Below are 57,671 nucleotides of genomic sequence, written 5' to 3' on the forward strand. Positions count from 1 at the left end.
TGCCGTTGCGAAGCAACAGTGGTATTAAGCACGCCTAGCGTGGTTCTTCAGCCTACGCAAAGGTTTGACCCGAGTGATGACTCGTTAAACACAAACAACAAGGTCAGGTGTTTGAATGGCTGCCGTTGCGAAGCAACAGTGGTATTAAGCACGCCTAGCGTGGTTCTTCAGCCTACGCAAAGGTTTGACCCGAGTGACGACTCGTTAAACACAAACAACAAGGTCAGGTGTCCGAGTGGCTGAAGGAGCACGCCTGGAAAGTGTGTATACGGCAACGTATCGAGAGTTCGAATCTCTCCCTGACCGCCATATTAAGAACAACGCCCCGCACGCAAGTGTGGGGCGTTTTTCGTTGTCTGGCTTTTCTCTTGGCCGAACCGCAAACCGCGATGAGGGCTGATCTTAGCTTGATACACCGGTTAGCGTTCTAACCCCAGTCGTACTCGCTTCGCTTGTTTCAACGCGCATTTGCACAAATGGCCATCAAGGGCGGGACAGTTTTTGCAGGGCTTGCCTTTCCACGGCTTGGTTAACACGATGCCGTGATGGGGAAAATGGTGGCGGGTAGGCTCGGCCGGAGCTTGGTTGAGCCCAGCCACAAAATCACTGGCCAGCTGTTCGCATTGGCTCTTATCGAACTCGGTCAGATCAACGCCTTGCTTTAACTGCTTTTCGAGCTGTTTCTTCACTGCTTTTAGCAGAAGTTTGGCGGCTTTTTTATTGTCTTTATCTTTCTTGGCCATAACTGCCCCAAGGGTAACTACCTATGCCGATAGTAGCCGAAACTTGGGGCAGAGGATCAGTTAATTAGGCGACAAAATTAAGTTTGGCCTAATCGGTTTTGCGATGTTGACCTGGCGATATTTTCCTTGCTGATAGGCTTCAGCCTGATCGGCAAAATGTTCGGAACTGCGTACGCCACTTTGCCCCAAGGGGCTGATCACATTGGCAACCGTAGGCGTTGCCATGTCGATGATCCGCCGAGTGGATGGGCCAAAGGTCGCTTGGCGCTGCTCCCCCTGATAACGATAAGAGATGTTGTTGATGGCTCGTTTGGAACCGTGCACGGGCAACGATGGCCCTTCAAATAACTTTTGTAACAGGGCATTGGTGCCTAACGCGTGGCGATGGCGACTGCTGGCGGTTTGCTGCCACTGGGGCAAATCGCTGCCCAATTGATCAACGGTGGTGCGCCAAGCGCGACGAATGGTGTCTTGCTGGCTCTGGGCGGAATACTGGTTGAGGTTGTCCCACCACGGCGACGTGGGTTGCTCCAACACTTGATACAGCATCTTATCGATCAACCCTTGCCGCACTAAGCTATCAAAGCGTTGTGGCCCCAGTTCATCGGCAAATATCTCTTGCAGCAGATTGGCGTAGAACGCCTCGAAAATCGCCGGGCCAACGTGATCGCCGCGATAACTGCCATCCCACTGTTTCAGCGACTGCAGCGCGTGGGATTGTTCGTTCGTGACGGCATTCAGTAACAAAGGACGCAACCGCATTACGCGCAGGTTGCGGCTGTCGTTCTGCAGCTGCTTCAGCTGTTCTACGCTCCAGCGCTCGCGGCTATTCAACTGTTGCTCTAACCACTGGGGCCGAAATTTCGGGGCGTAATAGCCGGATTGCTCCGGTTGTTGCAGCGGGGCTGAGTAGGGGTGGTTGGCGGAAAAAATCAGCCCAGATTCTGGGTTTATCTGCTTAGGGTTATCTTCAAAAGGGTAAAAACCTTGGGGCAAGTTCGCGCTGCTGGCACCGTCGATGATCATGGCGCCGCTGATCCCCTCGGCGCGCTTCAAATAGTGCGCCACCGCCCACTTGGCGATATTGCCTTGGTCGTCGGCGTACAACAGATTAACCCCAGGAGACCAGATCTTGCGTAAGCTGCGTTCGGTTTGCGCTAAATCGGCGGCGTTCAGCAGCTCAAACAGCCCCTGCAGCGGTTGGTTGCCCGCTTGGGTGAAGGTCCAGTACAGGGCAGTGGGTTGATCCAGCTTTAGCGCCCGATCGACTCGCGGCCCAAATTGGGTGACTTGGCGTTGGTAATGCAGTGAATCCGTGCCGGCGATGTCGATGGTTTCATCCACTAATTGCATCGGTTGGATGGTGTCGTCCAGCAGGTAATGGTTGTCGCCAGTCCGCAGTTGATACAGATCGGCGTCGTCGTTCAACAGCATGGTTAGCCCCCAGGTGCGCTGCGGGGTTTGCCCCAGCAGCGGCAGCGGCAAGCCCGGCAGATAATGACCATAGAGGCTGCGCGTAGGGGTGTGGATCTGCGCTTCATACCATACCTGTGGGGTGGAATAACTGATGTGGGGATCGTTGGCAAACAGGGGGGCACCGGTGGTGCTGCGTTCGGCGCTTAATACCCAACCGTTCGAGCCCTGCATCTGTCCCATCGGCAACAGCGGATCTAAATCCAGCTGGTGCCAACGCTGACTGATCAAATCAATGTTATCCGCTTCTTCGTTGGCCCAGTGCCCCTCTAATGCATGCAGGTAAGGCTGCGACAGCAGTTGATGCAGTTCGGTCATCAGTGGATCTTGCTTGAAGGCGCTGGTAAAGCTGTGCGCCATGTAGCTGAGGGTGGCGAACACATCGACAGGGGCAAACGTTTGCGGCTTGCTGCCCAGTAACTGATATTCCAGTGGCCACGGCAGGGTGGCGATGGCGTGGTTGATGCCGCTGACGTAGGCGGCTACCCACTGTTGCAGTTTTGGATCCGAATCCGCCAAGGCGATGGCTTGCTGCTGGCTCCACTGGCGCATGCCAAGGGCGCGAAACAGTTTGTCGGTATCAACCGCGGGCTCACCAAACAGGGCGGCCAATTCGCCTTTGCCGACGCGACGCAACAGATCCATCTGGAATAGGCGCTCTTTGGCGTGCAGCCAACCCAGCGCCATGATGGCGTCGTTGTCGGACTGAGCTTGCAGTGATGGTACGCCGTATTGGTCAAATTCGATGGCGATCTTCGCGGACAGCGATGGCAATTGCTCCAGCCCTTGATAGACCGGCTTGCTGCGCCACAGTTGTAAGGCTGCAATGGCAGCGACCACGGTGGCGAGCAGAAGGGAAGACGCGATGGTAATTTTTATTATGCGACTTAGGATCATAGCTTGGCCTGTTGGCAGGCCGCAGTGTTAATGAATTGTGTATTTATTCATAACACTTGCCTTGCTGGAGTAAAAGGCCTAAGTCGCTGTTGTTTGGTTTTAATTTTAAGCCAAACAGGTTTCAGGCTGCATCACTACGGCGTTAAACGCGGCGGGATCACGCAAAATGGCACGGCCCACAGCGGCCAAATCCAGCTGTTTATCACGCAGTGCTGCTTCAATAAAGGACACCGATTCGATGCCACCAACGCCGATCACTGGTGCGCCAATTGCGCCGCATAAGGCTTGAGCTTCCGCCACCAAATAACCTTCCCCGCGGCGGGATTTGGGTCTGTTCCAGCCACCAATGCCAGAGGAGACATCAACCAGTGCCACTCCGGCATCCACCAGCCACTGTGCCACCTGCTTCATGTCTGCTTGGGTTAATCCTTCGGGGTAAAGATCTTGGCCTGGGATCCGCACCATCAGCCCCAGCTGCGGTTGGCGTTGATGGATTGCGCTGATGATCTCCAGCAGTAATCGACAACGGTTTGCGAGGCTGCTGCCGTAGTCATCTTCCCGTTGGTTAGTGAGCGGCGATAACCACTGGTTGAGGCCATAACCGTGGGCACAGTGGATCTCAACCAGATCGAAGCCTGCTTTGGCGGCGCGATCCGCTGCGGCGATAAAATCATTGCGCCATTGGTCAATGTCGTCGAGTGTCATGGCGCGGGGTTGCTCAAGCTGACGATCGTAGGCGGGCACCGTGATCCCCGATGGCCCCATCATGTCGCCACAGATGTCACGGCTGCCTTTGCCACCGCAATGGGTTAATTGCAAGCCGGTCAGAGTACCAGCCTTGTGTAAGGCGGTTGCAATGGCAGTTAAGCCGCTGAGGCACTCATCGCTGTGGGCGCCAAGCTGGTTGGGCTCGCTGCGCCCGTTTAGACTAACGTGGCTGTATTCCACCATCACCAAGCCAGCACCAGAACCAGCCAAATTTTGATAGTGGCTGATCGTTTTAGTCGTGGCAAGGCCATGACGATCGGCGGTTTGCGAGGCCATTGGTGGCACCACTAGGCGGTTACGTAGGCGGTGGCCACTGGCCAGTGATAACGGCGTGAAGCGAAGCTCTGACATCGGTGTTCCCTGATAGACGCGAATTGGCAGTGAGTATATCGCCGTTCCTCCATATAATAAGAAACAAAATGGCAATAACAGATTCCAAAAGGGAAACATGCTAAAGCTGAATGATCTGCAGATCTTCGTTGATACCGCTGGCCACAGTGGTTTGCGCCAAGCCGCCGATGCGTTGGGTTGCCAAGCTGGTACCTTATCAAAAGCGATTAAACGGGTAGAGCAACACTACCAAACCGAGCTGTTTGTTCGTGGGCAGGGACGCTGGCAGTTGACCGATGCCGGGCGGCACCTGTTAAGTCGCGCTGATCAACTGTTGGCGTTACAGCAGCAGATTGAAACCGAGTTGGGGCAACCGAAGCGATTGCATCTGCGGATCAGCGGGGCGCCAATGTTACTGGCGCGGCATCTGCAGGAGGTGATAGCGCCGCTGCAGCAGCGTTATGGTGAACTCACGTTAGAAACCATGCACGATCAAGGGCTAGGGCGCTTGCTGCACAATCAGGTGGATTTGGCGTTGGTGAGCAGCACCGAGGCTGCGCCCTCGGTCAATGTGCACGCCAAACGCTTGCTGACCACGGAGTTTCGGGTGGTGGCCAGTGCCGATCACCCCTTGGTGCAACAGGGGCTGCAGCATCATATCGATAAGGTGTTGCAGTACCCGTTTGTGGTGCCGTCTCAACCGATTTACGGCGATACCGGCAGCACCTTAAGCCGTGATGGTTGGCATGATGAGGTGTTTGGGCGGCAGATCGGTGCGAGGGTGGATTCGTTAGCGGCATTGATGGCGTTGGTCGACAGCGGCCATTGGCTGGCGTATGTGCCAGACTACCTGTTGGCAGAGCGAGAGTTAGCGGTGATCAACACCGAAGGCTGCCCCTATCATTGCATTCAAACCACGTGGCTGTGTGCCCAGCAACCGTTGCGGCGGCACTGGTTAGCGGCAGTGATGGCAGAAGATAGGGGCTAAAGCAAATTAGGCCGCGTTTTGGGCATCGCTGTGGTTTGCGTCTTTGGCTTGGGTTTTTTTGTTGAGCTTAGCGTGCAGGTACAAGCCAGAGGTTTTCATCAAATAACCCATGCCAACGCCCACTACCAACGATGGGATCACCAGCTGCCAGTTGCCGTTGGAGGCAAAGGTGGCGCAGCAACCAATAAAGGTGCCGGGAATGTAGCTTAACCACTCTTTCTTTGCCTGCAGGCACATAAGCATCGAGATCACACCTGTAATGATGTAACCGACGATCTCGATGTTGGCGATGGTGGAAAGCTGAATGGCCACCATGCCCCAAAACACGCCGCTTACGTTGGCTAGCATGCTCAGCGCCAAGCCCTTAGGGCCATCTTTGGGGGAAGCAAAGTAGGTGGTGCAGCCAAGGAAGCCCGCCCAAGTCAGTAAGCCGAACGCGATAGAGAGCCAGCCCCAAAAAGCAGAGAGCAGGCCAGTAGTAAGGGAAATAGCAACCAATACGGACATGAGTTGGTGTCACCATGAAAATCAAACAAGGTAGGAATCTACCCAAATCCCGCCCAAGTTAAGGCGAAGCAGATCACACATTGGTAACTCGATTACACAAGCGGCTGGAGAAACTGGGACCGGCTGTGATTAAGATCACGCTTTGCTGGTGTTGGCCGTAGTTTGCTAACAAGTCGATGTTGGTTAACGTGAAAAGCGTGCTGTGATCCGCCCAGCTGACCGAAGAGGGGGATTCTTGGTTGGTTTTTCGGGCTTTCGCGCTGAGTTGCGAAAGCAGATAACGAAAAAGCCCGCAAACCTAAATAGCTTGCGGGCTTTCGAGAATGTGTAGTGGTCGGCCAGAGAGGATTTGAACCTCCGACCCCCGACACCCCATGACGGTGCGCTACCTGGCTGCGCTACTGGCCGACTACCCAGCTAATGTTACTTAGCGGCCGTTAAAATGCAATAGAGAAAACAACTAACTGATTGATGTTTAGCCAATTGCTGCCATTACTGGGCGCGGAAGCGTTTGCCTTCTTCCATCATCTTCAACAACGTTGGTACGTCGAGTTTGGCGTCGCGTTGGCGGCGGTAATCAAAATCGTAAACGCGGTAGCTGCCGCTGTTGTTGATCACGGTTACGCCACGGTTGGTGCGTACCGCAAACTGACGGGCGTTGCCCATCACTAAGTAGGGCTGCGGTGCCGGTTGGTACAGATCGGTGCCAAAGCTGTAGTCGCGGCTTGGGGTGGTGCACTGCAACAGCTGCGTCATCAATGTTGGCACCAAACCGTAATGGCTGGTGGGGTGATTGATGGTGCGTGGGCTCTGGCCATTCCAGCGGATCAGCAGCGGTACCTCGGTGGCTCCTCGGCTGAAGTTATTGCCACTGTCGTCGGTCAGATCGGTGGTGAACACATGGCCATTAGTGCCAGTAATGATGAGCACCGTGTCGTCGCCAGCGGCCTGCACTAAACGCTGGATCTGCCCATCCAAGAAATGCAGGGATTGTCGGTACTGATTAAACAACACCTGTTGGGCATGGTTTAACGACGTATCGGCGCGTACGGTCGGGATCCCGACCACCCCAACCGGAGTGCTGTAATAGGCACTGGCGGATAAGCTCACCAGATTAAACTGGGCGCGATCACGCTGGCGGATTTGGCCGATCACTTGGGCGGTAATGGCGATGTCTTGCTCGGCCACCACTTCATCAACTGGGGTTTCAATTTGATTGAAATCCTGCAACCAGACATCGGTGCCAAGGCCGGGTTTCACTTGTTTTAATCCAAAGGCATTTAGCTGGTAACCGGCGCGGGTTAATTCGGTGCTCAGTACGGGCGCGGCTCGATCCCGCCCCAGTGGCTGGCGGTAGGATGGCAACATGCCGTATAGCAGGTTGTAGATCCCTTGGTTGAACTGGTTACTGGCGGCGCTGTGGCGTTCAAACCAGTGGCTGCGCTTGGAGAGCGCCATCAGGTACGGCATGGTTGCCGTATTCACCATGTCGGCACGCCAGCCATCAATGGTGATCATCAGTACGTCGGGGCGGGCACTTGGGCCGCATTGCAACGGACTAATGGGGTAATTCAGTTGGTGGGTCGGCGGAGTTTGATCGCTGACGGCACCAATTTCATCCACTTCTAAAATGCCCTGCTTGGCAATAAAGCCACGGGCAGTGGCAGGGTAGTGCAGTGGAAAGATGTCATCTTGGGCCGTGATCGGCTGATAGCCAGTGGCATCGGCCCAGATATGGATCAGGTGAGAACCGACAAAGCAGCTCACCAGTACCACCACCACTTTGCTGCCCATGCGGCGGCGGCGCACACGCGCTAATCGCTTCCACAAGCCATTGGCTATCACCAGCTGCAGTGCCAGTAGTGCCACCGGCACCACCGCCAAAAATGGCGATTGCAACAAGGCACTGATGTCGGAGCTGGCCACATCAAACACAAATGGATTGAGGTGCAATCGGTAGTGGTCAAAAATTTCAGCGTCAAACGCCAGCAGGGTTAATCCTACGGTGGCAACAACGGCCCCAAGCCCACGCAAGATGTGGGAAAAGGGCAGCAGTAGCGTTACTGGAAACAGAGCAAACAGATAGCCGGCAAACCCTAAGAAGGCAAAGTGACCAATCCAGTTGATCACCATATAGACCTGCGCCAACAGCGTGTCTGGCCAGCCTTGCACATACAAAAAACGGCTGGCGATAAGCATCGCCAACAACATATTGATGAAGGTAAACCAGTGTCCCCACAGTACCAGGGGAGACACGTTGTCTTTAGTGTGGTCGTTGAATTGCATTCTTGGGCTTCATGCCTAGTAAGTTAGGCTTATCCTACGGCGAATATCTGTGGTTATCCAGCGAGTAAATTCAATTGTTTAGGCGTCGTCACGGCTATCGATAGAGGCTTTCAGCGCTTGCGCAAACTGGTCTGCCAATACGGCGCGGTTGGCCGGAGCAATTTTGCTGTTGATGATAACGGTGGCGGCGTTGCCTAACGACATCAGCGCCAGATCCGTTGGGGTTTGGTGTTTTTCCATCACTGCCAGCAGATCCGACAGCAGGGCTTCCACTTGTTGATTGCTGTATTTAGATACGATCGCCATTGAGTTTTCCTGTGATGTTGTAAAAAGGGCGGCATATAATAGCGGCTTTTGTTGCCAACGACTAATGCCACAGCCATGAGTATTAAAATTGAACAAGCCATCATCCACACCGTCAACCAAGGGAACGACGGTCAACTAGAGTGCCGTTTACGCTCGCAGCCACTGAAGCAGTCTTTGGCTGCGGACGATCTGATAGCAGAACTGCATCGGCTTTATACCGCGAAAGCGGGCAAAGGCTACGGCCACTTTGGGGTACCCGTTAATGAAGATGGTAGCCCAGCAGGGGAAGCCAATGAAGAATTTGAGCAGTCCTTAAGCCAGTGGCAAGCCGGAGAGCTTGGGTTTGTCGAGTTCACTGCGGCCGCGGGTAACTTACTGGGTAAAGAGCTTTCTAAGTACGACTTTGCCACCGGCGGCTACCTGCTGTTAGCCAACTATAGCTACATCGCTAACAACTACCTGTTTGTGGCGTTGATGTCGGCGAAGCCGTCGGTTGCGGTGTCTGCCGAGATGGATCTGCACGGCATGGAGCACTTGGATCTGTCCAACATGCAACTAACCGCCCGCATCGATTTGACCGAATGGAAAGCCGATCCCACCTCGAAGAAGTACCTCTCTTTTGTTAAAGGCCGTGCTGGCCGCAAGATTGCCGATTTCTTTTTGGACTTTATGGGCTGCATTGAAGGCATCGACGCCAAGAAGCAAAACCGCGCCTTGATGCAAGCGGTAGAAGATTACGTTGGCGATGCCGAGCTGGATAAGTCGGAGCAACAAGATTGCCGCGATGCGGTGTTCGATTACTGCAAAAGCCAGATCGCCACCGGCGACAACGTACAACTGACCGACATCGCCGACGAATTAGCCGATAAAGGACTCGAGAGCTTCCATCAGTTCACGTCCGATGGCAGCTACGATTTGGCGGAAGAGTTTCCTGCGGATCAAAGCACGTTGCGGCAGTTGAAAAAGTTTGCCGGCACCGGTGGTGGCGTGTCGCTTAGCTTTGATGCTCAACATTTAGGCGAACGAGTGCAATGGGATCCGGCTCGCGACACCATAACTATTCAAGGCGTGCCACCTAACTTGCTTGATCAGCTGATGCGCCGTACCGGCGGCAAAAGCGAGTAAGCTTTAAGCACAATTTATGCAGTAGTGGCTGCAGTGCATAAAAACCCATGAATATTGCATTTGAGGCTGTGATCTCGGTCACTTAACTGGTGGTGGCCGAGGCTTTTCAAACGCAGAGGGGAGCGGTAGGATACAGGCCCACTGACGATTTCAATGCATAAAAATGCATAGAAAAAGAAATACCCCCAAAGAAGTACAATAATCAGGGGGTTTACTCGAACTACGGGTCACCAGATATTATGCAAAACAACTCGCTGCGGAACGTATTGATGTTCCTGATCCCATCATTGATGGGTGTATTCCTTTTCATGACGCCGGTACCACACACCGACGGCATCACCATCCCAATCGCGGTACTGAAAGACTTCTTGCTGGGCTTGATTGGCGATCAGATTGGTTTGGTTGTCGCCAGTGCGTTAGTGCTGTCGGCACTGGCAAGCATCGTCACCAAATTGCTGCGCCCGCAAGCGGTGCTGCAAAACAACTTTCTTAACTCTTTGCTGAACCCATCTTGGGTGTGGTTTTCTATCCGCTTATTGGGCGCCATCTTTGTGTTGATGGTGATGACCAGCACTGGCCCTGAATTCATTGCCGGGGAAACCACCGGCGCGTTCGTGTTTACCGAACTGATGCCAACGCTGTTTGCGGTATTTATCTTTGCTGGCATGTTGCTGCCGCTGCTGACGCACTTTGGCTTGCTGGAACTGATCGGCTCGTTATTTACCAAAGTGATGCGTCCGCTGTTTGGCCTGCCAGGGCGCTCGGCGGTGAACTGTTTGGCCTCTTGGTTGGGCGACGGCTCCGTTGGGGTGCTGATGTCTTCCAAGCAGTATGAAGAGAAATGCTACACCCAGCGCGAAGCGGCGGTGATCGGCACCACCTTCTCAGCGGTATCCATCAGCTTCAGCTTGGTGGTGATCGCTCAGGTAGGCTTAGATTCGATGTTTGTGCCGTTTTACCTAACCGTCTGTTTGGCTGGTTTTGTGGTCGCGCTGATTGTGCCGCGTTTGCCGCCACTGTCGAACAAAAAAGATCTGCTGATTGATGGCACCGAGCGCACGGAAGACGCCGAAGTGGTACCAGAAGGCCAATCGGTATTGGCGTTTGGTTACCAAAATGCCCTTAACACGGCGGCCAAAATCGACAGCTTAGGCAGCGTTTTGCTGGTTAGCGTAAAGAACGCCTTTGATATGGTGTTTGGGGTGCTACCAGTGGTGATGGCCATTGGCACCATGGGCTTGATTGTGGCGGAGTACACTCCATTGTTTGCGTGGTTGGGGATGCCTTTTGTGCCACTGCTGGAGCTGCTGCAGATCCCCTTTGCGAAAGAAGCTTCTGAAACTATGGTGGTGGGCTTTGCGGATATGTTTATCCCATCCATTATCGCCGCGGGCATTGATAACGACATGACCAAGTTTGTGATTGCGGCGCTGTCGGTTACTCAGTTGATCTTTATGTCTGAAATTGGCGCGCTGCTGTTGGGGTCTAAAATTCCAGTAAATGCCTTTGAGCTGTTTGTGATCTTCTTGCTGCGTACCTTGGTTTCGCTGCCAGTGATTGCCGGTGTCGCCCACCTTATCTTCTGATAACGGTGCCACCACGGCAGTAACCTGCATTGATAAAGCCGAGCCCTGTGCTCGGCTTTATTGTATCTGGAGGTTAATAGCGCACGAATATGGCTGGGGCAGAACCTAAATAGGGTGTTAGGGTAAACATCGTAAATACTATTAGGGCGTTGCTATGGAAAGCGTAATTCTGACCAACATCGAAACCATTCCTGGGAAAACCATCACCACTCACCTTGGGCTGGTGCAGGGCAATACGGTGCGAGCCAAGCACGTTGGCCGTGATTTGATGGCGGGGTTAAAGAACATCGTCGGCGGCGAGCTGCAAGGCTATACCGAGTTGCTGCAAGAGTCGCGTGATGAAGCGATCCGGCGGATGGTGGAACAAGCGCAAGCCATTGGCGCGAATGCGGTCATCAACGTGCGTTTTTCGACCTCGTCGGTCACCAGTGGCGCGGCAGAGCTGCTGGCTTATGGCACTGCGGTTGTGGTGGAGTAACCGTTATGGCCAGTCTCGCAACGGTTGTGGTGCTGTTATTACTGGGGTTTGTGTTTGGCCGTCGTGCCGAGGCGCGTCACTTCAAGCGCTTACGGCAAGAAGAAACGCGGCTGCAGTCCATGTTGATCTTTAATACCAAAGTGATCCCCCCACAATTCCAACCTTGCCAAGTGGCGTTGGTTGGCGGCAATGCGGTGATCGCGGTGGATTACTTTAAAACCTTGATCGCCACATTACGCAATATTGTTGGCGGTAACGTCACGTCGTACGAATCGTTATTGGAGCGAGCCCGGCGGCAATCAATAGTACGGATGAAACAAGAGGCAGAGCGTCAAGGGGCGCGCGCGGTATTCAATCTGCGGCTTGAAACCTCGGCCATCGGCCAAGGGGAGGGCGGCAACAACGTCTCGGTTGAGATATACGCCTACGGCACGGCGGTGATCCCCGATGAGTAACTACGTCAATCGACAACCGCCAGAAAATAACCATCAAGCGGGCTCGCCATTGCCCGAGTTTTTTACCTTGCTGGCAGCAGTGACCTTGATGCTGTTGGCGCTGTTGCTGATCTTAAGTCAGGCGGTGAATTACTTTGGCCAGCATGTGCCCTTTAGTTGGGAGCAGCCATTTGCGCTGAAGTGGAGCGAGCAGCGCCAAGCCACCCCAGCACAGCGCAAAGTAGAGCAACTGACCGAACGGCTGCTGCAGCAGGATCCTCTGCCCGATCCAATCTCGATTACCGTTACGGTGTTGGATAACGCGGAACCGAATGCGTTTGCCGGATTGGGTGGCGAGATAGTGATCCATCGAGGATTACTGGAAGCGTTGCCAAACGAGAATGCCTTAGCGCTGGTGTTGGCCCACGAGATCGCCCATGTACGCCAGCGCCATGTGGTAAAAACGTTGACCAAAGCGGTGGGTGTTGGTGCCATTTTGGCAGCCCTTGGTGATGGCGCTGGCATGGTGTTTCAGTCTACGACTGAGATGAGCCGCTTGGCTTTCAGCCGCGAAGATGAAGCGCAAGCCGATGAGTTGGCGGTGCGGATGCTGCAACGTTACTACGGCCATACTGAGGGGGCCGCAGCACTGTTTGAAGTGTTAACCAGCAGCACCCCACAGTGGTTAAGCAGTCACCCAGCCAGCGGTGTACGCCGCCAAGGGATAATGGCGCACTCGGCAACGGGCACGGTGACGCCATTGGCGGCGGATTACCTGAATTTCACCATTGATGCTCAGTAACCGAGCCGGGATTATCGCAGCCACAAAAAAACCAGCCATCAGGCTGGTTTTTTTAGCAATTTAGCACAAAAAGCAAGCGTAAGGCTTACTCTTCACCGTCAAAATCGCTGAAATCAAACTCGTCATCGATCTCTTCCAGATCAACGTCTTCACCGGCTTCAGCGCGTTCCGCTTCACGTTGGGCACGCTTCTCAGCGGCTTTCTGCTCGGCTTTTTCAGCTTGACGCTCAGCAATGGCTTGACGCTCGATACGAGCTTGACCGTGGCGTTCGTTACGAGTTGCTTGGTTTTGTTGGAACTCAACCAGCATCTGTTCGCCCCATGCCTGTGCTTCCGCTTCGGTGGCAAAACGGCCTTTCTTCTTAGACACCATGGTCTTGCGGTTGGATACTTTGCGGATGATTTTTGCAGTCCACTTGTCTTCAGTTTGTTCTACCTGAAGTGCGAATTTTTTGCTTTGAGCCATGGTGACAGGTTCCTAGGTGATCTAATTTCAGAGTCTCCGGCAGCGTCGGCGCAAACCGCGCTGAGAACCGGGGCGCACAGTATACGCCGCTAAGATTATTATGCCCGTGTTTTTGTGTTCGAAACGCAATTAAAGCGTGCAAAAAACCAAAAAGAGAGCCGATAGGCTCTCTTTTTTTGTGCTTTCGCGGGAAGTTAAGCGGCTTGTTCTGGCTGCTGTGCCAGCATGCATTCGCCAAACTTGTCTACCACGATTGGGGCGTGTTCCATCGCTTGCATCAGGCCCAACGAAGCAACTAAGCCCAAGCCGTGCAGTGCGAAGGTTGCAGTGCCCGGTAACTGGTAGGCAACGTAAACCACCAAAGCCAGTTGTGCGATGCCAGCCAAAATGGCCAGGTTGTCTTTACCCGCAGATACGGTGGCTGCGGTCAGGATTGGCAAAATCAATAGGCCGTAACCTAAAGGGCCAAAATCAGCACCATTATTAACAAATAAGGACGGATCAGCGGATTCCATCAACGGATGACTCCAGCAGAAAGCGGCGAGAAGAGTGATGAAAGTGGCTACGGTTTCGCGTCCCATGGTGAACCTCGGTGTTGTACATGTTTGCTTGTTGTTTTTTCTTTGTTAGTGGCCTAGGGCCTGCGGCCAGTTTAGGGGGATTATGGCGCTGCAAACAAGGGCTATTTGCGGCCAATGTGCCGTTTTATTAGGCGGTCGACAGTTTTTTATCACAGTGCCAACAGCGGCGTGGACGTCGGTCACACTGGCTGGCCAATTACTGCGATCAAGATCAAAAAAGGGAGCCCGCAGGCTCCCTTTATTTTTTCATTAACGCTTAAGCGGCTTGTTCGTTTGGTCGCGCCAGCACAGGGTTTGATTTCAACTCTTCGGGGTCAAAATCGTCCACATTGATGGTTTGCAAACGGCCGGTTTCAGCATCACGCAGCAGCTGCGCTTCGGCGTCACTCAGTACGTTCAGCTCCAGCCCTTTCGCGGCGATGCGATCGAGGAACATAAACGGCAGTTTCTCACCGGCAGCGTCACACACTTTGTCGTACAGTGGTTCGGCTTTTAAGATCAGCGCCAAGGTGTGCTCAAGCTTACCCAAGGCGTTGTTGTCGTGATGGGCCAGCCATTGACCAGCCAGCAAACGGTCGCGGGTGGCGCTTGGGGTTTGCAGAATGCGAGCAACGCGATGATCGGTTTGATCCGATGGGCGCTTAATTGGGCGACCAAATGGGAACAGAACCACTTTCAACACCTTGCCCAGCACACCGAAGTTTTCCAGCAGCTCAATCTGTGCGGTTTGCAGCTTGTGCAGGGCGTCTTCAACCCCCCATTGCAGCAAGGGCAGATCGTCGCCCATGCGGCCATCGTCGTTGTAGCGCTTTAACGCCCCCGACACTAAGTACAGTTGGCTTAGCAGATCGCCCAGGCGAGCCGAGGTGCGCTCTTTGCGCTTCAAGCTGCCACCGAGTACCGCCATGGCAACGTCTGACAGCAGCGCTAAGTTGGCGCTAAAGCGGTTCATGTGCTGGTAGTAACGCTGGGTTTCATCTTGATAAGGGCTGTTGCTAAAACGCGCGCCGGTTAAGCCCAACCACAGGCTGCGGGTTAAGTTGGTGAACACAAAGCCGATGTGGCCCCAAATCGCTTTATCAAATTCGTTCAACGCTTGGGCTTTGTCTTCTTTAAAGGCCGCTTCCATTTCGTTGAGGATATACGGGTGACAGCGGATCGCGCCTTGGCCGTAGATGATCATCGAACGGGTAAGGATGTTGGCGCCTTCTACGGTTACTGCGATAGGCGCGCCTTGGTAGCTGCGGCCCAAGTAGTTGTTTGGCCCCAAGCAGACCCCTTTCCCGCCGTGGATGTCCATGGCGTCGACCACGGTTTTTTGCATCCGATCGGTTAGGTGCATCTTCACAATGGCTGAGATCACCGACGGCTTTTCGCCCAGATTCAAGGCGGTGGTGGTTAGAGTAGAGACCCCATCCATCAGGTAGGCGTTACCACCAATGCGGGCTAATGGCTCTTCAATGCCTTCCATTTTGCCGATAGGCAATTTGAACTGACGGCGAATGCGACAGTAGGCGCCAGTCATGCCAGCAAGGGTTTTTAACCCACCGGCCGAGCTGGATGGCAAGGTGATGCCACGGCCAACCGACAAACATTCAACCAACATGCGCCAGCCTTGACCGGCCATTGGGGTGCCGCCGATGATGAAGTCCAGCGGCACAAATACCTTGTTGCCACGGGTTGGGCCGTTTTGGAACATGGTGTTCAGTGGGAAGTGACGACGACCAATTTCAACCCCAGGCAGATCCGTTGGGATCAACGCACAGGTGATCCCCAGTTCTTGTTTGTCGCCCAGCAGGCCATCGGGATCCCGCAGTTTGAATGCCAAGCCCAGCACGGTAGCGACCGGAGCCAAGGTGATGTAACGCTTGTTCCAAGTCAGTTCCATCCCCAACACGTCTTCGCCTTGCCACTGGCCCTTGGTAACAATACCAAAGTCAGGAATGGCGCCAGCGTCAGAGCCCGCTTCAGGGCTGGTCAGTGCAAAACAGGGGATCTCATCACCCACAGCCAAACGCGGCAAGTAGTGATCTTTTTGTGCTTCGGTACCGTAGTGCTGCAGCAATTCGCCTGGGCCTAATGAGTTAGGCACGCCAACGGTTGAGGACAGCACGGTGTTGTGGCCGGCCAGTTTTTGCAGGATCTGCGACTGGGCGTAAGGGGTAAACTCTAACCCGCCGTATTTCTTCTTGATGATCATCGCGAAGAATTTGTTGTCTTTTAGGTACTGCCATACTTCTGGCGGCATATCGGCCAGTTCATGAGCCACTTCGTGCTCTTTGACCATTGCCATCACTTCTTCACAGGGGCCATCAAGGAAGGCTTGCTCTTCTGCAGTGAGGGTGGGTTTGGCGTAGTTGTGCAGTTTTTTCCAATCCGGTGCACCAGAGAACAGATCCGCGTCCCACCAAGTGGTGCCCGCTTCGATCGCTTCTTTTTCGGTGTCGGACATCTCCGGCATAATGCCTTGGTAGGCTTTAAGCATCGGTTTGGTCAGGTACTGCTTACGGATAGAGGCAACGTTAATTGGCACGGCGATCAGTGCGAACAGCGCCCACGCCAGTACGCCAACATGGCCTAAGGCGGTGCCAGCGGCCAGAAACAGTGCCGCCGTTGCGGTAAAGACGGGTAATGAACGGCGTTGGTAAATCAACGCCGTTAGCACTACTACGGTGGTAATGCTCCAAATCATGGTGATCACGGTGTTACTCCTTTATCTTGCGCCCACTCACAACAACAGTGTGAATTTGTGTGATGGGTCACAGTTTATGCGGTGGTCAGACCTCTGTCACGAAAAAATTAAACGGATGTTTAATCTTGGTTGCGGCTTTTGCGCTCAAGTGCGCTTGGGGCAAGACTCTTAAGCGGTTATCCTTGTTGTTAATTGAGTTTGAAATCGAAGTGCAAGGCGTTAAATTTCATGTGTGAATTGCTGGCGATGAGCGCCAATGTGCCAACCGATATTGTGTTCAGCTTTACCGGTTTGGTTGAGCGAGGTGGCAAAACGGGCCCCCATCGCGATGGTTGGGGGATCACTTTTTACGACGGCCCAGGAAATCGCACCTTTAAGGACAGCGATCCCAGCTGCAATAGCGAAGTGGCCAGCATGTTGAAAAGCTACCCGATCAAATCGAAAACGGTGATCAGCCACATTCGACAGGCCAATCGTGGCAAAGTCAGCTTGGAAAATACCCACCCCTTTGGGCGTGAACTGTGGGGCCGCAATTGGACCTTTGCCCATAATGGCCAGTTGTCGGATTACCTTGAGGCATTAACCCCAAGCCGATTTACGCCGGTGGGCGCAACCGACAGTGAATTGGCGTTTTGTCACCTAATGGATAAGTTGGCGGCGCATTACCAAAACGACATACCAAGCCGCGAGCAGGCGTTTCGTTTTATGGCGCAAGAAGGGGTCAAGCTGCAGCAGTTTGGGGTGTTCAACATGCTGCTGTCCGATGGGCCGTATCTGTTGGCGTTGTGTGGCAACAATTTGCACTGGCTTACCCGCAAGGCACCTTTTGGCCAAGCCAAGTTGATTGATACCGAAATGGTGATCGACTTTAAGCAAGAGACCACCCCAAACGACGTCGTTACGGTGATCGCCACGCGGCCACTGACCAGCAACGAGCAGTGGCACCAGATGTCGGCCGGAAGTTGGATCTTGTTTAAAGATGGGGTTGAGGTCGCGCAAGGGTAATCCTGCCCGTTGACCTGCAGCAGTCACCCAGAAACGAAAACGGCGTGCCCAGTGGCACGCCGTTGTTGGTTTAGGCTCAACCGCGTTACTCGTGGTTGTCGATGTCGAGCTTGGTTAGCGACATGCCTGCCTTTAGTTCACCATCTTCTAGATGCTGAATTTGAGCAATCACGTAATGCAGATCCTTCGCTAGCCACGCGTAAGTCTCTTTGGGGCTATCGGCATTACGAATGCGCGCCACTTTAATGGTGTTTAACTCGCCGTAAGGGGTGCTGAGTACCTCTTCACCCACCACTTGGTATTGAATGGTGCGCTGCTTGGTTTTAACGATGTAGTCGTAACTCATTTGAGTTTTGCCACTGGCCACATCAAGCCGCAGCTGCATCAGATATAAAATGTTGTCGTAGGTGGGCAGCTGATAAGGAAAGTCCGCCGCGCGATCTTTGTAACGGGCGTGGATCTGCTGGGTGCTGCTATCAAATTCAATCTCGGCACTAAAATCTGGGCCAGAGCCTTCGCGTTCCATCACATAGCGTTTCGGGATCAAGCGCTGTTCGTTGTCGAGTTCAAATAGGCTTTGCTCACTGCGCTTATCGCTCAGCAGTAGCCAGCCAACGTCGCTGACATAACCCATCTGATATTGGCTGTTGTCGAGCTTCTGCAGGGTGATCATGCCACCACCAAGGCGGCTATCGCCGTGGGTTACGTCGTAGCTGGCGGCGTAAGGGGTAAGGGGCGCAGCCCAACTCAAGCTGCTTAAAAATAACGTCAGTGCGGCAAACCAGCGCATTGTTGTTCCTTAATGTTTTAGTGTCCACAGCAACTCAGCGAGATCCGGTTGCCAGCGGTATTTGTTCATATTGATGCGACCATTGGTCACTTCGACCCCTTCTGCGCGCAGCAATTCCATCTGCAGTCGATAACTTTCACTTTCTTTGGCGATGGCGATTTTGCCACTGGCGGCGATCACTCGATGCCACGGCAGTTGCAGCTCATCGGGCGCGATTTTTAACGCTCGTGCTGCCAAGCGGTGGCCGCGAGGTTGACCAGCAAGATCCGCCAGTTGGCCATAACTGACTACCTTACCCTTAGGTACGGCCAGCAGAGTCGACCATATTTTGTTGATTGCTTCGCTCATATTTAAGAAGTTTATTCTTGATTAGCAATAGCTTAACAGTCTTTTCGATTAGTGACGACGTGGTTCGCTGGAAATAGCAGCGACGGCAGTGCCAAGGCCGCAGGGCTGAGCGATAGTTGCGCGAGTTACAGGATGAACGAGCAGCGCAAGTCTAAGGCGAATCAGAGGGCATTCGCATTGCGGTTGCCCGAATGCGTCTGCGTTAAAATCGGCTGTCTCGTTCACAGGGAACGCCATCATTGTCGCCATCCATTTTGGTATTGGGACAATGACGGATAAAAAACTCAGCCTCGGCGCGTGAGTTCATCTGGCTACAGTGTTGACGCCCATCGCACCGAAATACGGGGAGTGTTTTGCTCCTGCTTGGTGCTGGTGCTAGGTATTCGTTGTCGATGACTGGGGCAGGGCTTGGATCTCGATTGAACAGGTAGGGGTAAACAACGGTGGCGATGATCAATATCAGTAAGCCAACCGCCATGTTGGGCAGCAGGTTCGAGACGGGTTTATATACGTGTGATTGTTTTTTAAGGGTGCTTTTTACACCCTCAAGCCGAGCTTTGTTGGCTCGGTATTTTCCGTCACTCTGGCGCTCGGCTTCATAATGGACGTAATCGCCTTGGCGCGGTGCTCGGCTCATATGGCGCAAAGCGGAGATGTGGATAAAGACCGTTAACCCACTTTGCTCGCCCTTGATAAAACCATAGCCTTTGTCGTCATTCCATTTGACCAGTTGACCCCGTTCCATGACTGTTTTTCATTGCTGCCTAATTGTATGATTTTTATATGTTATTACATTATGGTTCGCCTTGGTAAGGGGTCATTTTAGCCCAAAAGTTGCTGACATTTTTTCAGCGGTAAGCAGCTGTAACTGACCGAGCGCTGTGTTTTTGAGCAATCAGCTGACTTGGACAATATCGATTAGGGGGCTGAGATCCGTTCAAAAACGTGATCTAAGTGGTAAGAGCAGTAAACAGTTGTGCACTGAAATTACGGCGGTTAGCGTGGTCAGACCACACTAATCTTTTTATTATCATTACCTTACGGTTTGGTTTTGACCTTTGGGTGAGGCCCTGGTTTTTTTGACTGGTGTTGGTGTGAATGCTGCCCTTGCCGTGTACGCTCAGTATCTTCTATTAACTTATTGAACTTTAAGGTTAAAAGTGGCTTCCCCTATTTGCTTTGTTGTTTTCTTGGTACATCTGTACCTAATTCCGTAAGCCGGAAGGCCGCCCAAAAGAGATTTGACTGGTGTTTTATGTTGTTTTGGTGCTCTATTGTGGTTGGAGTGTCTATTTTATATTGAGCAATTGCACTATTTTTCTGACTCCTTATGATGCGCGCTAATTCCGAATGTTGTACTGGATCGAACAAATATGAAAATTCGTGTTGTTGCCGCCCTAGTGATGGGTGCATTGGCTGCGCAAACTCAAGCGGCTGGTTTCCAATTAGCTGAAACCTCTGCCACCGGTTTAGGTCGTGCCTTTGCGGGTGAAGCCGCGATTGCCGATAACGCTTCTGCTCAAGGCCGTAACCCTGCACTGTTGATGGAGCTGCACGGTCAGCAGATCTCAGCGGGTATGGTGTACGTTGATCCAAACATCGATCTGAAAGGCGACGTAAACGTTGCTTTAGGCCCAATTGATTTGCCGATGGGTGATGCATCTGCTGATGACATCGCGCCTGCGGCCTTTATCCCCAATTTTTTCTACAGCAATCGCCTGAGCGATAAGCTGGCCATTGGTTTTGCGGTTAACGCTAACCATGGCATGGCGACCGAACTGCCTGCGGATCACGCCGCGGCTATTTTTGGTTCTGATACCGCCATTACTACCGTTGAGTTTGCTCCGGCGGTGGCTTATCAGATCAACGAGCAGTTTGCTGTGGGGGCCACCCTGCGGGTGATTTATGGTGACGGTAAGGTAACCGGTACGGTGCCAGCTTGGGTGCCAACCTTGGTTCCTTCCTTACCTGCGGGTGAAAAACTGAAGGCAGTGGAAGGCGATGGCATCGACTTTGGTTACCAGCTGGGGGCCACTTGGGAACCAAGCCAAGCCACTCGCATCGGTGTGAACTATCGCTCGGAAGTGGATCTGACGCTGGAAGGCGAGGCCGAAGGCATTGCTTACGGTTTGCAGCCTGGCGAGAAAAAAGATGGCGAATTGGTGCTGCCACTGCCGGCCACTGCCGAGCTGGCGGCGGTACACCAGCTGACCGACAAGTTTGCGGTACACGGTTCGGTTAACTGGACCGATTGGAGCGCTTTTGAAACCTTGACCGTTGATTTCGCCGAAGGCCCAAGCTTGTTGAAAGAAGAAAACTTCGAAGACAGCTGGCGCTACGCCGTGGGTGCGACTTATCAAGCCAACGACAAGGTGACTTTGCGGGCGGGTGTGGCGCTGGATGAAGGCGGTGTGTCTGATGAAAACCGTACCTTAAGCATCCCTGATTCCGATCGTCTGTGGTTCTCTTTTGGTAGCGGCTACCAGCTGAGCGAAAACCTGAGCCTTGATTTGGCATTCACTTACATCAAGGCGGATTCTGCGACCATCAACGAATCCGTAGCGATTGCTGATGGCGTGAACGCTAACTTCAGCGGCGAACTGAGCGGTGACGTATGGCTGGCAGGTACTCAATTGAGCTACCGCTTCTAAGCGCTTGCTGTTAAGCCTTTCGCTGAAAAAAAGCCCCCGCAACTGCACAGTTGCGGGGGCTTTTTGTTGGAACGGTAACGGTTATTGCGGCGGTGCGGCAATACGGTAGCAGTATTGCTCTACCAAGCCCGGCAATTGCGCCAAAATGCTGGCCTTCAGCTTAATGTCGCTGTGGCTTAAGGTGTGCTCAAGCAAGCTGAGATCGAACTGATTTAACAGGTGCGCGCTCACCGGTGCATAACTCAGGTGCCAGGGCTCTGGGGCTACGCCACCAAGGGCTTGCTGATAAGGGCGGTAAAAACCGTAGGCCGACATATGCCGATTAAGCCATTGGCTTAGGGCAAAGTTGGGGCCACCTTGCTGGTATTCCCACGGCTCCAGTTTAAGTTGCGCGGCGGGCAGGGCATTGGCGTCATACAGATCCAGGTCGGTGCCCCAATGATGGCGCGAGGTACCGGGCAGTGCCGACCACGCCAAAATGGCATCCAACAGATCGGCGTCACTCATGGCGAGGGGATCACAGGCTTGGCCGTGACGATCCTGCAGTGGCCGCTGGCCGCTGGCTTTGCCATTAAAAATCGCTAATTGGCGCTCAAAGCTACGCCACCCAGAAGCGAGCTGCAGATCAATGCCATCGGCCAATGCGGCTGCTTGCATGGCAACAAATGCCTTAGCGCAGCGGCGCTCCAGCTGTTGGGCTCCCACTGCTTCAAGGTGGCTTGGATCCAAGCCCAACAGCTGATGAGCACTTAGCACAACAGATTCTCCAGCAAGCGTTCATACACCAGTGCCAAGGTATCCAAATCAGCTACCGAAACGCATTCGTTAACCTTATGGATGGTGTCGTTACGGGGGCCCAGCTCAATCACTTGGGCGCCAGTAGGGGCGATAAAGCGACCATCACTGGTGCCGCCACTGGTTTGTGGATCCGTATGGTAGCCGGTGATCTGATGCACCGCGTCTTTGGTGGCCTGCAGCAGTTTGCCATCGCCGGTCAGGAAGGGTTCGCCGTTTAAGATCCAGCTTAAATCGTACTCTAGGCCATGGCGGTCAAAGATCGCCTGCACCCGCAGTTTAAGATCCTCAGCGTGACTTTCGGTGCAAAAACGGAAGTTAAATTGCACCTCTAGATCGCCAGGAACCACATTGGGTGCTCCGGTGCCAGCGGCGATGTTGGCGATTTGAAAACTGGTGGGAGGGAAGAATTCATTGCCATTATCCCAGCTGGTTTGTGCGAGTTCAGTGAGCGCTGGCGCGGCCAGATGCACCGGGTTTTTGGCTAGATGTGGGTAGGCGACATGGCCTTGAATGCCATGCACGGTCAGGCTGCCGGTTAAGCTGCCGCGGCGACCATTTTTAATGACGTCGCCCAGTTTATCGGTGCTGGAGGGCTCGCCCACCAGACACCAAGTGATCTTCTCGTTCCGCTGCTCTAGGGTTTCCACCACCTTGATGGTGCCATTGATGAATGGCCCCTCTTCATCGGAGGTAATTAGAAACGCGATTGAGCCTTGGTGCTCTGGGTGACGCTGCACAAAGCGTTTGCTGGCAACCAGCATGGCCGCCAACGAGCCTTTCATGTCGGCGGCGCCACGGCCATGCAGCATGCCATCAATGATGGTGGGTTCAAACGGCGGTGTATGCCATTTGTCGAGATTGCCCACAGGCACTACATCGGTGTGGCCAGCAAAACAAAACAGCGGCCCACTGTGGTTGCGGCGCGCCCACAGGTTGGTGGTATCCGCAAACACCATGGATTCGATATCAAAGCCACAATCGCGCAGGTAATCGGCCATCAACTGCTGGCAGCCCGCGTCTTCTGGGGTAACGGATTCTCGGCTGATCAGCGCTTTAGCGAGGGTTAAGACTTCCGACTCAACCATGTTGGTTTAACCATAAGTCAAAGTCGGCCGCCTTAAAGCCAACATTTACGGCGCCGTTGACTTCAGCCACTGGGCGTTTAACTAGGGTTGGGTTGGCCAGCATCAACGACAACGCTTTGGCTTGGTCAACCTCTTGCTTGTCGGCGTCGTCCAGCTGACGCCAGCTGGTTGAGCGGGTATTCAGCAAGGTTTTAAATTCTACTTGGCCAAGCCAGCGTTCAATTGTGGCTTGATCCAGCCCTTGTTCGCGAAAATCGTGAAATTGATAGCTGCGATCTTGCTGCTCCAAGTGCTTGCGTGCCTTCTTAACGGTGTCGCAATTTTTAATGCCGAATAAAACCAGGCTAGCGTCTGACATGGAAGCGGTCCCTTTGATTGTGATTGTTATGCCATTTTCATCAGCATAACAAAGCCACCGTGGGGGTACACCCGTATGGCCGCGGTTAGTGATGGAATGATTAGCATTTGCCCAGTGGTTGAACGCGAGAGTCTGTTTTGCGGGTCTGTTACTTCGAATGATGGATAAGGAGCAAGCCGATGACAGCGGATCCCGAGCCCGCGAATCCATGCCGGAGTAACGTCTGGCCACTGCAGATGCTGATTGTGGTCGCTGGATTATTGTTACTGGGAAGCGCATTGGCGCAACCACCACTGAACACACAACCATTGAGCCAAGTTAGGCTGCACAGCAGCGATGAACCGGCTTATTTAGTCGAGCTGTATACATCGCAAGGTTGCAGCAGTTGCCCACCGGCGGAGCAGTGGTTGTCGCGCTATGCTGAGGAACCTTTGCTGTGGCAGCGTTATTTTCCACTGGCCTACCATGTGGATTATTGGGATTTTATCGGCTGGCGCGATCCCTTCGCCCAAGCGCAATATACGCAGCGACAGCAGCAACTGCGGCGTAATGGCGGCAGTCGCGGGATCTACACGCCACAGTTTGCGGTTAATGGGCAAGAGTGGCGGGGTTGGTTTGCCCCCGAAGCCGACAAAGTGCTGCCAATGGCGATAGCAAGACAAGGGCAGCTATCGGTGCAGGCGGGACCGCAGTTTCTGGCTGAGTATCGCCGCGTAGCCACCGGCCTTGCGGCCACTGTCGGCAAGAACACCGACGGTGGCCGCTATCAGCTGCATCTGGCGCTGGTTGGGGTAGGATTAAGCACCAACGTTGACGCCGGTGAAAACCGCAATCGCCAGCTAAAACACAGCTTTACTGTGCTGGCTTATCAGCAAAGTACACCGCTTGTCGCCACTGAGCCGTGGCTGGAATTTACCTTGCCGCCGTTTGAATCGCCGCTGACGGTTGAGGCTCAGAAGTTCGCGTTGGTGGCGTGGGTAACCGCGGCGGAGCTGCCGTTACAGATTGCGGCAGATTGGGTGAGCATTGAGGGGGAGGGAGTGCCGTAGGCGCTTGGCCAAGCGAAGAAGACGAGAGCGGCGTGGCCGTTCTCGTCTTCCATTGGAATTACATTTCGATCAGCAGCATTGGGGTGATCCCCGCTTCTACATCGCCTTCGTGCTTGGTCATCAATTTCACGTCTTCCATGTTGGCGATAACCACTGGGGTCAGCACGCTTTTGGCGTGTTCTTGCAGGTACTCTAAATCAAATTCTAGAATGGGATCGCCGGCTCTCACTTGCTGGCCTTCTTCGGCTAATCGCTTAAAACCGGTGCCGCGTAACTCAACGGTATCGATGCCGAAGTGAACAAAAATCTCTAACCCCAATGGGGATTCCATCGCAAAGGCGTGGTTGGCGTCGAAAATGCGACCAATGGTGCCATCAATCGGAGCCACAACTTGGTGGCCGCTGGGATCAATCGCAAGGCCGTCGCCGACAATTTTTTCAGAAAAAACCACATCCGGGACTTTTTCAATTGGCACTAATTGACCAGAAACCGGCGCGACGATCTCCACCCCTTCAACAGGTGGTTCGCGATTATCGATAATGCGTCGAAGGCGGCTCAAAAAACCCATTAATTACCCCTGTTATATACGTTATTGGGACATGGCACTGTCTGTCATCTTAGTTGCTTTTTGATAAGCATTACAACCGATTAACAGATTTTGTAATTGCTCATTAGTGCTGCATTGCAGCGCCTTTTGACGCAACGGCTGGGCATCGCAGTAACTAAAGTGTGACAGAAGATACTTCACTTCGCCTGCTCGATTTGGTGCGATGCTAAATTTGCTGATCCCCAGTGCCAATAACAGTGGTACTGCCCGAAGATCAGCGCCCAGTTCGCCACAAATCGACAACGGCAATTGCTGTTGTTGGCATTGGCGAGCGATCTGGTCAATCAGCCGGATCACCGGTGGGCTTAAATCGGGAAAATGTGGACTGACATGGCCATTGTTGCGATCGGCCGCCAAGCAGTATTGAGCCAAGTCGTTGCTGCCAATACTGGCAAAATCCACTAAAGGTGCCAGTTGGTCAATCATTAATGCGGCGGCGGGGGTTTCAATCATCACCCCGATTGGCAGCGGCGTTAACAATCCCAGCGCCTGTTGCTCGGCGGCGATCATCATTTTGGCGCTGTGCAACTCTTCAACCAAGCTCACCATCGGCAGCAACAGCTGCACGGGATGATCTTGGGCAACGCGGATAATCGCTCGCAGTTGATCGCGCAGGTGTTGACCGTGATCGCGACCCAACCGAATGGCCCGTAGCCCTAAGGCCGGATTGGCTTGCGGCTGTGATAGCCCCGGCAGATCTTTATCGGCACCAAAATCGAAGGTGCGGATCACCAAGGGTTTGCCTTCCAACCGTGCGGCAATGGCACGGTAATGCTGATACTGCTGCGCTTCCGTTGGCCACTGGCCACTGGCGAGGTACAGCAGCTCGGTGCGTAATAACCCCACCCCATCCAGTTGATTGGCGTGAATGGCCTCGCATTCATCAAGGCTGCCAATGTTGCCCCCCAGCCACAGCGAGTGACCATCAGCGGTGCGGGCAGGCTGCTGGCGGGCAAGGTTGTAATGTTGCTGTCGTTGCTGCCAATGGTGCTGAATGGCATCGAACTGCAGTAAATCGTCGCGATGGTTGGCAATGGTGATCTGGCCGCTGTCACCATCTAACATGGATGGGCCTGGACTTAAGCGGCTGCAGCCATCGGCCAAAATGATGGCCGGAATGGCGGCGGCACGAATTAATATCGCCAGATGATCAGTAAGGCTGCCGTGCTCTAAGACCAAACCACTGAGATTGGCTTTGGGCAGTTGGATAAACTCGGCGGCGGTGAGATCCGGCAACAGCAACACCGTGGGTTGCTCGAATTGGCTGGGGAATTGCAGTTGATCGCCACTGCAGCGGCGGCTAAGTCGTTGGCCTAGGTAGCGTAAGTCGGTGGCGCGTTTGGCCAGTTCGGGTTGTGGCAGCTGGGCAATTTGCGCCGCAAACTGATCAAACTCCAGCCAAATGGCTTGGGCTAATGCCACCCCTTGCTGTTGCCGTCGTTCAATGCCATCCAGCAGTTCAGGATCGCTCAGTAGCAGCCAGTCGGCTTCTAACAGTTGCCGTTGGTTGTCACTCAGATCCTCACGCTGAGCCAACTGCTGCAGCACTTGAGCTTCTTGCCCAAGCAGATCCCGTAAGCAGATCGCTTGGGCGTGTTGCCGCTGCTGACATTGGCTAAGGTGGCCAAGGGCAAGGCCGGGGCTGATGGCAACACCAGAGTAGACTTTAGACATCCTTGTCTCCGCGCAATTTAGCTGAGGGTTTGCAACAAGGCGATCAGTTCATTGACCGCCTGTTCGGCATCAACGCCGTCTGCCGCTACCGTGACTTCACAACCGTGGCACAGATTGAGCATCTGCAGCCGGAACAGGCTTTTGCCATTGGCGGTTTGGCCATTGCAGAGAATATTGATGTCGGCTTGGTATTGCTGGGCTTGTTTCACCAATACCGCGGCAGGGCGAGTGTGGATCCCGTGTGGGGCCGCGATGACAACTTGGCGTTGGTACATAATTATCCAAGGTTTGGTGGCAAGAAACTGGCCATCAGCATAAAGGCGAAGTTGAACGCAGGTCAAATCCCCACAACGAAAAAGGGCAGCCAAGCGGCTGCCCTGTTCAACCAATCGCTGCTGCTTACTGCAAGTTTTCGGCGTCGCTGAACATCCCCGCAAACAGCGCGGAAGATAAGTAGCGCTCGGAAGCCGATGGCAGCACCACGACAATGGTTTTGTCTTTCAGTGCTGGGTTTGCGGCAATCAGTTTGTTGACTGCAACAACGGCGGCACCAGAGCTGATCCCCGCTAAGATCCCTTCTTCTTCCATTAAGCGGCGGGCCATGGCGATGGCGTCGTCGTTATCCACCTGTATGGCTTCATCCACCAAGCTTAAATCCAAGTTTCCAGGGATGAAGCCCGCGCCAATCCCCTGAATTTTGTGCGGTCCTGGGGTCAGTGATTCGCCTTTGAGTGCCTGGGTGATCACCGGTGAATCGGTTGGCTCAACGGCAACGGTGTACACCGCTTTGTCTTTGGTGTGCTTCAGGTAGCGGGCCGTACCCGTGATGGTGCCGCCGGTGCCAACGCCAGCCACAAACACGTCCACTTCACCATCGGTGTCTTCCCAGATCTCTGGGCCGGTGGTTTTTTCGTGAATGGCGGGGTTGGCAGGGTTTTCAAACTGCTGCAGCAGCACGTATTTGTCTGGGTTGCTGTCGCGGATCTCCTCCGCTTTGGCTACGGCACCTTTCATCCCTTTCGCGCCTTCGGTTAACACCAAGTTGGCGCCTAAAGCCTTCAACAGTTTACGGCGCTCAAGGCTCATGGTGTTGGGCATGGTTAGGGTGAGTTTGTAACCGCGAGAAGCCGCCACAAAAGCCAAGGCGATGCCAGTGTTACCAGAGGTGGGCTCGATGATCTCTTTGCCTTGGATCAGCAGCCCCTGTTTTTCGGCTTCCCAGATCATGTTGGCACCCAAGCGGCACTTGACGCTGAATGATGGGTTACGAGCTTCCACTTTGGCCAGCACGTTGCTGCCTTCGGTTACGCGGTTAAGGCGAACCAGCGGGGTGTTGCCGATGGTAAGTGAATTGTCCTGATAAATTTTGGCCATTGGGCGTTCCTGCGATGACATAAAAAAGTAAACCGACTGTTTATAGTCTAAGCATATCGAGGCTAACCGTGGCGGGAAGTGATGGTTCGTTATCTGTTATCGCGATTTGGAATAAAGGATTGAAAAATAGCTATATGTAATCAAGCCGCCGCCGTGGCCAAGACGCCGATCCCACGACAGCGCCGATGACAAATAGATGAATAAACGTTAACGCGTTGGTTGATGGCCAGATTGGCTTCTACGCTTGTTGTGATAACGAATTAAAGCAACCACAGTTCACAAGGAAGTGAGGCATGAGTGCTTGAGAAACTGCTGTATTTGCAGGGTGTCGGCTCGGAGTTCATCAATTGTGCGGGGCAGTCCATCGCCATTCCAGCGCCAGCGCGGCGTGCGCTGTTGGCGCAGATGGCGCCGCAGCTGTTTGATGGTCAGCAACGGTTATTAGCACAGCCAGCTGAGCAACAGATCCAGCGATTGGATGCACAGCAGTGGCAACAACCCTTGCCAGCTTGGCAGCACAGCGAGCAGCACCAGCCCAACCTTGAGATCTACTTGCCGGAGCACACCCCCGTTGAGGGCGAGTTGCTACTGCAATTAGAACAACAACCATCGCCACAATCCCAGCAGCGATTTTCGCTGCAGCAATTTCCGCGGCATAACAACGGGGAATACTATCTTGGCCAGCAGCGTTATTTACGCTGGCAACTGGATTGTACGGCGTTGCAGCTGCCCTGCGGTTACCACCAGATACAGCTGTTACTACCCCAAGGGCAGTTTGATGGCCAATGGGTGATCACCCCAGCCCATGCTTATCACGGTGCTCCCGCGCGGGCATGGGGGTTATTGCTGTCGCTGTATACGCTGCGCAGTGATGCCAATTGGGGCATTGGCGATTTTGGCGATCTTAGACGGCTGTGCCGCTGGTCGGCCAAATATGGGGTGGATTACATTCAGCTCAACCCTTTGCATGCCCTTGAGCCAAGCCAACCGCAACAGTGCAGCCCCTATCGCCCCAGCGATCGCAGCTTTTTAAACCCACTTTACATCGATATCAGCCAAGTGAGCGGCTATCGAGCCTGCCAACTGCAATTCAGTGGCCGCCGCTGGCAGCAGCCGTTGCAACAGCTTCGGCAAGCGCAGTGGCTCGATTACCCCGCCATTAGCGCGTTAAAACTGGCGGCACTAGAACAGCTGTACCAGCACTTTTGCAGCCACCAACTGAAGCTGACCAGCGCCGCGGCGCAGCAATTTACTGCCTTTGTGGCGGCGGGCGGAACCGCACTGCAACGGTTTGCACAGCAGCAAGGCAAAGGGTTAATTGGCACCCAAGCAGACCCCCAGTTTCACTGTTTTTTGCAGTATGTGGCCGAGCAACAGCTGGCTCAATGCCATGCCAGTGCGCTGGCGGCGGGCATGCGGATTGGCTTAGTGCGCGATTTAGCGGTGGGCGTGGCACCGGATGGGGCCGAAACCAGCGCCAGCCAGGCGCCGTTTTGCCCCCACAGCAGCATTGGCGCGCCGCCAGATCCGTTTGCACCACAGGGGCAAAACTGGGGCCTCGCCCCCTTTGATCCGGTTGCCTTAAAGCAACAGCATTTTCGCCATTTTATCGAATTACTGCGGGCCAACATGCGCCACTGCGGGGCCCTGCGGCTGGATCACATCATGGCGCTGAATCGCTTGTGGTGGTGGGCCGATCCTGAACAAGGGGGTTACGTGCATTACCCCCAAAACACCATGCTGGCTTTATTGTGCTTAGAGAGCCAGCGCCACGGGTGCAGCGTGATTGGCGAGGACTTAGGCACGGTGCCGCCAGAGCTAGCCGGGGCGCTGCAACAAGCGCAGGTCGTGCGGAATGAATTGCTGTATTTCTTTTATCAGGATGGTCAATTTCGAGATCCCAACCACTGCAAGAGTAATGCCCAGATGATGCTGGCCAACCACGATGTGGCGCCGTTAGCGGGGTGGTGGCAAGGGCGGGATCTGCAACTGCGGCGCGAAATCGGGCTGCTGAGTGACAACGAATTCGCCCCAGCGCGACTGCAGCGGCAGCAACAAAAGGCCGATCTGCTGCGCTGGTTAGGGATTGATGGCGATATTGAGCAGCCATGGCAACGGCAGTGGCTAATCCAGCTGCTGGCCACCGTAGCGGCAGGAAACGCGCGCTTTATCGGGGTGCAGTTGGTTGACGTTTGTGCGGAAACCGAATCGGTCAACGTGCCGGGTACGTGGCGCCAGTACCGCAATTGGCAGCGACGAATGACCCTGTCGTTAGCGCAGCTGGAACAGCAGCACCATCACACGATGGCCGCATTGCAGCGTGCCGCAGAGCAGGGATTTTCACGGGGGCAGGGATGACACAACACTATTTTGATTATGGGGCGGATGCTGCGATCAAATGCGGCGAATACACCGACATGTTCGCCATCTTGGGGATGCATCCAGATCCACAGCAACGAGGCTTAGTGGTGCGCTGTTGGCTGCAAGGCGCGCAGCAGGTTGATGTGATCAGTCGCATCGACAACCGCAAAGTGGCCAGCTTAGAGATGGTGGACGATAACGGCTTATTTGCCGGTCGCATGGGGCGCCGAGTTAAGCCCTTTCCTTACCTGTTGCGGGTCGATTATGGCAGCCATATCGAAGAGATCATCGATCCTTATCAGTTCCCTTCGCAGCTGAGTGACGACGACGTGCACCTGTTTGCAGAGGGGGCGCTTGAGTGCGGTTGGCGGATGCTGGGGGCCAATTGGCAACAGATCGATGGCATCGATGGGGTGCGTTTTGTGGTGTGGGCGCCCAACGCCAAACGGGTGTCGGTGGTGGCGGATTTTAATCAGTGGGATGGCTCACGTCATGTGATGCGCCGCCATCCTCTTTCTGGGCTGTGGGAGATCTTTATTGCGGCTGCCCAGCCGGGGCAATTTTATAAATTTCAGTTGCTCACCGAGCAACAACAGCTACTGGATAAAGCCGATCCGTGGGCGCGCGCGATGGAACCACCGCCTTGCAACGCCTCGCGCATTCCAACGAAAGCAGAGTTTGCTTGGCAAGATCAGCAGTGGTTGGCCAAGCGCGAGCGGATGCAGTGGGATCAGCAGCCTATCTCTATCTACGAGGTGCAGCTGGGATCATGGCGGCGCAATGGTCGCGACGGCGAGCTGTTTTTCGATTACGACCAACTGATCACCGAACTGCTGCCCTACGTTATCGAGATGGGGTTTACCCACCTGCAATTGATGCCGATCAGCGAATACCCGTTTGATGGCTCGTGGGGGTATCAACCGGTGGGGATGTTTGCGCCAACCCACCGCTTTGGTGATGGGGCCGGGTTAAAGCGTTTTATCGACGCCTGCCATCAGCAGGGGGTGGCGGTATTGCTGGATTGGGTGCCCGCGCATTTTCCGGCGGATCCCCACGGTTTAGCGCGCTTTGATGGCACCGCGTTGTTCGAACATGAAGACAAGCGCCAAGGGCAGCACCCCGATTGGGATACCTTGATTTTTAATTATGGTCGGCCGGAAGTGTGCTCTTATCTGTTGAGCGCGGCCAATTACTGGCTGCAAGAGTTTCACTTTGATGGGCTTCGGTTGGATGCGGTGTCGTCGATGCTGTACCTCGATTACAGCCGTCAGCCTGGGCAGTGGCTGCCAAACCAGTTTGGTGGCCGTGAAAACCTCGATGCGATTGAGTTTTTACGCCAGCTCAACCAACGCTTATATGCCGCCAATCCCGGCATTATGATGATTGCGGAAGAGTCCACCGCATGGCCGGGGGTCACTCAAACCACCGACAGCGGCGGCCTAGGCTTTGGGTTTAAGTGGAACATGGGCTGGATGCACGACAATCTGGATTACCTCAATCAAGATCCGCTCTATCGCTGCTATCACCACAACAAATTGACCTTTGGGCTGCTCTACGGTTACTCCGAGCAGTTTATCTTGCCGATCAGCCACGACGAAGTGGTGCACGGCAAAGGCTCGTTACTGAACAAAATTCCCGGTGATGACTGGCAGCAATTTGCCACCATGCGCGCCTTTTACGGCTTGATGTGGGGTCACCCAGGCAAAAAACACCTGTTTATGGGCAATGAATTTGCCCAGCGTAAAGAGTGGGATCACCAGCACAGTTTGGATTGGCACCTGCTTGAGAGCCCAAACCACAGCAATGTGCAGCACTGGCTGCAGGATCTTAACCAGCTCTACCGCCATCATCCCGCCATGTACTTAACGGATCATCAGCCCGATGGGTTTGAGTGGCTGGACTGCGACAACGCCGCCGATTCGGTGATCTCGTTTTTGCGTCGCTCTGAAGGCGGCCAGCATTTGTTGTTTGTGGTGAACATGACCCCACAAGTGCACCAAGGCTTTCGCATTGGCCTGCCCCAGCCGTGCAACTACCAAGAGCTGCTGAACAGCGACAGCGAACATTACGGCGGCAGCAATGTGGGGAACTCTGGGGCGGTGGTGGTGGAAGCACAGCCCTATCAAGGCCAGCAGCACAGCGCCTTGATCACCGTACCGCCGTTAGCGTGCATCGTATTGGCACCAGCCGAGGCGGTAACCGATAACGAAAAACCGTCCGTGGAGCCCGCTTAGATGCCTTGTTGGCAAGGGGGAAGCACTGGGCAGCTTGGGGCGTCGGTGCAAGATAACGGCATCAACTTTGCCCTGTTCAGCGCTCATGCCTGCGCGGTTACGCTGTGCCTGTTTGATGATAATGGCAATGAAACCGCACGTTGGCCGATGCATCAAGGGGATGGCCATATTTGGCACGGTTTGTTAGTGGGCGGTAAGGCAGGGCAGCATTATGGCTATCGAGTGGATGGCAACCATGACCCCAGTCATGGCCACTGTTTCGATCCCAACAAATTGTTGCTAGATCCTTATGCGCGAAGGCTGGCAGGGCCGTTGCAACTGGCCGCCATTTGCCAGCAACAAGGGGACAACAGCCAGCAGATCCCCAAGTGTGTGGTGGAAGCCGAACGCCCAGCCTTGGCTACGCCGAAGCCACAAACCCCATTAACCCACAGCGTGATTTATGAATTGAATTTGAAAGGATTCAGCCAACTGAATCCGTTGGTGCCGCCTGCACTGCGCGGCACCATTGCCGCCTTGGCTCAGCCAACGGTGATTGCCCATCTGCAGCGCTTAGGGGTAACCGCCGTCGAGTTGTTGCCGGTGGCGCAGTTTGGATCTGAAGCGTGGCTTGCTGATAAAGGGCTAAGCAACTATTGGGGCTACAACAGTGTCGCCTTCTTTGTGCCTCACCGCGATTATTGCCCGGGGGGCATTGATCAGTTTCGTGCCACCGTTGAAACCCTGCACCAAGCGGGCATCGAAGTGCTGTTGGATGTGGTGTTCAACCACACTGCCGAAGGCGATGAACATGGGCCCACCTTAAGTTTTCGCGGCATTGATAACCGCAGTTATTACCGTTTAACGGCAGCAGCGCCGATGCGTTACCTCAACGACAGTGGCTGCGGCAACAGCATGGATCTAGCCCAGCCGATGGCGCTGAGGTTGGTAACCGATTGCTTGCGCTATTGGTCGCACCAGCTTGGGGTGGATGGTTTTCGCTTTGATCTGGCTTGCAGCCTTGGCCGTGATGAGCGTGGCTTTCACCCCAACAGCGCGTTACTGCAAGCCATTGGTCAGGATCCACAGTTGGCGCAGTTAAAGCTGATAGCCGAGCCGTGGGATCTGGGCGTCAACGGCTATCAGCTCGGCCAATTTCCCGCTCCATGGAGCGAGTGGAACGATCACTTTCGCGATGGCGTTCGCCGTTTTTGGCGAGGCGACAGCGCCATGTTGCCGCAACTGGCTAAGTGCCTACACGGCAGCGCCGAGCAGTTTGAACATAATGGCCGTGGCCCTGTGGCCAGCATCAATTTTATTACCAGCCACGACGGTTTCACCCTGCGGGATCTGGTTAGCTACCAACAGCGCCACAACCACGCCAATGGTGAAAACAACCGTGATGGCCACAGCGCCAATTACAGCAGTAATGGCGGTGTGGAAGGCCCCAGCGAGCAAGCCCCAGTGCGGTTACATCGACTGCGTCGCAGCCGCAATCTCCTGGCGACGATGATGCTGTCCCAAGGGGTGCCGATGTTGCTGGCGGGGGATGAATTTGGCCACAGCCAGCAGGGCAACAATAACGGCTATTGCCAAGACAACGCGCTGAGCTGGCTCACTTGGCCAGAATGGCCGCCGTTCGCGGATTTTATCGCTCAACTCACCAGCATTCGCCGCCAGTACTCGCAGTTTCAGCAACCACGCTATAACCACGGTGATCCGCAGCAGGCGGGATTACGGCTGCAGTGGTGGCACCCCAATGGCGCGGAAATGACGGAACCGGATTGGCAGGATCCGCAACAGCAAGCCCTGCAAGTGTTGATGCAGTGCCGTGGTTCCCCTGATCTGTTGTTGCTGCTGAACGCCGCGGACATCAATTGCGATGTGCACCTGCCGGCTGGGCAGTGGCAACCGCTGCTTGATACCCATCTGGGCGATGCGATCTGTGTCGAGCCTCAATCCAGCTCGTTAACGTTGCAGGCTCAAAGCCTATTGCTATTACATCGTGTGCTTAAAAAGGAACTGCACCATGAAAACGCCGACCCCTCTGTTGTCTGAATCGTCGCCACTGCAGCAGTCAGTGGAGCGACAGATCCGTTATTGCTTAAGCCGTGATCAACTGGATCAGCAGGCTATCTATCAATCGTTGGCGCTGAGCGTTAAAGAGCAGTTGATGGACGATTGGCGCAGCACCCGCACCAGCAACATGAGCTTCAAACAGAAGCGGGTGGCCTATCTGAGCTTGGAGTTTTTAATGGGCCGAAGTTTGGGCAATGCCCTATTGAATCTCAATTTAGATGCTGAAGCCAACGCCGCTCTTCGCCCTTACGCGGTTGCGTTAGAGCAGGTGCAACAACAAGAGCACGACGCGGGGCTAGGCAACGGTGGCTTAGGCCGTTTGGCCGCCTGTTTTTTGGACAGTTGCGCCACCTTAGAATTGCCGGTGGTTGGCTACGGCATTCGCTATGAGTACGGCATGTTTTCCCAGTCATTTATGGATGGCTATCAACAAGAAAAACCCGATAACTGGCTGCAAGAAGGCAATCCGTGGGAGATAAAAACCCCTCACCATGATGTGGTGGTGAAGTTCTTTGGGGAAGTGAAGCCATTTACCGATCAGCAAGGCCACTGCGGCCACAATTGGGTTGGCACCGAAAACGTGCGGGCGGTGGCGTATGATGTGCCGATCCCCGGTTACCGCAACGGTCACATCAATACGCTGCGCTTGTGGCGCTCGGAAGCCACCGATGAATTTAACTTAGCGTCGTTTAACCAAGGCAGTTATATCGATGCGGTGGCGCGTAAGAACTTAGCTGAGCAGATCACCATGGTGCTCTACCCAAACGACGCCAGTGAAAATGGCAAAGAGCTGCGTTTGCGTCAGCAATATTTTCTCTCCTCTGCCAGCTTGCAAGATCTGTTAAACGGTTACCTCAGCCGCGACAACGCCGATATCCGCCAATTCGCCGCCCACCACAGCATCCAGCTTAACGACACCCACCCTTCGGTGTCGGTGGCTGAGCTGATGCGTCTGCTGTTGGATGAACACCAACTGAGCTGGGAGCAAGCGTGGCAGATCACCACCGCCACGTTGGCCTACACCAACCACACCTTGCTGCCGGAGGCGTTAGAGCGTTGGCCAGTGCGGTTGTTCGCACAGATGTTGCCGCGCCACCTGCAGATCATCTACGAGATCAACGCGCGTTTTCTTGAATTGGTGGCGCAGCGTTGGCCCGGAGACACCCAGCGTTTGGCGCGAATGTCGATCATTGAAGAGGGGCCAGAACCGCAGATCCGCATGGCCTATTTGGCCATTGTTGGCAGCTTTTCGGTGAATGGGGTAGCGGCACTGCATACCCAATTGCTGACCTCTGGGTTGTTTCAGGATTTTTATGCCCTGTGGCCAGATAAGTTCAATAACAAAACCAATGGGGTAACCCCTAGGCGTTGGCTGGCGGATTGCAATCCGCGCTTAGCCGCGCTGCTGGATCAACGGGTTGGCGAGGGCTGGGTGCGGGATTTAAGTCGGTTAACGGTATTAAATGCCCTGACCGAAGACGCGGATCTGATCTCCCATTGGCATGAGGTAAAACAGGCCAATAAAGCGGACTTGGCGCAACTGGTGCAGGCGCGTTGTCAGGTGACGTTTGATCCCGCCATGATGTTTGATGTGCAGGTAAAGCGGATCCACGAATACAAACGCCAGCTCTTGAATATCTTGCACGTGATTCATCTGTATCAGCAGGTGTTGCAAGGCAACGTGGATAATTTCACCCCTCGTTGTGTGCTGCTTGGGGGTAAGGCGGCACCTGGTTATGGCATGGCCAAGCAGATCATCAAATTGGCGAACAACGTGGCCTACATGGTGAATCATAATCCGGCGATGCAGCCCTATCTGCGGATGGCCTACCTGCCGGATTACAACGTCAGTGCGATGGAGGTGATCTGCCCTGGCACCGACTTGTCAGAGCAGATCTCTACCGCGGGTAAAGAAGCGTCTGGTACCGGTAACATGAAGTTTATGATGAACGGCGCCTTAACCATCGGCACCTTTGATGGCGCCAACATCGAGATTTTAGAAGAGGTTGGAGAAGACAATTTCTTCCTGTTTGGGCTGCGAGCCGCCGAAATTGAACAGCTGAAACCCCATTACGATCCACAGCAACTGATCCGCAGCAGCACCGCCCTTAGCGGCGTATTGCAACTGATAGAAAGTGGCCATTTCAATCTGCACGAGCCGGGCATTTTCAATGACATTGTTGCCGCCATTAACGATGCCAACGATCCGTGGATGCTGGCGGCGGATTTTGAAGCCTATCGACAAGCGCAATTGCGCGCCGCCCAAGCCTATCGCGACACCAAACATTGGACCCAAATGAGCATTCGCAACACGGCGGCGTCCGGTCGCTTTTCCAGTGATGCCACCATCAGCCGTTATCAGCAGGAAATCTGGAAAACTCAATCCCGTCATACCCTCGTTAAGCAGGAGAGCTAACCGATGCCTCAAGCGAGCCCGCGTTACATCAGTAAATTAACTCGGCAAACCTACGCGTTGATTTTGGCCGGTGGCCGAGGCAGCCGTCTGCATGAATTGACGGAATGGCGTGCCAAGCCCGCCTTACACTTTGGTGGCCAATATCGGATCATCGATTTTCCCCTGTCGAACTGCGTGAACTCCGGTGTGCGCCGAGTTGGGGTGGTGACCCAATATAAAAGCCATTCGTTGATCCGCCATTTAAGTCGCGGTTGGGGCCACTTTAAAAAAGAGTTGGGGGAATCGGTGGAGATCCTTCCGGCCTCCCAACGTTTTTCCGATGATTGGTATCAAGGCACGGCCGATGCGGTGCTGCAAAACATCGACATCATTAAAGAGGAACGGCCCAAGTATGTGATGGTGCTGGCGGGGGATCACATCTACCAGATGGATTACGCTGGATTGCTGGCCGCCCATGCAGAATCTGGGGCAGAGATGACCTGTTGCTGCATTGAGGTGCCGGTGGCGGAAGCGGCCAACCGTTTTGGGGTGATGCAGGTGGATGAGCAAGATCGGATTGTGAACTTTACCGAAAAACCGGCCGTGCCGAAGGCGCTGCCGCAAGATCCCGAATCCTGCTTAGCGTCGATGGGCAATTACGTTTTCAATACGGATTTTTTGTTCGAACAGTTACAGCAAGATGGCCGCAATGGCGAGTCGGACCACGACTTTGGCAAAGACATCATTCCCGCCATTATCGAGCAGCATCAAGTGATGGCCTATCGCTTTAGCTCTGCCGTCAATGAAACCCAAGCCTACTGGCGTGATGTGGGCACCCTCGACAGTTATTGGGCGGCCAATATGGATCTGCTGGCGCCTGCGCCAGAGCTGAACATGTACGACGACCAATGGCCGATCTGGACCTTCCAACAACAGCTGCCGCCTTCCAAATACATCTTTGATGACGATAATCGCCGTGGCATCGCCATCGATTCCATGGTGTCTGGTGGCTGCATCGTTTCTGGGGCGCAGATCCGTCGTTCGGTGCTGTTTAATGAAGTGCGGGTGTGCAGTTACAGCGAAGTGGAAGATTCAGTGTTGTTGCCAGATGTGGTGGTGCAGCGCAATGTGCGGCTGCGTAAAACCATTATTGACAGTGGCTGTGAAGTGCCAGAAGGGATGGTGATTGGTTACAACCACGATCACGATCGGCGCCGTGGTTTTCGCATCAGCCCCAATGGGGTGGTGTTGGTGACCAAAAAGATGTTGGGCATGCCCTGTGGCACAGAATAAGGATGAGTTGATGCGGGTATTATTGATAGCGGCAGAAAACGGCGCCATTGCCGGGGCCAAGGTGGGCGGCATGGCCGATGTGATCCGCGATCTGCCCCCAGCGTTGTTGGCGCAGCATGTGGTGGCCGATGTGATTATGCCCAGTTATGGCGAATTGGCGCAGCGCAGTGGCGCCAGTTGGCAGCGCAGTTTATTGGTGCCATTCTCGGGGCGGTTAGAGAAAGTCGAACTGTGGCGCCTTGCCTCGCCGCAGCAAGAACAACAAACGTTGATGTTATCCCACCCACTGTTTACCCAGATCTACCACAGCGATGATCGCCGCCCATTTGCCACTGATGCCAGCAAGTTTGCTCTTTTTAGTGCGGCGGTCTGTCAGTATTTGTGCGATCCAGCAAGCCCCTTGCCCGATGTGCTGCACCTGCACGATTGGCACAGTTGCTTTGTGGCGTTATTGCGGCAGTCGTTGCCACGCTATCAAGCGCTGCAGCAGTGCCGCATGGTGCTGACCATTCACAACATTGCGGTGCAGGGCACCAGGCCACTGAATCAAGACAGCTCATCGTTGCAGGCATGGTACCCAGAAATGATGGCGTCGATGACTCCAGAGTTGTTAGCGCAGATCTGCGATCGGCATGCGCCTAATTGCATCAACCCATTGCGGGCGGGGATCAATCTGGCGGATAAAGTGCATGTGGTGTCACCCAGTTACGCCGATGAGGTGCGGTTACCATCGCAACCGCAGTTGGGTTTTTTTGGTGGCGAAGGGTTAGAACAGGATCTGCAGCGCCGCGGCGACGATGTGGTGGGGATCTTAAACGGGTGCGACTATCAGCAGCGGCGTGAAGCCTGCAGCTATCCAGAGTTATTGCAGCGCGCGGCGGATGGGATCTGTCGCTGGATGGGGCAACAGGCGTTGGTGCGCAGTGTCGATCAAATTGCACTAACGCGTTTGCAGCAGTGGCAACAGCAACCACGGCCAGAATTGCTGCTCACCAGTGTGGGGCGTTTAACCGATCAAAAAGTGCTGTTACTGCGACAAACGTTAGCCAATGGCGAAACCGTATTGGCCACGTTATTGGCCCAGTTACAGCACAGCGCCTGCGATGCTCGTTTACTGCTGCTTGGCAGCGGCGATCCGGTGATTGCGGCTGAATTTCGCCAATGCGCGGCGCAGTATCGTAATTTCCTGTTTATCGATGGTTATGACGAAACGCTGTCGCAATCAGTGTTTGAGCACGGCGACGCGTTCTTGATGCCAAGTTCGTTTGAACCCTGTGGCATCAGCCAATTGCTGGCGATGCGGGCAGGGCAGGTGTGTGTGGCGCACCAAGTTGGTGGCTTAAAAGATACGGTGTTTCCTGGGATAAACGGCTACGGCTTTGCGGGGGCGGATCTGGCTGAACAATCGCAGCAATTGCTGCAGGCGTGTCAGCAGCTGCTCAAGGAGTTTGGCAGCGAACACTGGGGGCAACTGCAACAAGCGGCAAGTGACGCCCGCTATGATTGGTCAAGCCAAGTCAGTTGTTATCTGTCGCAGTTGTATCGGGGCTGAGCTACGCGCTGGGGGGCGTGATGTTTTTCGGTAGGCACAACCCAACCACGGATCCGCAGCAAGGCTTCGCTGCAGATGCGGTGATGCTTGCCTAGCGCGATCTTTAATCGAACAGCGCGATAACGCCCGTCGGGTGGCATCAAACTGTTATTCGTTTGTGAACCTTGGCCTCCTTTGGCACAATAACCCTGTTTAATACAATGGTTTGCCAAAGGAATGGCCAATGAAACCGATATTTTTTCTGCTGCTGGCGGCTGCGCTGCCGGCCTCGGCTGGGTTAGAGATGTTCACCGATGGCCCAGTGATTAAGGGCTACGGTAAGCATGCGACAATCACGCCTACCTTGGCGCCCCCAAAAGATTTTGTGGCCAAGGTGGCGTTTGATGCGGGCAGTGCTGATCATCAGCAACCGTTGAATCGCCAGTTCGATACCGTGGCTCGCTTTCTGAATATGCACGCCGCCAGTGGGGTTGAGCGCAACTACATTCAACCGGCACTCGTGGTGCATGGCAAAGCGGTATTTGATCTGCTTAAAGCCAAGCCATACCAACAACGCTTCGATCAAGCCAACCCCAATCAACCCCTGGTCAACGCCTTAATTGCGGCGGATGTGCCCATTATTGTCTGTGGTCAATCGGCGGCTTATCTGGACATCAACGCTGAAGATCTGCTGCCTGGGGTGCAACTGGCGCTATCGGCCATGACCGCCCACCGGATCTTGGCGCAGCAGGGGTATAGCACCAATCCATTTTAATGATAAAGCCACTGTTTGGTCTTGATCCCATGTTTTATTTGGGTGGAAAACCACAGCAAAACTAGCGTTCTATACTGAATTGCTGGAGCGGCCGTCTATTTTGGCCACAGGCCACGTTTAGGTATAGGCAGTGGTAACGTTGCGATGTAAATGCGAAGCGCGAAATGGAACCAATGGTGCCCTAAGCCCATGCCGAAACAACCCACAAGGAAATGTGATGAAGCGGATTGTTGTGCTGCTCAGTTTAATGAGTTGCTCGGTTGCTGCCACGGTCTATAAATGGACCGATGAGGAAGGTCGGGTGCATTACAGCCAAACGGCGCCGGTGCGCGGCCCTAGCCAGATAGAAACGCTGCCAGAGCCCAGCAACAGCAGCCGAACGGTGGTGACTCGTTTACCGCCTTCGGGGAAAAAAATTCCAGCCAGCACCCGCATGTTAATGAACGTGCTGGCCGCCAATATGAAATCGTTGGCTTACGACAACCAGCCACTGGATTGTGACAGTGCGGTAGATAACATCACCGTTGGCTTAAATTCGGTGAATCAGGTGGCCCAGAAGAACTTTAAAGGGGGTTACATTGATGACATTGAGCTGGAGAAAGTACAGAAGCTGGTACGGACCATGAAAAAGGACGTCAGTGTTGGCGCTTGCCAGCAATCGGTAACCCATCACAAGGCTTTTTATAAATGCATGTCCAGCAGCTACAGCCACGTATTAGCGTGTTTGGATAAGCATCGCCCAAGCGAGTGATTGATTCGCACAGCATAAAAAACGCAGCCTGTTGAGGCTGCGTTTTTTATGGCCAGAGTGAACGCGAACCCAGTCATGTGGGGCGCGTTTCTGCTTGAACTTATAACAAGAAGGCGTAGCTGAGTTTGGCAAACAAGGTGCGGCTGTCTTGCTCTAAGCGGCTGTAATCATCGTTGTTAAAGCGGCCATCACCGTAACCTAAGTAGAACACCGTCAGGGGGTTAACCTTGTAGCCATACAGGAGTTCGCTCGACAGCGAGGCGCTGCTGTTATCCACTTCGGCGTAACGGTATTGCGCGGGATCGCGGTCGATGTCGGTGTAGATGGCGGTAAAGCGCACAAAACTGCGTAGCGAGAACTGCCAATTGAGGCGCAAATCGCTTAAGTTCGCCGTGAATAGGGGGCTACCATCCACTTCCAGTTCTCGCCAAGTGTGGCGAAAGTGGGTATCAATGCCGCGGGTGGGCTTCCAGTTGATCCAGCCGTTGATGTGTTTCATGTCGGCCAGCTGGTTATTGGCAAAATCGATCTGATCGCCGGCGCGCAGGTTGAGGCCAAATTTCAGATCCGCATAGGGGCGCACTTCGCCGTACACGCCGTACCAGTTCTCATCAAATAACGGCGCATTGTTGCTGATCGCTAAGCTGCTGCCATCATTACGGCGGCCAGCGCGTTCACGGGCACCGCCATAAATCTCAAGATACATCTCGTTGCGGCCATCCAACTCCACCCGAGCTTCGATCTCTTGTTCCAGTTTTTCGCCATCGATGTTTTCGCTGCGATCAATGTCACCGGACAGCTCGACCTGATAGAAAAAGTGATCTTGTGGGAACCAAGTGCGCCCAGCCCCCAGCACTGCTTTGCTGAAATCGACCCGATCAACGAAGCCTAAATCGGCGCGAAAATCTGGGCTGATCCGCTGGTAGTCGGCCCACATCTCATAGTGGCGGCTGTCGTAGAAATAATTCAGTTTGACTAAGGTACCGCTGAAGTTGCCTTGCTGATCTGCGCGTAAGGTTTGCTCGTTAAAGTCGCAATCGCCAAATTCACACTGTTGCTGCGGCGCTTGGCTGCAATCGTCGCCATGACAAAATTGCTGCAGTAGCTGTTGCGGGTATTCGGTGTCGGAACCCACCACGCTGGCGCGCAGGCGATGGTGATCGTCAAGCTGCCACTGGCCATCAAGCCCAACCACGGTGTTGTGATAATCGTCGGCTTGGCGGTGGGTTAAGGTGGTGCCAAGGCTGATGCCACTGTTGCCATCATAGAGGTAGCGTGCCGCCACGTTTTGGCTGCTTTCGCCCAGTTCGGTGATGTCTGAAGAGAGGTTGCCGGGCATTAAGAAGTTGGTTTGGGCATCTTGGGTGTGCAGCAGGCCAAACAGATGTTGGCCGCGTTGGCCGGTGATCTTGGTGCCAAAGTCTGGTTCTGCCAAATTGCGGGTGTTAACCAGATTGATGCGGGATTCAAAGAAGTCGGCATTATCGAGGTAAAAAGGCCGCTTTTCTGGAAAGAACAGCGCAAAGGTGGTGTTGACATCAAGCTGACCCACATCGGCTTCCACTTGGGAAAAATCGGGGTTGATGGTGGCGTTCAGCAAGGTATCTGGGGTGATCCCCCAACGCAGATCGACACTGGGTTCGATCTCATCTTGTTTATCCCACGCTTGCTCTGGGCTGTTGCGTTTTTCGCTGCGTACCGCGGTGATCCCCGGCACTACTTGCAACTGCTGTCCTGGGGTTGCTCCGGCCAAGCCTGAGGCGCGGCCCATTTGGCATAAGCGGCAACTGATGTTGCGATCAACCGCCGTGGCCGCTAAGCGGTATCGGTGTTCGCGGGGGTAGTAGCGCACCAATTCAACCCCCCAGTGCTGCAGTTCCTTGCCGTCATCGAAGGTAAACAAACGCAGTGGCAGTGCCATCTCAACGCTGTAACCATCGGCGTTGATCTGGCCTTGGCTATACCAGATCCCATCCCATGCATCGGATTCATTGCCGGTCAGTTCATTCTCGGTGCTGTCGTTTTGCACCCCATAAGGGTTAGTGAAAAACTGATACGCCAAGCGGCCTTGATCGAAGGTTTCTAACTTGATACCAACCAAGTCGTCATTCCAGACCTTATCGCGCCCAGCTAAGTGGGCGCGAATGGCGGCGGGGTTGGGATCCTGCGCCTGAAATGACACATACAGGGTATCGGCGCTGGCCAAGAGTCGGGCCGTTGTGGCTACCGGTGCGGCGGTATTTTCGCCGGGGTTGGTTTGCAGCGGCAATGCAACCGATTGCGCTTGTTGCCAAATGGGATCGCTTAAATCCCCATCTAAGAGAGGGGCTTCGCTGGCATCAATGGCGCTGATGTTGATCTGTAATCGGGGCTCTGCGGCGATAACCGCGGTGGACAGTAGGGCAAAGGGCAGCCAGAACAAATTTCGCATCGAGTGAACTCTAATTATTTTGATGCCCATATTTTGCCTAAGTGGTGTGAAATCCCAATCGCTTGATGTTGCTAATTTGTTAGTGTTTGTGTCTGGATTAGTAATTGTTTTTACTTGCGCTTTCGGAACTAATCCGCCGTATCCTCTCTGCCGTTTTGGCGTAATCAGCGTATACTTGCGCCATCTTAATTGGCGTCGGCCAACTTACCTGTGTGATTTAAGGAGCCCCAGTGGGCCAAGCGGTATTTACTCGTGGTAGCACTCTACGCCACATCTTAGTGATGACCAGCACCAGCAGCATCGGCTTAATGACCATGTTTGCGGTGGATTTAGCAGACATGTATTTCTTAAGTTTGCTGGGTGAACAAGAGTTGGCCGCCGCCATCGGTTTCGCTGGCACCTTGCTGTTTTTGCTTACCGCCATCAGCATCGGTTTGAATATCGCTATGGGGGCAATGGTGTCGCGGGCTGAAGGCGCGCACAATCGCGCAGGTGCCCGCCGTTATTGCACCAATGTGTTGCTGCTCAGTGGCATCATCAGCGCGGTGTTAACGGTGCCACTGTGGATCACCTTGCCGGATCTGCTGAGCTTTTTAGGCGCCACGGGCTTAACCCACGAATACGCCGTGGCCTATGGGCGAATATTGCTGCCCAGCACCATGTTTTTAACCGTGGGCATGGTCGGTGCGTCGGCGCTGCGAGCGGTTGGCGCGGCCAAGTTATCGATGTACGCCACCATGATTGGCGGGGCGGTTAATGCCATTTTGGATCCCCTTTTCATCTTTACTTTTGGTTGGGGCTTAGAAGGGGCGGCATGGGCATCGGTGATTGCGCGTTTAGCCATTGTGTTGATGGCGCTGATCCCACTGCACCGGAAGTACAACTTGATGGCGCCGCCGTCGCTCAATCACTTTTTGGCTGACTTTAAGCCGGTGATGGTGATTGCGTTACCGGCGATGCTGACCAACCTAGCGACCCCGATCGGCAGCAGTTACGTGCTTAAATCGATGGCGGAATTTGGTGATTCTGCGGTGGCCGGTACCGCCATTATTGGCCGCTTAGCGCCAGTGGCGTTCGGTTTTGTGTTTGCGCTATCGGGCGCCATTGGGCCGATCATTGGCCAGAACGCGGGCCAGCACCTTTATGGGCGTGTGCGCGAAGCGATCCGCAACGCCTTGTTGGTAAATCTGGTTTACGTGTGCTGCGTGTGGTTGCTGCTGGCGCTCTGCGCGGACTACGTGATCAATGCGTTTGATGCCAGTGGGGATGCGGCCGAGTTGCTGTACTTCTACCTGCATTGGTTGATTGGTGGCTTTGTGTTTGCGGGTACGCTGTTTATTACCAATGCGTGTTTTAACAACCTGAATCGCGCCCACATCGCCACTCTGTTTAACTTTGCCCGTGCCTTTTTAGGCACGGTGCCCGCGGTGTTTATTCTGGCGCCGATCTTTGGTGCTAAAGGGGTGCTTGCGGGGGAAACCATTGGCGTTGTGATCTGGTCGCTTCTGGCGGTGTGGTTGGTTAACCGTACGGTGAATGTGATCCAAGCGGGAATAGAGCTGCCGAAAACGGAGGTCGAGGAGCTATTCGAGCCGCTAAAAGAGGATGAAACCTGTCAATGGGCGTACAGCTCTGGTCAAGCGCAGTTAAATCAGCAATGCCACTCGCATATCGACAGCGACGAACGCGGCGACACCCCCGAAAAGCCAATCCGATAAACCCTCTGGCCACGCTGTTTTTACAGCGTGGCCACGGTGCTCAGCGTTGCTGCCACTCCAACCACATCTTCGATTTAAACGCTAAAAATCCCATGTCGGAATCGGGACTAAAGCGCGCGATTTTGCCGTCGTCATCCAAATAATCAAAGTACTCATAATGACGTAGGTTGTCTGCTTGGTACTGATAGCACTGGATGGTGATGCAAGCGCGTTCTTGGCTTAGATTGCGGAGCTGGTGGGTTTGGTTTAAGCCAGCGGAGATCCAAGTGATGTCGTCACGGCGGAAGCTTTGGCTGGCAAACGGCTGCTGGTGATGGGCAGAGAGCATGGCAAACAGGCTGACGTTGATCTCGCCATCCAAAACGCGAATGATGGCGTCCGCGTTGGCGTGATTGTGGATCGGCGAATAGCTTTGGCAAGGCCAGATCTCCATAACGTAGGGGATCCCTGGGGATTCCCCTTGGTTCTGACCAAGGGTGATCCGCAGATAATTCTCGTTTTTATCCTGATGATCTGACAGCTGGTGTTTACGGGCCAATTGCTGATAGCACCAGCCGTTGGGGTTGTTGATTGAAGCGTTGATGGCATCGGCAAAATCCGGGAAATCTTCGGTGTTTAAGGTGAAATCGCGACCGCTGATGTTGGCGTACAGCTGCTGACAGGCGGTACTGAGGTTTTTCGCGACGGTTTTGCTGGCACAAGCAACGTCGACCATCCGTAGCTGGTTGATGGGCGAGACCAACAGTGGCGGCTTGATGGTGACGGGATCGGTCCATTGGCGGGTGATCGCCACCGGATCCGAGGAGGAGATCTCCACCTGAGTGATCTGATGCAGCCAGGAAGGTTGGTCGTTTTCGCGTGGCGCCAGATAGGTTTCCGCCGCGCCTTGCCCGTAACTGAGTAAGCCCGTTTCGGCGCGCATTTCGCCTTTACCGTAACGAAATTGCTGGTTCAAACTGTCGATGCTGATCCAATAGGCGCAGTTGGGATCCGCATCAATCCCGCTGCTGATCTCGACGAGTGGCTGCCAGTGGCGATAATGTTTGCCAAAATCGCTCTCTACCTGCCGTGCGTATAACGTGGTTTTCTGAGCACTGACCGTCAGTTTCAGCCCTTTATCGCCGTCGTTACTGCCACAATAAAACGTCAATTGTTGCTGCGCTTTACTTGGCTGAATCGCCGCGACACTGAGTGCGCCTTGGCCGCTAACGGCCAGTGTGGCCACCACTGCGGTTGCAGCATTGGCTGTCGCTTGCGTTGCCATCTTGGCCTGATCGGGCGTTTTGGTTGCCGTTTCCATAGAACTCTCCTTGTTACTGTTATTTGACGTTGGGCTGTTGGAATGCCCGAGTGGCTAAGATCCAGCTGAAATCAGCGCCAGCGCGTTGGGCGCCTTGGTGGCAATTCATGCAGCTGTCGTACTGGTGGTAGGTTTCCATGGTGATGTTGGCGAGCTGACACTCAGGAAAAGGCATGCCGCCCGCTTGCACGCTGGTGCCATCTTCACAGCCAAAGTCGTCGTCGCTGGGGGTTTTCGCTGAAGCCGACGGTAACTGCGGCCATTGGCTGCCAATCAATTGATAGTGTTGCCACACGGTGCCAGCTAAGGCTTGGCGGTACTGCTGGTTTAAGCCGGTGGTGGAGTAATCCGGCTGGCCAGCAGCGGGTTTGGGGGTATCGGGGATCTGGCTTAAGCGCACCACATTGATGGGCTCTGGGTTGAAATCATTGGCGTCGGGCACACGGCTAGATCCTGGGTGAGCGGCAGGGTTGGCGCGGCGTACCGACGCTTGCCGTTGATACAGGGTGGGATCGTAATAGGAGGGTTGCATCTGTGCCGGCGTGGTTGGATCCTCGCCTAAGTTGTCTACCTGCTCAAAGGTGGCCCACACCCACTGGGGGAAATCCGGTGTTTTCTGGGCAATGTGGAAGCCAACCAAACCCACCTTAGTTTGCTCGCAATCGCAGCGGATCATCTGATTGGCTTGATCGCTGCAGCTTCCGGGAACCGAGACAACGGCGTTATCTAGGCTGAAAAAGCGCGAATGAAATTGAGATGGCACCCGGCGTAAATCACGCCACGCGGCTTTCACTTCAATCACCCCAACCTGATCAACGCCATTGCCTGCGGGCAAGGTGATCCCATCACTGGGCCACTGCGCTTGGTTGTAATAGCCCTGGTTGCGGATAAAGTCATATTCGACCTGATTCATGCGCACTTCGTAACGGGTAAATAAGCCGGTTTGATCGGGCAGCGGGCCGCCGAAGGCTTGATCCAACTCGTCAGCAACGGTGGTAAATTTTGAACCGGAAATTAACGCCCGCTTACCGGCAAATTCGCTGTTTTTGCAGACGGCGGTATTGGGGCGTTCCTCCCATTTAGGCGGCTTACTGCCATCTTGCGGAAACAGCTCAAACGCGGATTTCCAGCCAAGCCAAACCGGCTGCATCTGCTCATCGTATTGGCCAAACACCTTAGGATCCGAGGGGCGAAAAGGCACCCCATGGCTGCCCACTTTGGACGGCCACATCAGGGCAATGAAGTTTTGCCAATTGAAGTGATCAAAGTAGGGGCGTTTTGCGACCCCAGACAACGCAAACGGCTGCGCTGGCACTTCGGCAAGGGGCGTACCGCTGATCTTCGGCGTTAACGCACGATAGAGTGGATCCGGCTCGGCACTGGCGGTGGCAACAACGCTGGCAGAGACAAGCAAAGCAGAAAGTGTACGCATCTATTTATCCTCACACTGAGCCGGTTGCCCAGCTTGTTCAAATAGGTTCCATTGCTGCAGGGCAATCTGCATCTGCAAAGAGGTGTCTAAATTCATTAAATTGGGGTAGTTTCCGCCGCTGTAGTCTTGCGGAAATTGAGTGGTTTGGAAGTAATTAACGTTGTCTTGGCTGAACTGAGTACAGAGCCCATCAAAGCCGAAAATGGGTGGGCTGTAGCTCCCAATTTCAAAGGTGGCGCCCGCTTGATTGGCGTAGGCACCACCATGGCAGGAAAGGCATGAGCTTTGTTTGTTATCCACCGGGCCAGCCAAGCGGCCATTGCAGCCAAAGTGCTCGAACGCGCGTATTTGGGTATTCAGCACACTTTGTTGAACGGGCAGGGAGGCTGCTTGTGGCACGGCCGGGAAGGTCCAAGGATCCATCCCCCATTGCAACCCAACCGGCTGTAGGTTGTCCCAAACCGTGGCGCCGTTGCGGTTGATGTAAGCAAAGGTGCCGTAAACCCAGCGGGTCGGTGAGCGTTTATCCACCACCGCCACATCAACCTGCACTAAATGCACATCCTGCACTTGGCGCTGACATAAATACTGCTTGTCTTGTTGTCGATGGCGATTGGCTTGCCACTTGGGGCTGCCTTGCAAGTAGGCCACTTGGCTTGGTGGTACGGTTGAAAACAGAAATTTCACCACCACGGTGCCTTCGGCAAAGGGCATGCCCTTGGTGGTGGTGATGCCATTTTGTTGGCTGATCACCGGCAACCCCGCGGGATCCCAACCTTGACCAATGGTGTAAGCGCCAATGTCGTTGTACATGCCCACAGCCCAGGTTTCATAACCGGCGCTGCTGTCTGGTAAGGAGTGCAGCCCTTGCCATGGTTTGCCAAAAAAATCCCCTAAACTGGCGGTGCGTTCATTGGTTAGCCCATGCACAAACTCTCTGCCGGTGCGTTGATCAAAGGCCATCCACGGAATATGAAACCAGCGATCTTCACCATCGATGTTGGTTTGGAAACCGTCGTTGTTATTGAGATCGGCCGATTGCCCCCGTTTGACGTAATCCAAAATCGCCATGATGTACTGCTGGTAACGTTGTTCTTGCTCCCAGCTGGGCGATTCGGGCTGGTCAAAATTGACGCCCATGGGGATGGCAATGTTCAACCACGGACAGTTGGTTGCATTACAGCTTGGCTGCGTTTTCGGGTATTGATCGCTGAGGGTAAACGTTGGCCCATTCCAGTTTTTCGGCGGCGCTTGGACGGCGTCTTTCCATGCCCAATCGCCGCTGGACTGATGGGCTTTGGGCTGCGCCAAGGCGTGGCTGGTTACTAGGACTAAGGCGAGGCTGAGTCCCATCGTTGGCAGATTTTTCATCAGTAGCATTCCCTGCGTGAGTGATTAAAGCGCAATGATGTGAAGGTATTGACTGAGGGTGTCGGCTTTGTTGGCGGTTAAGGCCACTTGGATCGGCGAACCATGTTGGTCGTCCACCAGCACCATGCCCGAGCGATCGTCTTCTTCGTTTAGCTGCTGTTCGATACGCAGGTTGAAGGTTTGAGTTTGGATCAAGTTCGGTTCGGCAATAACGCTGGCGGCGAGGGGATCCCAGAAATCGAGGTAGTTGTCGATCCCGGGCCGAATGGTGCTGCTGTGAAGGATCTGCACTAAGAAACGGGCAGCGTCGTTATTGATCTCGGCCAGCTGATTAACGAAGGCCCAGTCGATGGGCACATCAGCGGTGGCATTAAGGGCGACTAAGGTGATGGGCAAGCCACTTTGAATGATCTCTTGCGCGCCGAGGGGATCCACAAAAATATTCCACTCCGCCACGGTGTTGCTGTAGTAGGGGTTGGGCTCCATGGTGGCTTGAATATTGCCGGGTGCACCGGGTTGAACAAATTCGGCGGTCAGGTTGCCGCCCATCATCACGATTTTACTCACGTGTTGGTTGATCGCTTGTTGTAAGTGGGGCTGGGCCTTTGCGTGTTGCAGTAAAGTGCCCCAAGTGGTGCCACCGCCAATGCACAGCACCGTCAGTGGACTGGTGCGCTGCAGCAGCAATTCAGTTAAAAACCGTTGGGCATCGGCCACCGTGGCGACGGTGTTTTGTTGGGGAAACGCCGCACCGTAGTGGCGATCGGCCGCTTGTCGGTCTGCCCCAGGGAAAGTATTGCTGTATCGCAGCGGTGCATTGCTGCCAGCCGCCACTGGAATGTTGCGGTCGCTTGGCACTCCGGTTAAACACAGCATATTACTGATGTTGCGGACACCTTGGCTTAGGTGGACGTCGCCAGTGCCGGTAACGGTAATGCCCACCACCTCAATGCGTGGGTGTTTCAGAAGATATAGGATGGCCAGGTAGTCATCAAAGTCGGCATCGGTATCAATTAATACGGGTATTTTTGTCGGGGTCATAGCGGCTTCCTTGCGTTCGTGACAGAGTGCGATAATCACAATGTAGAACTTGAAGGCGTTTTTTGTGGCTAAAAAAAAGCAAAAAAAATTGAGCCTTTTTGTTTAAATTTCAAATAGTAACAATGCTGTCGCTCGTCATGATTTTGACGCAACTCAGCGCATGTTGAGCAGGCAAGCGGCTGATGGATTGGCGCCATGCATTGGTGTTTTTAGCAATAGGAGAGGCCCACCGTGGCGCATAACCTTAACCAGCTGCGGGTGCTGGCGGCGCTGTTGCAGCAGCCCAATCTCACTTACGTTGGGCAGCAGCTGCACCTAACTCAGTCGGCGGTAAGCAAGGTGCTGGCGCAACTGCGAATTGAATTTAACGATCCGTTGCTGGTGCGGGATGGACAGCGCTATTTGCTCAGTGCCAAAGCGCAGCAGTTGCAGCAGCAATTGCCGCAACGGTTGGCGTTATTAGAAGAGCTATACCAGCCGCAGCAGTTTGATGCGCAAGGCTGCGAGCGCCGCTTTGTGCTGGCGTCGTCGGATTACGTGGCCGAGCATATTTTTCCGGTCATTGTGGAAAAAGTGGCGCAACAGGCGCCTTTGGTGCGGTTGGAGTTTCAGCTGTGGCATAAGTCGCAGCTGAGCCAGATGGCCACCACCGCAGTGGATCTGGTCTCCACCATTGTGGACGTCGCCCCAGAGAATTGCTGTGCCATCCACCAAGGCCAAGATGGCTTAGTGGTGTTGATGGATCGTCGCCATCCGTTGGCGGCAACGCCGCTCACGCTGGCGGATTACCTGCAAGCACAGCACCTGCTGATCAGTGGGGGTGGCGACAAAGACAGTTTGGTGGATCAAGCGCTTGGGCTGCAGGGGCAACAGCGCTATATCCGCGCGCAGGTGCCATTTTTTAGTGCCGCAACAGCATTGCTGGCGAATAGCCAACTGCTGCTGACCACGCCGATGCACATTGCCGAGCAACTGTGCGAACCGGGGCAGCTGTGTTGGCAACCGTTACCCTTCGCGCTACCGCAGCAGCAATACCAGCTGTTTTGGCATCAGCGCCACGACAGCGACTTAGCACACCAATGGTTGCGGCAGTTGGCCTTGCCCTGTTTGCAAGGCCATCTGCAGCGCAAAGTGGCGCAAGGTTTGGCCGCTAAAACAACCTGAGCGGCAAGGTGGTGAGAGATGAGTGTCAGTGGCTGACAAAGGCATGGCCTTTTGGAATGGCTACAATGAGAAACCATCACTTCTGGGAATCATCTCGTTGGCATAGACTGGCGCCATCAACTTTTTTCTGGATTTTGTATGACCTTAACGACTTGGTTGCCGCTGGCACTTATCTGCACTTTAGGCGCGATCTCACCGGGGCCAAGTTTGGCGCTGGTGATCAACAACACCATTAGTGGTGGCACCAACCGCGGCTTGATGACGGCCATTGGCCATGGCTTAGGGGTGGGTCTTTATGCGCTGATCACCGCCGCTGGTTTGGGAGTGCTGATCACCCAGAGCCCGCTGTTGTTTACTGGGATCCAATACGCTGGAGCCGCCTTTTTGCTGTATACCGCCATCAACATATTGCGCAGCAGCCGCGCCGCCAATGGCGGCGAACAAGAGGATGAGGCCGCTCATCAAGGACGCTTTGTTGGTTTTGGTGGTGGTTTCTTAGTGGCGTTTTTAAACCCCAAATTAGCGCTGTTCTTTTTAGCGTTGTTCAGCCAATTTGTGTCGCCGCAGCAAAGCCTGTTCGAGCAACTGATCATGATGGCAACGGCAGGAGGGATTGATGCCCTCTGGTACGGTTTGGTGGCCCTTGGGATCGGCAAAACCGGTTTGTTGCTGCTGTTAAAGCGCCATAGTGTGTGGGTGGATCGGATCAGCGCGGTGATTTTCATTGGGATCGCCGCGGCGGTTGTACTGCAGTGATCTGGATCACGACAAGTGGCGAAGAACTGTAAAGTTTACGGTTCTTTCACGGCCAAATTGTTAGCATGTGCTCACGAAGTATTCAGTGTCGAGAGAGGTTGTGATGGTAAATGTGAATCAAGCCGCGGTGACTCAGCAGCCAGTGGTGGCCAAGTCCGCCACCACGCGAGAAGCTCAAGCGCAGTTGTCGCAGCATCAGCAACCCCATGCTGAGGCCGATAAAGTCACCCTAAGCCCCCAAGCGCAAGCCATTGCCAAGGGTGAAATTGAGCCGGAAGAGGGGTTGCTGCAAGACGCAAAAACCTTTACCTATGCCGCGCTTGGTATGGATCATCCGCAGCAGATGGAACAGATTGACGACGACGCTTACACTGCCGGTCAGGTGGTTAAGGCTGCCGCCACTGTGGTGGGCGTAGGCTTAATGCTGTAAGCGAAAATCAGTAATAAAAAACGGCGCCGATTGGCGCCGTTTTTTATGGTGTTGTGGCTGCTATTCGCCCATGCGGTGTACTTCACGGTAGTGATCAACCCAATACGCGGTGGCGCCACAAATGGCTACTGGCATCAATATTAGGTTCAATACCGGCACCATGGCGATCACCGCGCAAGTGGCACCAAAGGTAAAGGCACGCCAGCGTTGCATCTTTAGGGCGCCTTTCATTCTGGCGAAAGGCACCTTGTGGTTATCGAAGGGGTAATCCAGATACTGCACCGCCATCATCCAGGCGGTAAAGGCAAACCAAGCAAGGGCGCCGATCCCCGGCACAAAGATCAAAATCAGCAAAAACAAAATGGCGCGAGGCAGGTAATAACCCAGTTTGGTCAGTTCGCGGCCAATCAAGCGCGGTGCGTCTTTAACCAGATCGATCATGCCGCCGCTGTTCAGCTCTTGTCCGGTGAGTTTCTTTTCAACCTGTTCCGCCAACAAGCCATTAAAGGGGGCGGCGATGAAGTTCATCACGGTGGTAAACAGGTATGAAGCACTGACAACCACCGAGAGAAACACCAGCGGCCACAATAAGAAGTTAAGCCAATCGAGGTACTCGGGCAAAGTGCCCATCAGGCTGTCGATCCACAGGCTGAGCTGATGAAACAGGAAGTAAAACGCCGCTGAAAACAGCACTAAGTTGATGCTCAGTGGGATCACCACAAAGCGGCGCAGCCCCGGCTGACGGATCAACTCTAAGCCTTTAAGCAGATATTGGACGCCACTGGCGCCAGCAGGCAAAACCGTTTGAGTCATAATCGCTTCACATCTAACAAATTAAAGGCTAATTGTGTTGCCTGATATGCCACCGGGTCAACGCCAAGCTGTTACAAAATATCGCGGCAGGTGGTATTGTTGCGGCAATCTGCCCCCTCAAAAACGATTTCATCTCTCTTCATGCGGCTAAAACACATAAAGCTGGCCGGCTTTAAATCCTTTGTTGATCCCACCAAGGTGGCCTTTCCCGATCCGATGACCGCCATCGTCGGCCCGAACGGCTGCGGTAAATCCAATGTTATTGACGCTGTCCGCTGGGTTTTAGGCGAAAGCAACGCCAAAAATCTGCGTGGCGACGCCATGACCGATGTGATTTTTAATGGCTCCACCGCACGTAAAGCGGTGTCGCTAGCCAGCGTTGAATTGGAGTTTGATAACAGTGATGGCCGGTTAGAGGGGCAGTTTGCCAGTTACGCTGAAATCTCCGTGAAACGGCAGGTTAACCGCGAAGCGCAGTCGAGTTACTTTCTTAATGGCAGCAAATGCCGACGTCGCGACATTACCGATCTGTTTATGGGCACTGGTTTGGGGCCGCGCAGCTACGCCATTATTGAACAAGGCACGGTGTCGCGCTTAATTGAATCGAAGCCGCAAGAGCTGCGAGTGTTCATTGAGGAAGCGGCGGGGATCTCCCGCTATAAAGAGCGCCGCCGCGAAACTGAAAATCGGATCCGTCATACCCGCGAAAACCTAGAGCGACTGGCGGACATTCGCAATGAACTGGCCAGTCAAATTGAAAAGTTGGAACAGCAGGCGCAAGCCGCCAAACGCTATCGTTTATTGAAAGGCGAAGAGCGCACCTTAACCGGTGAATTGATCGCACTGCGTTGGCGCGAGGCCGATCGCAAGATGGCGCGCTTAGCCACCCAAATCCAGCAACAACAGCAACGCTTAACCGCGCTGCAAGACAGTCTCAGCGGTGATGATGCGGTGCAACTGCAGTTGCAACAGCAAAAAACCGAACTGAGCGGCAACGCGCAAACCAGCCAGCAGCAACGCTTTGCCTTGGGCACCGAAATCACCAAAATTGAGCAGCAGCAACTGCACGCTAAAGCGCGGCAACAGCAGGTAGAGAGCGAACAGCGCCGCAACCAACAACAACTGAGCGATGCCCAACAGCAACAACAAGATCTGCAGCGAGCGCAGCAAGCCTTAGAGGGCAGCTTGCAGCAGGCCAACCCAATGCTGACTTTGCTTGGCGATACCGCAGCCACCATAAAGCAGCAATATCAACAGCTGGAACAGCAGCACGACACTGCCGAGCAGCAACGGGAGCTGTGCCAGCAACAGCAGCAACAAGCGGATAAGTTGCTGCATGAAATCAGTAGCGAGCTGGCGGCGAACAGGCGTGAACAGCAGCAAAAACAAGAGCAACAGCAACAAAGCGAACAACAACTGCAACAACTGTTACTGCCGCAGCTGCAAGACTCGTTAACGCAAGCGCAGCAGCAAAGTGACGGTGCCGATGGCGAACACCACGCGGCTCAGCAGCGGTTGCAGCAGGCGGAACTGGCTCACCAGGCAATGGTGCTGCAGTTAACTCAAACGCGGCAACAGCAGCAGCAAGTAAAAGACCAGTTAACCGAACAGCAGGCGCAGCAGCAAGCGCTGCAAACCCTGATAGCGGCACGCCAAACCGAACTGCCGGCCGAGCTGGCGTCACTGCCGCGCTTATGGCAGCAGCTGCAGGTCGTGCCGCACTGGGCCGGTGCGGTTGAACGGGTGTTGGGTGAACGCTTGCAAGGAGTGATTGCTGCCGAACCGTTAGCGTTGCCCCAAGGGGCATGGCAATTCCAGTTGGAACCGGGCACCGCGTCAACTCCGGCAGCAAACAGTTCAAGAACCTGGCCATCGTTGGCACAACAGGTTGCCAGCCCTTGCAATCTCGCCCCTTGGCTCAGCCACGTTTATTGCGCCGCCGATCCCGCCCAACAACAGCAATGGCTGAGTGATTGTCAGCCGCACGAATCGGTCATCTTGGCCAACGGCGATTGGCGCGGCAACGGTTTTGTGGGCCGAGCAGGCAGCGCCACCGAACTGCCGCTGACCCAGTTGCAGCTGCAGTTACAGCAGTTGATGGCACAACAGCAGCAAAACCAGCAAGCGCTGCAGCACATCAACGCTGAACAGGCCAGCGCCGCAGACGCCCATGCCGCGGCAGAGACGATGTTGCAACAGCGCCAGCAGCAGTTACAGCAAGCGCGAGAATGGCAGCTGCAACAACACAACCAAATCGAGAAATGGCAGCATCAGCTGACGTTGGCACAGCAGCAACAGGCGCTGCTGCAGCAACAAACGGCGCAAGCCCAACAGGAACTGCAGCAGTTGCAACAACAGCAGCAGCAATTACAGCAGCGCCAACAACAGGCGCAACAAGGGTTGCAACAGCACCAGCAGGAATTGAACCAACGACAGCAGCAGTTGCTGCAGCTACGGCAAGATCTAAAACAGCAGCGGCAACAGCTGGATGACGTGGCCAGCAAGGTGCAGCAAAGCCAATTGCAACAGCAAAGCGATAAAGCGCGGCTGGCGGGCATTGCCGATCAGCTCTCTCAAGCCCATCACAACGTACAGCAGTGGCAGCAACGGCTGCACGATGGCGAGCAGCAGTTACAGCAGTTACTTGCGCCACTGCAGCCGCAACAACAGCAGCTGCAGCAGTTCATGGCACAACGTGCTGAACTTGAGCAGCAACAGCAGCAACAGCAACAGCAATTGGCGCAGTTAGAGGGGCGATTAGCGGCCATCAATGACAGCGCCCGTGGCCAGCAAGGGCAGCGGGATAAGATCCAGCAACAGAAGCTGAAACTGGAATTAGAACACGAAGGCTGGCGGGTGAAAGCGCAGGGGCAATTGGATCTGCTGGCAGAAAGCCAACTGCAGCTGCAACCGCTGCTGGATGGTCTGGATAGTGCGGTGCAGTTGCCGCAACGGCAAGCGCAGTTAAACCAAGTGAAAGCCAGCATCGAGCGGTTAGGGCCGATCAACTTGGCCGCCATTGACGAATTTGAACAGCAGCATCAACGCAAGCAATATCTGGATCAGCAAGACAACGATCTGAGCAAAGCGTTAGAGATGCTGGAAGGGGCGATCCGCAAAATTGATCGCGAAACCAAAGCGCGTTTTAAAACCACCTTTGATGCCATCAATGCGGATCTTATAACGCTGTTTCCGAAAGTATTCGGCGGCGGCAGTGCCAGCTTAGAACTGACCGGTGATGATCTGTTGGAAGCGGGCGTGACCATTATGGCGCAGCCTCCGGGCAAGAAAAACAGCACCATTCATCTGCTCTCCGGTGGCGAAAAAGCCCTAACGGCGCTGTCGTTGGTGTTCGCGATTTTCCGCCTGAATCCGGCGCCATTTTGTTTATTGGATGAAGTTGATGCACCATTGGACGATGCCAACGTGGGTCGTTTCTGCCGATTGGTCAAAGAGATGTCTGAAACTGTCCAATTTATCTTCATTAGCCACAATAAGATCTCAATGGAGATGGCAGATCGCTTAACGGGCGTTACAATGGCAGAGCCGGGGTGCTCACGCATCGTGGCCGTGGATATAGAAGCGGCTGCTGCACTGGCCCAAATCGAATAACTAC

The 57,671-nt window shown here is 54.3% G+C and carries 47 protein-coding genes and 2 tRNA genes; 23 read left to right on the forward strand and 26 right to left on the reverse strand.

What is annotated here, in order from left to right:
* Positions 1-221 precede the first annotated feature (221 nt).
* Positions 222-309, forward strand: a tRNA-Ser gene (locus tag Q0796_RS11795).
* A gap of 110 nt (positions 310-419) precedes the next feature.
* On the opposite strand, the gene Q0796_RS11800 is transcribed toward Q0796_RS11795, so the two are convergent.
* The 3 genes from Q0796_RS11800 to Q0796_RS11810 form a co-directional block, all read right to left on the reverse strand.
* Positions 420-743, reverse strand: coding sequence for a hypothetical protein (locus Q0796_RS11800; RefSeq protein ID WP_298443339.1), 324 nt, complete (start codon positions 741-743; stop codon positions 420-422).
* A 60-nt stretch (positions 744-803) separates the two neighbouring features.
* Positions 804-3,113 (reverse strand): penicillin acylase family protein, encoded by a 2,310-nt coding sequence (locus tag Q0796_RS11805; RefSeq protein WP_298443342.1) that lies wholly within the window; start codon positions 3,111-3,113, stop codon positions 804-806.
* Between the two features lie 105 nt (positions 3,114-3,218).
* Positions 3,219-4,232 (reverse strand): NADH:flavin oxidoreductase, encoded by a 1,014-nt coding sequence (locus Q0796_RS11810; RefSeq protein WP_298443345.1) that lies wholly within the window; start codon positions 4,230-4,232, stop codon positions 3,219-3,221.
* A 97-nt stretch (positions 4,233-4,329) separates the two neighbouring features.
* Between Q0796_RS11810 and Q0796_RS11815 the strand changes: the two genes are divergently transcribed.
* A complete protein-coding gene (locus tag Q0796_RS11815; protein WP_298443348.1) occupies positions 4,330-5,199 on the forward strand; it encodes a LysR family transcriptional regulator in 870 nt (289 codons plus the stop codon).
* A 6-nt stretch (positions 5,200-5,205) separates the two neighbouring features.
* Here Q0796_RS11815 and Q0796_RS11820 read toward each other — a convergent pair whose 3' ends face one another.
* The 4 genes from Q0796_RS11820 to Q0796_RS11835 form a co-directional block, all read right to left on the reverse strand.
* Positions 5,206-5,706 carry a DUF1097 domain-containing protein gene (locus Q0796_RS11820; RefSeq protein ID WP_298443351.1) on the reverse strand — a complete coding sequence of 167 codons (501 nt, stop codon included), beginning with the start codon at positions 5,704-5,706 and terminating at the stop codon, positions 5,206-5,208.
* 331 nt (positions 5,707-6,037) lie between these two features.
* Positions 6,038-6,114 (reverse strand) — tRNA-Pro (locus tag Q0796_RS11825).
* A gap of 84 nt (positions 6,115-6,198) precedes the next feature.
* Positions 6,199-7,992 (reverse strand): DUF3413 domain-containing protein, encoded by a 1,794-nt coding sequence (locus Q0796_RS11830; protein ID WP_298443353.1) that lies wholly within the window; start codon positions 7,990-7,992, stop codon positions 6,199-6,201.
* 78 nt (positions 7,993-8,070) lie between these two features.
* Positions 8,071-8,298, reverse strand: a complete 228-nt coding sequence (locus Q0796_RS11835) for a DUF1414 domain-containing protein (protein WP_298443356.1) — start codon at positions 8,296-8,298, stop codon at positions 8,071-8,073.
* A 75-nt stretch (positions 8,299-8,373) separates the two neighbouring features.
* On the opposite strand from Q0796_RS11835, the gene yejK reads away from it, so the two are divergent.
* From yejK to Q0796_RS11860, 5 genes are all read left to right on the forward strand, one after another.
* A complete protein-coding gene (gene yejK, locus Q0796_RS11840) occupies positions 8,374-9,423 on the forward strand; it encodes a nucleoid-associated protein YejK (RefSeq protein ID WP_298443359.1) in 1,050 nt (349 codons plus the stop codon).
* 239 nt (positions 9,424-9,662) lie between these two features.
* Positions 9,663-11,009, forward strand: coding sequence for a YjiH family protein (locus Q0796_RS11845; RefSeq protein ID WP_298443361.1), 1,347 nt, complete (start codon positions 9,663-9,665; stop codon positions 11,007-11,009).
* 154 nt (positions 11,010-11,163) lie between these two features.
* On the forward strand, positions 11,164-11,487 hold the full coding sequence (locus tag Q0796_RS11850; protein ID WP_298443365.1) for a YbjQ family protein: 324 nt from the start codon (positions 11,164-11,166) through the stop codon (positions 11,485-11,487).
* Between the two features lie 5 nt (positions 11,488-11,492).
* Positions 11,493-11,942, forward strand: coding sequence for a YbjQ family protein (locus tag Q0796_RS11855; protein WP_298443367.1), 450 nt, complete (start codon positions 11,493-11,495; stop codon positions 11,940-11,942).
* Entirely contained in the window at positions 11,935-12,723 is a 789-nt protein-coding gene (locus Q0796_RS11860) for a M48 family metallopeptidase (protein WP_298443370.1), read from the forward strand. The genes Q0796_RS11855 and Q0796_RS11860 overlap by 8 nt, the downstream gene beginning before the upstream one ends.
* Positions 12,724-12,808: 85 nt before the next feature.
* Here Q0796_RS11860 and Q0796_RS11865 read toward each other — a convergent pair whose 3' ends face one another.
* From Q0796_RS11865 to fadE, 3 genes are all read right to left on the reverse strand, one after another.
* Positions 12,809-13,189 carry a DUF3622 domain-containing protein gene (locus Q0796_RS11865; protein ID WP_298443372.1) on the reverse strand — a complete coding sequence of 127 codons (381 nt, stop codon included), beginning with the start codon at positions 13,187-13,189 and terminating at the stop codon, positions 12,809-12,811.
* A 194-nt stretch (positions 13,190-13,383) separates the two neighbouring features.
* Positions 13,384-13,770 carry a hypothetical protein gene (locus tag Q0796_RS11870; protein WP_298443375.1) on the reverse strand — a complete coding sequence of 129 codons (387 nt, stop codon included), beginning with the start codon at positions 13,768-13,770 and terminating at the stop codon, positions 13,384-13,386.
* Positions 13,771-14,026: 256 nt separating this feature from the next.
* Positions 14,027-16,471 carry an acyl-CoA dehydrogenase FadE gene (fadE, locus tag Q0796_RS11875; RefSeq protein WP_298443378.1) on the reverse strand — a complete coding sequence of 815 codons (2,445 nt, stop codon included), beginning with the start codon at positions 16,469-16,471 and terminating at the stop codon, positions 14,027-14,029.
* 219 nt (positions 16,472-16,690) lie between these two features.
* On the opposite strand from fadE, the gene Q0796_RS11880 reads away from it, so the two are divergent.
* Positions 16,691-17,467, forward strand: a complete 777-nt coding sequence (locus tag Q0796_RS11880) for a class II glutamine amidotransferase (protein ID WP_298443380.1) — start codon at positions 16,691-16,693, stop codon at positions 17,465-17,467.
* Positions 17,468-17,552: 85 nt separating this feature from the next.
* Here Q0796_RS11880 and Q0796_RS11885 read toward each other — a convergent pair whose 3' ends face one another.
* The 3 genes from Q0796_RS11885 to Q0796_RS11895 all read right to left on the reverse strand — a co-directional run bounded on the left by Q0796_RS11885 (position 17,553) and on the right by Q0796_RS11895 (position 19,350).
* Positions 17,553-18,257 carry a DUF3108 domain-containing protein gene (locus tag Q0796_RS11885; protein WP_298443382.1) on the reverse strand — a complete coding sequence of 235 codons (705 nt, stop codon included), beginning with the start codon at positions 18,255-18,257 and terminating at the stop codon, positions 17,553-17,555.
* A 9-nt stretch (positions 18,258-18,266) separates the two neighbouring features.
* Complete coding sequence (locus tag Q0796_RS11890) at positions 18,267-18,605, reverse strand: methylated-DNA--[protein]-cysteine S-methyltransferase (RefSeq protein ID WP_298443384.1); 339 nt, start codon at positions 18,603-18,605, stop codon at positions 18,267-18,269.
* A 202-nt stretch (positions 18,606-18,807) separates the two neighbouring features.
* Positions 18,808-19,350, reverse strand: coding sequence for an excalibur calcium-binding domain-containing protein (locus tag Q0796_RS11895; RefSeq protein WP_298443387.1), 543 nt, complete (start codon positions 19,348-19,350; stop codon positions 18,808-18,810).
* A gap of 628 nt (positions 19,351-19,978) precedes the next feature.
* On the opposite strand from Q0796_RS11895, the gene Q0796_RS11900 reads away from it, so the two are divergent.
* Positions 19,979-21,256, forward strand: a complete 1,278-nt coding sequence (locus tag Q0796_RS11900) for an outer membrane protein transport protein (RefSeq protein WP_298443389.1) — start codon at positions 19,979-19,981, stop codon at positions 21,254-21,256.
* An 81-nt stretch (positions 21,257-21,337) separates the two neighbouring features.
* Here Q0796_RS11900 and Q0796_RS11905 read toward each other — a convergent pair whose 3' ends face one another.
* From Q0796_RS11905 to Q0796_RS11915, 3 genes are read right to left on the reverse strand one after another with little or no spacing between them, the layout of a single operon-like run.
* The gene (locus Q0796_RS11905; RefSeq protein WP_298443391.1) at positions 21,338-22,012 is read right to left on the reverse strand and encodes a M15 family metallopeptidase; all 675 of its coding nucleotides are present in this window, start codon (positions 22,010-22,012) and stop codon (positions 21,338-21,340) included.
* On the reverse strand, positions 22,006-23,139 hold the full coding sequence (gene dapE, locus Q0796_RS11910; protein ID WP_298443394.1) for a succinyl-diaminopimelate desuccinylase: 1,134 nt from the start codon (positions 23,137-23,139) through the stop codon (positions 22,006-22,008). The genes Q0796_RS11905 and dapE overlap by 7 nt, the downstream gene beginning before the upstream one ends.
* A complete protein-coding gene (locus tag Q0796_RS11915; RefSeq protein WP_298443397.1) occupies positions 23,132-23,497 on the reverse strand; it encodes an ArsC family reductase in 366 nt (121 codons plus the stop codon). Before Q0796_RS11915 ends, dapE begins: the two co-directional genes overlap by 8 nt.
* Positions 23,498-23,676: 179 nt before the next feature.
* Between Q0796_RS11915 and Q0796_RS11920 the strand changes: the two genes are divergently transcribed.
* Positions 23,677-24,546 (forward strand): DUF1223 domain-containing protein, encoded by an 870-nt coding sequence (locus Q0796_RS11920; RefSeq protein ID WP_298443400.1) that lies wholly within the window; start codon positions 23,677-23,679, stop codon positions 24,544-24,546.
* 58 nt (positions 24,547-24,604) lie between these two features.
* On the opposite strand, the gene crr is transcribed toward Q0796_RS11920, so the two are convergent.
* The 4 genes from crr to cysK all read right to left on the reverse strand — a co-directional run bounded on the left by crr (position 24,605) and on the right by cysK (position 28,201).
* Positions 24,605-25,114 carry a PTS glucose transporter subunit IIA gene (crr, locus tag Q0796_RS11925; protein ID WP_298443403.1) on the reverse strand — a complete coding sequence of 170 codons (510 nt, stop codon included), beginning with the start codon at positions 25,112-25,114 and terminating at the stop codon, positions 24,605-24,607.
* A 21-nt stretch (positions 25,115-25,135) separates the two neighbouring features.
* Positions 25,136-26,827 (reverse strand): phosphoenolpyruvate--protein phosphotransferase, encoded by a 1,692-nt coding sequence (gene ptsP, locus Q0796_RS11930; RefSeq protein ID WP_298443407.1) that lies wholly within the window; start codon positions 26,825-26,827, stop codon positions 25,136-25,138.
* A 17-nt stretch (positions 26,828-26,844) separates the two neighbouring features.
* Entirely contained in the window at positions 26,845-27,102 is a 258-nt protein-coding gene (locus Q0796_RS11935) for an HPr family phosphocarrier protein (RefSeq protein WP_298443410.1), read from the reverse strand.
* Between the two features lie 124 nt (positions 27,103-27,226).
* Positions 27,227-28,201: a cysteine synthase A gene (gene cysK / locus Q0796_RS11940; protein ID WP_298443412.1), complete on the reverse strand. Its 975-nt coding sequence runs from the start codon at positions 28,199-28,201 to the stop codon at positions 27,227-27,229.
* 297 nt (positions 28,202-28,498) lie between these two features.
* Between cysK and malQ the strand changes: the two genes are divergently transcribed.
* From malQ to Q0796_RS11980, 8 genes are all read left to right on the forward strand, one after another.
* On the forward strand, positions 28,499-30,559 hold the full coding sequence (gene malQ / locus Q0796_RS11945) for a 4-alpha-glucanotransferase (RefSeq protein ID WP_298443414.1): 2,061 nt from the start codon (positions 28,499-28,501) through the stop codon (positions 30,557-30,559).
* Positions 30,556-32,796: a 1,4-alpha-glucan branching protein GlgB gene (glgB, locus tag Q0796_RS11950; RefSeq protein WP_298443416.1), complete on the forward strand. Its 2,241-nt coding sequence runs from the start codon at positions 30,556-30,558 to the stop codon at positions 32,794-32,796. The genes malQ and glgB overlap by 4 nt, the downstream gene beginning before the upstream one ends.
* On the forward strand, positions 32,797-34,833 hold the full coding sequence (gene glgX / locus Q0796_RS11955; protein ID WP_298443418.1) for a glycogen debranching protein GlgX: 2,037 nt from the start codon (positions 32,797-32,799) through the stop codon (positions 34,831-34,833). It abuts the gene before it with no gap.
* Positions 34,805-37,270: a glycogen/starch/alpha-glucan phosphorylase gene (locus tag Q0796_RS11960; protein WP_298443420.1), complete on the forward strand. Its 2,466-nt coding sequence runs from the start codon at positions 34,805-34,807 to the stop codon at positions 37,268-37,270. Before glgX ends, Q0796_RS11960 begins: the two co-directional genes overlap by 29 nt.
* A 3-nt stretch (positions 37,271-37,273) precedes the next feature.
* Positions 37,274-38,542, forward strand: coding sequence for a glucose-1-phosphate adenylyltransferase (gene glgC / locus Q0796_RS11965; protein WP_298443422.1), 1,269 nt, complete (start codon positions 37,274-37,276; stop codon positions 38,540-38,542).
* Between the two features lie 10 nt (positions 38,543-38,552).
* Positions 38,553-40,094, forward strand: a complete 1,542-nt coding sequence (locus Q0796_RS11970) for a glycogen/starch synthase (RefSeq protein WP_298443425.1) — start codon at positions 38,553-38,555, stop codon at positions 40,092-40,094.
* 223 nt (positions 40,095-40,317) lie between these two features.
* The gene (locus Q0796_RS11975; RefSeq protein ID WP_298443428.1) at positions 40,318-40,848 is read left to right on the forward strand and encodes a DsrE family protein; all 531 of its coding nucleotides are present in this window, start codon (positions 40,318-40,320) and stop codon (positions 40,846-40,848) included.
* Positions 40,849-41,065: 217 nt separating this feature from the next.
* Positions 41,066-41,599 (forward strand): DUF4124 domain-containing protein, encoded by a 534-nt coding sequence (locus Q0796_RS11980; RefSeq protein WP_298443431.1) that lies wholly within the window; start codon positions 41,066-41,068, stop codon positions 41,597-41,599.
* A gap of 100 nt (positions 41,600-41,699) precedes the next feature.
* On the opposite strand, the gene Q0796_RS11985 is transcribed toward Q0796_RS11980, so the two are convergent.
* Positions 41,700-44,030 (reverse strand): carbohydrate binding family 9 domain-containing protein, encoded by a 2,331-nt coding sequence (locus Q0796_RS11985; RefSeq protein WP_298443434.1) that lies wholly within the window; start codon positions 44,028-44,030, stop codon positions 41,700-41,702.
* Positions 44,031-44,260: 230 nt separating this feature from the next.
* Here Q0796_RS11985 and Q0796_RS11990 point away from each other — a divergent pair, with 230 nt between their 5' ends.
* Positions 44,261-45,748 carry an MATE family efflux transporter gene (locus tag Q0796_RS11990; RefSeq protein ID WP_298443437.1) on the forward strand — a complete coding sequence of 496 codons (1,488 nt, stop codon included), beginning with the start codon at positions 44,261-44,263 and terminating at the stop codon, positions 45,746-45,748.
* 40 nt (positions 45,749-45,788) lie between these two features.
* Here Q0796_RS11990 and Q0796_RS11995 read toward each other — a convergent pair whose 3' ends face one another.
* The 4 genes from Q0796_RS11995 to Q0796_RS12010 are packed head-to-tail and all read right to left on the reverse strand — an operon-like array spanning position 45,789 to position 50,892.
* Entirely contained in the window at positions 45,789-47,048 is a 1,260-nt protein-coding gene (locus Q0796_RS11995) for a hypothetical protein (RefSeq protein WP_298443440.1), read from the reverse strand.
* Positions 47,049-47,067: 19 nt separating this feature from the next.
* Positions 47,068-48,480: a hypothetical protein gene (locus Q0796_RS12000; RefSeq protein WP_298443441.1), complete on the reverse strand. Its 1,413-nt coding sequence runs from the start codon at positions 48,478-48,480 to the stop codon at positions 47,068-47,070.
* Positions 48,481-49,851 (reverse strand): hypothetical protein, encoded by a 1,371-nt coding sequence (locus Q0796_RS12005; RefSeq protein ID WP_298443444.1) that lies wholly within the window; start codon positions 49,849-49,851, stop codon positions 48,481-48,483.
* A 24-nt stretch (positions 49,852-49,875) separates the two neighbouring features.
* Entirely contained in the window at positions 49,876-50,892 is a 1,017-nt protein-coding gene (locus tag Q0796_RS12010; RefSeq protein ID WP_298443447.1) for a nucleoside hydrolase, read from the reverse strand.
* A 231-nt stretch (positions 50,893-51,123) separates the two neighbouring features.
* Between Q0796_RS12010 and Q0796_RS12015 the strand changes: the two genes are divergently transcribed.
* The 3 genes from Q0796_RS12015 (at position 51,124) to Q0796_RS12025 (ending at position 53,242) form a co-directional block, all read left to right on the forward strand.
* On the forward strand, positions 51,124-52,056 hold the full coding sequence (locus tag Q0796_RS12015; RefSeq protein ID WP_298443451.1) for a LysR family transcriptional regulator: 933 nt from the start codon (positions 51,124-51,126) through the stop codon (positions 52,054-52,056).
* Positions 52,057-52,194: 138 nt separating this feature from the next.
* On the forward strand, positions 52,195-52,812 hold the full coding sequence (locus Q0796_RS12020; protein ID WP_298443457.1) for a LysE family translocator: 618 nt from the start codon (positions 52,195-52,197) through the stop codon (positions 52,810-52,812).
* A gap of 103 nt (positions 52,813-52,915) precedes the next feature.
* The gene (locus Q0796_RS12025; RefSeq protein WP_298443460.1) at positions 52,916-53,242 is read left to right on the forward strand and encodes a hypothetical protein; all 327 of its coding nucleotides are present in this window, start codon (positions 52,916-52,918) and stop codon (positions 53,240-53,242) included.
* Between the two features lie 60 nt (positions 53,243-53,302).
* Here the strand turns inward: Q0796_RS12025 and cysZ are convergent, their stop codons facing one another.
* A complete protein-coding gene (gene cysZ, locus Q0796_RS12030) occupies positions 53,303-54,055 on the reverse strand; it encodes a sulfate transporter CysZ (protein ID WP_298443463.1) in 753 nt (250 codons plus the stop codon).
* Positions 54,056-54,196: 141 nt separating this feature from the next.
* On the opposite strand from cysZ, the gene smc reads away from it, so the two are divergent.
* Positions 54,197-57,667 (forward strand): chromosome segregation protein SMC, encoded by a 3,471-nt coding sequence (gene smc / locus Q0796_RS12035; protein ID WP_298443466.1) that lies wholly within the window; start codon positions 54,197-54,199, stop codon positions 57,665-57,667.
* Positions 57,668-57,671 lie beyond the last annotated feature (4 nt).

Source organism: uncultured Ferrimonas sp. (assembly GCF_947489035.1).
In the GTDB taxonomy this organism is placed as follows: domain Bacteria; phylum Pseudomonadota; class Gammaproteobacteria; order Enterobacterales; family Shewanellaceae; genus Ferrimonas.

What these genes read in the sequence shown, in the direction of transcription:
- Q0796_RS11885 (WP_298443382.1), bottom strand. Translation starts at nt 18,257, where the DNA reads ATGCGCTGGTTTGCCGCACTGACGTTATTTTTAAGCAGCTTGAGTTGG.
- Q0796_RS12000 (WP_298443441.1), bottom strand. Translation starts at nt 48,480, where the DNA reads ATGCGTACACTTTCTGCTTTGCTTGTCTCTGCCAGCGTTGTTGCCACC.
- Q0796_RS11985 (WP_298443434.1), bottom strand. Translation starts at nt 44,030, where the DNA reads ATGCGAAATTTGTTCTGGCTGCCCTTTGCCCTACTGTCCACCGCGGTT.
- Q0796_RS11970 (WP_298443425.1), top strand. Translation starts at nt 38,553, where the DNA reads ATGCGGGTATTATTGATAGCGGCAGAAAACGGCGCCATTGCCGGGGCC.
- glgX (WP_298443418.1), top strand. Translation starts at nt 32,797, where the DNA reads ATGCCTTGTTGGCAAGGGGGAAGCACTGGGCAGCTTGGGGCGTCGGTG.
- ptsP (WP_298443407.1), bottom strand. Translation starts at nt 26,827, where the DNA reads ATGTCTAAAGTCTACTCTGGTGTTGCCATCAGCCCCGGCCTTGCCCTT.
- Q0796_RS11810 (WP_298443345.1), bottom strand. Translation starts at nt 4,232, where the DNA reads ATGTCAGAGCTTCGCTTCACGCCGTTATCACTGGCCAGTGGCCACCGC.
- Q0796_RS11815 (WP_298443348.1), top strand. Translation starts at nt 4,330, where the DNA reads ATGCTAAAGCTGAATGATCTGCAGATCTTCGTTGATACCGCTGGCCAC.
- Q0796_RS11890 (WP_298443384.1), bottom strand. Translation starts at nt 18,605, where the DNA reads ATGAGCGAAGCAATCAACAAAATATGGTCGACTCTGCTGGCCGTACCT.
- Q0796_RS11820 (WP_298443351.1), bottom strand. Translation starts at nt 5,706, where the DNA reads ATGTCCGTATTGGTTGCTATTTCCCTTACTACTGGCCTGCTCTCTGCT.
- Q0796_RS11920 (WP_298443400.1), top strand. Translation starts at nt 23,677, where the DNA reads ATGACAGCGGATCCCGAGCCCGCGAATCCATGCCGGAGTAACGTCTGG.
- cysZ (WP_298443463.1), bottom strand. Translation starts at nt 54,055, where the DNA reads ATGACTCAAACGGTTTTGCCTGCTGGCGCCAGTGGCGTCCAATATCTG.
- Q0796_RS12005 (WP_298443444.1), bottom strand. Translation starts at nt 49,851, where the DNA reads ATGAAAAATCTGCCAACGATGGGACTCAGCCTCGCCTTAGTCCTAGTA.
- Q0796_RS11865 (WP_298443372.1), bottom strand. Translation starts at nt 13,189, where the DNA reads ATGGCTCAAAGCAAAAAATTCGCACTTCAGGTAGAACAAACTGAAGAC.
- Q0796_RS11870 (WP_298443375.1), bottom strand. Translation starts at nt 13,770, where the DNA reads ATGGGACGCGAAACCGTAGCCACTTTCATCACTCTTCTCGCCGCTTTC.
- crr (WP_298443403.1), bottom strand. Translation starts at nt 25,114, where the DNA reads ATGGGTTTTTTGAGCCGCCTTCGACGCATTATCGATAATCGCGAACCA.
- Q0796_RS11895 (WP_298443387.1), bottom strand. Translation starts at nt 19,350, where the DNA reads ATGGAACGGGGTCAACTGGTCAAATGGAATGACGACAAAGGCTATGGT.
- Q0796_RS12010 (WP_298443447.1), bottom strand. Translation starts at nt 50,892, where the DNA reads ATGACCCCGACAAAAATACCCGTATTAATTGATACCGATGCCGACTTT.
- glgB (WP_298443416.1), top strand. Translation starts at nt 30,556, where the DNA reads ATGACACAACACTATTTTGATTATGGGGCGGATGCTGCGATCAAATGC.
- Q0796_RS12025 (WP_298443460.1), top strand. Translation starts at nt 52,916, where the DNA reads ATGGTAAATGTGAATCAAGCCGCGGTGACTCAGCAGCCAGTGGTGGCC.
- Q0796_RS11845 (WP_298443361.1), top strand. Translation starts at nt 9,663, where the DNA reads ATGCAAAACAACTCGCTGCGGAACGTATTGATGTTCCTGATCCCATCA.
- glgC (WP_298443422.1), top strand. Translation starts at nt 37,274, where the DNA reads ATGCCTCAAGCGAGCCCGCGTTACATCAGTAAATTAACTCGGCAAACC.
- Q0796_RS11995 (WP_298443440.1), bottom strand. Translation starts at nt 47,048, where the DNA reads ATGGAAACGGCAACCAAAACGCCCGATCAGGCCAAGATGGCAACGCAA.
- yejK (WP_298443359.1), top strand. Translation starts at nt 8,374, where the DNA reads ATGAGTATTAAAATTGAACAAGCCATCATCCACACCGTCAACCAAGGG.
- Q0796_RS11960 (WP_298443420.1), top strand. Translation starts at nt 34,805, where the DNA reads ATGAAAACGCCGACCCCTCTGTTGTCTGAATCGTCGCCACTGCAGCAG.
- Q0796_RS11880 (WP_298443380.1), top strand. Translation starts at nt 16,691, where the DNA reads ATGTGTGAATTGCTGGCGATGAGCGCCAATGTGCCAACCGATATTGTG.
- smc (WP_298443466.1), top strand. Translation starts at nt 54,197, where the DNA reads ATGCGGCTAAAACACATAAAGCTGGCCGGCTTTAAATCCTTTGTTGAT.
- Q0796_RS11915 (WP_298443397.1), bottom strand. Translation starts at nt 23,497, where the DNA reads ATGTCAGACGCTAGCCTGGTTTTATTCGGCATTAAAAATTGCGACACC.
- Q0796_RS12020 (WP_298443457.1), top strand. Translation starts at nt 52,195, where the DNA reads ATGACCTTAACGACTTGGTTGCCGCTGGCACTTATCTGCACTTTAGGC.
- dapE (WP_298443394.1), bottom strand. Translation starts at nt 23,139, where the DNA reads ATGGTTGAGTCGGAAGTCTTAACCCTCGCTAAAGCGCTGATCAGCCGA.
- Q0796_RS11900 (WP_298443389.1), top strand. Translation starts at nt 19,979, where the DNA reads ATGAAAATTCGTGTTGTTGCCGCCCTAGTGATGGGTGCATTGGCTGCG.
- Q0796_RS11935 (WP_298443410.1), bottom strand. Translation starts at nt 27,102, where the DNA reads ATGTACCAACGCCAAGTTGTCATCGCGGCCCCACACGGGATCCACACT.
- Q0796_RS11855 (WP_298443367.1), top strand. Translation starts at nt 11,493, where the DNA reads ATGGCCAGTCTCGCAACGGTTGTGGTGCTGTTATTACTGGGGTTTGTG.
- Q0796_RS11800 (WP_298443339.1), bottom strand. Translation starts at nt 743, where the DNA reads ATGGCCAAGAAAGATAAAGACAATAAAAAAGCCGCCAAACTTCTGCTA.
- Q0796_RS11805 (WP_298443342.1), bottom strand. Translation starts at nt 3,113, where the DNA reads ATGATCCTAAGTCGCATAATAAAAATTACCATCGCGTCTTCCCTTCTG.
- cysK (WP_298443412.1), bottom strand. Translation starts at nt 28,201, where the DNA reads ATGGCCAAAATTTATCAGGACAATTCACTTACCATCGGCAACACCCCG.
- Q0796_RS11860 (WP_298443370.1), top strand. Translation starts at nt 11,935, where the DNA reads ATGAGTAACTACGTCAATCGACAACCGCCAGAAAATAACCATCAAGCG.
- Q0796_RS11830 (WP_298443353.1), bottom strand. Translation starts at nt 7,992, where the DNA reads ATGCAATTCAACGACCACACTAAAGACAACGTGTCTCCCCTGGTACTG.
- Q0796_RS11850 (WP_298443365.1), top strand. Translation starts at nt 11,164, where the DNA reads ATGGAAAGCGTAATTCTGACCAACATCGAAACCATTCCTGGGAAAACC.
- Q0796_RS11980 (WP_298443431.1), top strand. Translation starts at nt 41,066, where the DNA reads ATGAAGCGGATTGTTGTGCTGCTCAGTTTAATGAGTTGCTCGGTTGCT.
- Q0796_RS11835 (WP_298443356.1), bottom strand. Translation starts at nt 8,298, where the DNA reads ATGGCGATCGTATCTAAATACAGCAATCAACAAGTGGAAGCCCTGCTG.
- Q0796_RS11975 (WP_298443428.1), top strand. Translation starts at nt 40,318, where the DNA reads ATGAAACCGATATTTTTTCTGCTGCTGGCGGCTGCGCTGCCGGCCTCG.